This window comes from Hominisplanchenecus faecis (genome assembly GCF_020687205.1).
Lineage (GTDB): Bacteria > Bacillota > Clostridia > Lachnospirales > Lachnospiraceae > Hominisplanchenecus > Hominisplanchenecus faecis.
Genome location: NZ_JAJEQE010000019.1, coordinates 1 through 49,029, shown reverse-complemented (window position 1 = coordinate 49,029; position 49,029 = coordinate 1). Strand labels below are relative to the sequence as shown.

At 43.4% G+C, this 49,029-nt stretch carries 48 protein-coding genes; 5 read left to right on the top strand and 43 right to left on the bottom strand.

Translation table 11 applies throughout. From position 1 onward, the window contains the following. Positions 1-139 precede the first annotated feature (139 nt). From infA to proC, 34 genes are all read right to left on the bottom strand, one after another. Positions 140-358, bottom strand: coding sequence for a translation initiation factor IF-1 (gene infA / locus LKD42_RS07325; RefSeq protein ID WP_022119137.1), 219 nt, complete (start codon positions 356-358; stop codon positions 140-142). Next, positions 336-626 carry a KOW domain-containing RNA-binding protein gene (locus LKD42_RS07320; protein ID WP_022119138.1) on the bottom strand — a complete coding sequence of 97 codons (291 nt, stop codon included), beginning with the start codon at positions 624-626 and terminating at the stop codon, positions 336-338. The genes infA and LKD42_RS07320 overlap by 23 nt, the downstream gene beginning before the upstream one ends. 9 nt (positions 627-635) lie before the next feature. Next, positions 636-1,394, bottom strand: a complete 759-nt coding sequence (gene map, locus LKD42_RS07315; RefSeq protein WP_248835268.1) for a type I methionyl aminopeptidase — start codon at positions 1,392-1,394, stop codon at positions 636-638. Between the two features lie 5 nt (positions 1,395-1,399). Then, on the bottom strand, positions 1,400-2,044 hold the full coding sequence (locus tag LKD42_RS07310) for an adenylate kinase (protein ID WP_022119140.1): 645 nt from the start codon (positions 2,042-2,044) through the stop codon (positions 1,400-1,402). Positions 2,045-2,177: 133 nt separating this feature from the next. Further along, positions 2,178-3,494, bottom strand: a complete 1,317-nt coding sequence (secY, locus tag LKD42_RS07305; RefSeq protein ID WP_147632279.1) for a preprotein translocase subunit SecY — start codon at positions 3,492-3,494, stop codon at positions 2,178-2,180. Beyond that, a complete protein-coding gene (gene rplO / locus LKD42_RS07300; RefSeq protein ID WP_022119142.1) occupies positions 3,494-3,934 on the bottom strand; it encodes a 50S ribosomal protein L15 in 441 nt (146 codons plus the stop codon). The genes secY and rplO overlap by 1 nt, the downstream gene beginning before the upstream one ends. A gap of 21 nt (positions 3,935-3,955) precedes the next feature. Then, a complete protein-coding gene (rpmD, locus tag LKD42_RS07295) occupies positions 3,956-4,138 on the bottom strand; it encodes a 50S ribosomal protein L30 (RefSeq protein WP_022119143.1) in 183 nt (60 codons plus the stop codon). Positions 4,139-4,152: 14 nt separating this feature from the next. After that, positions 4,153-4,662 (bottom strand): 30S ribosomal protein S5, encoded by a 510-nt coding sequence (gene rpsE, locus LKD42_RS07290; RefSeq protein ID WP_022119144.1) that lies wholly within the window; start codon positions 4,660-4,662, stop codon positions 4,153-4,155. Positions 4,663-4,679: 17 nt separating this feature from the next. Continuing rightward, the gene (rplR, locus tag LKD42_RS07285; RefSeq protein WP_022119145.1) at positions 4,680-5,048 is read right to left on the bottom strand and encodes a 50S ribosomal protein L18; all 369 of its coding nucleotides are present in this window, start codon (positions 5,046-5,048) and stop codon (positions 4,680-4,682) included. Between the two features lie 17 nt (positions 5,049-5,065). Then, positions 5,066-5,605 carry a 50S ribosomal protein L6 gene (gene rplF / locus LKD42_RS07280; RefSeq protein ID WP_147632278.1) on the bottom strand — a complete coding sequence of 180 codons (540 nt, stop codon included), beginning with the start codon at positions 5,603-5,605 and terminating at the stop codon, positions 5,066-5,068. Positions 5,606-5,761: 156 nt separating this feature from the next. After that, entirely contained in the window at positions 5,762-6,163 is a 402-nt protein-coding gene (gene rpsH / locus LKD42_RS07275) for a 30S ribosomal protein S8 (RefSeq protein WP_022119147.1), read from the bottom strand. Positions 6,164-6,343: 180 nt separating this feature from the next. After that, positions 6,344-6,529 carry a type Z 30S ribosomal protein S14 gene (locus tag LKD42_RS07270; RefSeq protein ID WP_022119148.1) on the bottom strand — a complete coding sequence of 62 codons (186 nt, stop codon included), beginning with the start codon at positions 6,527-6,529 and terminating at the stop codon, positions 6,344-6,346. Positions 6,530-6,545: 16 nt separating this feature from the next. Beyond that, positions 6,546-7,085, bottom strand: a complete 540-nt coding sequence (gene rplE, locus LKD42_RS07265; RefSeq protein WP_022119149.1) for a 50S ribosomal protein L5 — start codon at positions 7,083-7,085, stop codon at positions 6,546-6,548. A gap of 22 nt (positions 7,086-7,107) precedes the next feature. Next, positions 7,108-7,419, bottom strand: a complete 312-nt coding sequence (gene rplX / locus LKD42_RS07260; protein ID WP_022119150.1) for a 50S ribosomal protein L24 — start codon at positions 7,417-7,419, stop codon at positions 7,108-7,110. Positions 7,420-7,430: 11 nt separating this feature from the next. Beyond that, positions 7,431-7,799: a 50S ribosomal protein L14 gene (gene rplN, locus LKD42_RS07255; RefSeq protein ID WP_022119151.1), complete on the bottom strand. Its 369-nt coding sequence runs from the start codon at positions 7,797-7,799 to the stop codon at positions 7,431-7,433. Positions 7,800-7,819: 20 nt separating this feature from the next. Continuing rightward, entirely contained in the window at positions 7,820-8,074 is a 255-nt protein-coding gene (rpsQ, locus tag LKD42_RS07250; RefSeq protein WP_022119152.1) for a 30S ribosomal protein S17, read from the bottom strand. A gap of 40 nt (positions 8,075-8,114) precedes the next feature. Continuing rightward, the gene (gene rpmC / locus LKD42_RS07245; protein ID WP_022119153.1) at positions 8,115-8,315 is read right to left on the bottom strand and encodes a 50S ribosomal protein L29; all 201 of its coding nucleotides are present in this window, start codon (positions 8,313-8,315) and stop codon (positions 8,115-8,117) included. Next, complete coding sequence (gene rplP / locus LKD42_RS07240) at positions 8,305-8,742, bottom strand: 50S ribosomal protein L16 (protein ID WP_022119154.1); 438 nt, start codon at positions 8,740-8,742, stop codon at positions 8,305-8,307. The genes rpmC and rplP overlap by 11 nt, the downstream gene beginning before the upstream one ends. Further along, the gene (rpsC, locus tag LKD42_RS07235; protein ID WP_022119155.1) at positions 8,742-9,398 is read right to left on the bottom strand and encodes a 30S ribosomal protein S3; all 657 of its coding nucleotides are present in this window, start codon (positions 9,396-9,398) and stop codon (positions 8,742-8,744) included. The genes rplP and rpsC overlap by 1 nt, the downstream gene beginning before the upstream one ends. A gap of 11 nt (positions 9,399-9,409) precedes the next feature. Further along, a complete protein-coding gene (rplV, locus tag LKD42_RS07230; protein ID WP_022119156.1) occupies positions 9,410-9,796 on the bottom strand; it encodes a 50S ribosomal protein L22 in 387 nt (128 codons plus the stop codon). A gap of 34 nt (positions 9,797-9,830) precedes the next feature. Further along, entirely contained in the window at positions 9,831-10,112 is a 282-nt protein-coding gene (rpsS, locus tag LKD42_RS07225; RefSeq protein ID WP_022119157.1) for a 30S ribosomal protein S19, read from the bottom strand. 19 nt (positions 10,113-10,131) lie between these two features. Further along, complete coding sequence (rplB, locus tag LKD42_RS07220) at positions 10,132-10,980, bottom strand: 50S ribosomal protein L2 (RefSeq protein WP_022119158.1); 849 nt, start codon at positions 10,978-10,980, stop codon at positions 10,132-10,134. Between the two features lie 68 nt (positions 10,981-11,048). Beyond that, on the bottom strand, positions 11,049-11,348 hold the full coding sequence (gene rplW, locus LKD42_RS07215) for a 50S ribosomal protein L23 (RefSeq protein ID WP_022119159.1): 300 nt from the start codon (positions 11,346-11,348) through the stop codon (positions 11,049-11,051). Further along, on the bottom strand, positions 11,348-11,968 hold the full coding sequence (gene rplD, locus LKD42_RS07210; RefSeq protein ID WP_248835267.1) for a 50S ribosomal protein L4: 621 nt from the start codon (positions 11,966-11,968) through the stop codon (positions 11,348-11,350). The genes rplW and rplD overlap by 1 nt, the downstream gene beginning before the upstream one ends. Before the next feature lie 26 nt (positions 11,969-11,994). Continuing rightward, complete coding sequence (gene rplC, locus LKD42_RS07205; protein ID WP_147632276.1) at positions 11,995-12,630, bottom strand: 50S ribosomal protein L3; 636 nt, start codon at positions 12,628-12,630, stop codon at positions 11,995-11,997. Positions 12,631-12,760: 130 nt separating this feature from the next. Then, complete coding sequence (rpsJ, locus tag LKD42_RS07200; RefSeq protein WP_022119162.1) at positions 12,761-13,081, bottom strand: 30S ribosomal protein S10; 321 nt, start codon at positions 13,079-13,081, stop codon at positions 12,761-12,763. 325 nt (positions 13,082-13,406) lie between these two features. Beyond that, positions 13,407-14,618: a hypothetical protein gene (locus tag LKD42_RS07195; RefSeq protein ID WP_248835266.1), complete on the bottom strand. Its 1,212-nt coding sequence runs from the start codon at positions 14,616-14,618 to the stop codon at positions 13,407-13,409. A 23-nt stretch (positions 14,619-14,641) separates the two neighbouring features. After that, positions 14,642-17,023: an Ig-like domain-containing protein gene (locus LKD42_RS07190; protein WP_248835265.1), complete on the bottom strand. Its 2,382-nt coding sequence runs from the start codon at positions 17,021-17,023 to the stop codon at positions 14,642-14,644. Between the two features lie 187 nt (positions 17,024-17,210). Next, positions 17,211-17,360, bottom strand: coding sequence for a hypothetical protein (locus LKD42_RS07185; RefSeq protein ID WP_248835264.1), 150 nt, complete (start codon positions 17,358-17,360; stop codon positions 17,211-17,213). A gap of 182 nt (positions 17,361-17,542) precedes the next feature. Continuing rightward, positions 17,543-18,232, bottom strand: coding sequence for a hypothetical protein (locus tag LKD42_RS07180; protein ID WP_248835263.1), 690 nt, complete (start codon positions 18,230-18,232; stop codon positions 17,543-17,545). Between the two features lie 344 nt (positions 18,233-18,576). Next, the gene (locus tag LKD42_RS07175) at positions 18,577-23,844 is read right to left on the bottom strand and encodes a glycoside hydrolase family 3 C-terminal domain-containing protein (RefSeq protein ID WP_248835262.1); all 5,268 of its coding nucleotides are present in this window, start codon (positions 23,842-23,844) and stop codon (positions 18,577-18,579) included. A 413-nt stretch (positions 23,845-24,257) separates the two neighbouring features. Then, positions 24,258-28,304 (bottom strand): glycoside hydrolase family 3 C-terminal domain-containing protein, encoded by a 4,047-nt coding sequence (locus tag LKD42_RS07170; RefSeq protein ID WP_248835261.1) that lies wholly within the window; start codon positions 28,302-28,304, stop codon positions 24,258-24,260. Positions 28,305-28,502: 198 nt separating this feature from the next. Next, the gene (locus tag LKD42_RS07165; protein WP_173867031.1) at positions 28,503-29,897 is read right to left on the bottom strand and encodes an aminopeptidase; all 1,395 of its coding nucleotides are present in this window, start codon (positions 29,895-29,897) and stop codon (positions 28,503-28,505) included. A gap of 12 nt (positions 29,898-29,909) precedes the next feature. Then, the gene (gene proC / locus LKD42_RS07160) at positions 29,910-30,704 is read right to left on the bottom strand and encodes a pyrroline-5-carboxylate reductase (protein WP_173897702.1); all 795 of its coding nucleotides are present in this window, start codon (positions 30,702-30,704) and stop codon (positions 29,910-29,912) included. A 300-nt stretch (positions 30,705-31,004) separates the two neighbouring features. On the opposite strand from proC, the gene LKD42_RS07155 reads away from it, so the two are divergent. After that, positions 31,005-31,808: a GNAT family N-acetyltransferase gene (locus LKD42_RS07155; protein WP_243867678.1), complete on the top strand. Its 804-nt coding sequence runs from the start codon at positions 31,005-31,007 to the stop codon at positions 31,806-31,808. A gap of 42 nt (positions 31,809-31,850) precedes the next feature. Continuing rightward, positions 31,851-32,714, top strand: coding sequence for a class I SAM-dependent methyltransferase (locus LKD42_RS07150; RefSeq protein ID WP_248835260.1), 864 nt, complete (start codon positions 31,851-31,853; stop codon positions 32,712-32,714). A gap of 145 nt (positions 32,715-32,859) precedes the next feature. Here LKD42_RS07150 and LKD42_RS07145 read toward each other — a convergent pair whose 3' ends face one another. The 9 genes from LKD42_RS07145 to LKD42_RS07105 all read right to left on the bottom strand — a co-directional run bounded on the left by LKD42_RS07145 (position 32,860) and on the right by LKD42_RS07105 (position 46,324). Further along, positions 32,860-34,140, bottom strand: a complete 1,281-nt coding sequence (locus LKD42_RS07145; protein ID WP_022118516.1) for an O-acetylhomoserine aminocarboxypropyltransferase/cysteine synthase family protein — start codon at positions 34,138-34,140, stop codon at positions 32,860-32,862. Between the two features lie 117 nt (positions 34,141-34,257). Beyond that, complete coding sequence (locus tag LKD42_RS07140) at positions 34,258-34,734, bottom strand: DUF2284 domain-containing protein (RefSeq protein WP_147632942.1); 477 nt, start codon at positions 34,732-34,734, stop codon at positions 34,258-34,260. A 189-nt stretch (positions 34,735-34,923) separates the two neighbouring features. Then, a complete protein-coding gene (locus LKD42_RS07135) occupies positions 34,924-35,901 on the bottom strand; it encodes a Gfo/Idh/MocA family protein (protein ID WP_248835259.1) in 978 nt (325 codons plus the stop codon). Between the two features lie 16 nt (positions 35,902-35,917). Further along, complete coding sequence (locus LKD42_RS07130) at positions 35,918-36,160, bottom strand: hypothetical protein (RefSeq protein WP_215660574.1); 243 nt, start codon at positions 36,158-36,160, stop codon at positions 35,918-35,920. A 134-nt stretch (positions 36,161-36,294) separates the two neighbouring features. Beyond that, positions 36,295-39,114, bottom strand: coding sequence for a CotH kinase family protein (locus LKD42_RS07125; protein WP_248835258.1), 2,820 nt, complete (start codon positions 39,112-39,114; stop codon positions 36,295-36,297). Between the two features lie 201 nt (positions 39,115-39,315). Next, on the bottom strand, positions 39,316-44,004 hold the full coding sequence (locus tag LKD42_RS07120) for a glycoside hydrolase family 3 C-terminal domain-containing protein (RefSeq protein ID WP_248835257.1): 4,689 nt from the start codon (positions 44,002-44,004) through the stop codon (positions 39,316-39,318). A gap of 346 nt (positions 44,005-44,350) precedes the next feature. Continuing rightward, positions 44,351-45,271 (bottom strand): TlpA family protein disulfide reductase, encoded by a 921-nt coding sequence (locus LKD42_RS07115; protein WP_248835256.1) that lies wholly within the window; start codon positions 45,269-45,271, stop codon positions 44,351-44,353. Beyond that, positions 45,268-46,191: a 4Fe-4S binding protein gene (locus LKD42_RS07110; protein WP_248835255.1), complete on the bottom strand. Its 924-nt coding sequence runs from the start codon at positions 46,189-46,191 to the stop codon at positions 45,268-45,270. Before LKD42_RS07110 ends, LKD42_RS07115 begins: the two co-directional genes overlap by 4 nt. After that, positions 46,184-46,324: a CD1871A family CXXC motif-containing protein gene (locus tag LKD42_RS07105; protein WP_147632936.1), complete on the bottom strand. Its 141-nt coding sequence runs from the start codon at positions 46,322-46,324 to the stop codon at positions 46,184-46,186. Before LKD42_RS07105 ends, LKD42_RS07110 begins: the two co-directional genes overlap by 8 nt. Positions 46,325-46,369: 45 nt before the next feature. Here LKD42_RS07105 and LKD42_RS07100 point away from each other — a divergent pair, with 45 nt between their 5' ends. From LKD42_RS07100 to LKD42_RS07090, 3 genes are all read left to right on the top strand, one after another. Beyond that, positions 46,370-47,107, top strand: coding sequence for a response regulator transcription factor (locus LKD42_RS07100; protein WP_147632935.1), 738 nt, complete (start codon positions 46,370-46,372; stop codon positions 47,105-47,107). Next, the gene (locus tag LKD42_RS07095) at positions 47,104-48,276 is read left to right on the top strand and encodes a sensor histidine kinase (protein ID WP_248835254.1); all 1,173 of its coding nucleotides are present in this window, start codon (positions 47,104-47,106) and stop codon (positions 48,274-48,276) included. The genes LKD42_RS07100 and LKD42_RS07095 overlap by 4 nt, the downstream gene beginning before the upstream one ends. 85 nt (positions 48,277-48,361) lie before the next feature. Continuing rightward, positions 48,362-48,946: an HD domain-containing protein gene (locus tag LKD42_RS07090; protein ID WP_248835253.1), complete on the top strand. Its 585-nt coding sequence runs from the start codon at positions 48,362-48,364 to the stop codon at positions 48,944-48,946. Positions 48,947-49,029: the final 83 nt, after the last annotated feature.

The window sequence follows — 49,029 nt, the reverse complement described above, 5'->3', positions numbered from 1 at the left end:
GGCGGCTAACAGGCGAGCGAACCGAACAGGAAACGCAGCGTGTCAGGAGATTGTTTTCGAATCATCATGGCGTTATACTTTTTTTAATCATTTCTATGGCGTTCATTTGCACATTTACACAAACCTCCGCCACAACTTTTTATTTATCTCTCCAGATAATACGTCCTTTTGACAGGTCATACGGAGACATTTCTACTGTTACTTTGTCACCCGGAAGGATACGGATAAAGTTCATTCTCAGCTTACCGCTGATATGAGCCAGTACCACATGTTTGTTTTCCAGTTCTACACGGAACATTGCATTTGGCAGTTTCTCCAGTACTGTTCCTTCCACCTCAATTACATCTGCTTTCGACATCGTGAACCTCCTTCATTTTATAATCTTTCAGAATTGATCTGATTTTCTCATCTCTCAATGCTTCTCCATTCCAGTTTGCCAGTGCTTCCGGAATTTTGTGAATAATCTGGATATGTTTCTTATTCTTTTTCTTTGGACTGTCAAACTTTCTCAGTCGCCCATCACAGAGGTAAACAAAATCTCCTTCTGTCCGGCAGACCAGATACAAAGTTTTCGCATCATGTCCGGCCTTTGAGCGGGCAAGCATCCCGCACATTATCTGTTCCATGATTTCTCCTTACTCTCTGTATAAGGTCAGGATTTCCGGCTCACCGTCGGTAATCAGGATCGTGTTCTCATAATGTGCTGAATACTGACCGTCTTCTGTTGCAACTGTCCAGTCATCGTCTTTCCAGTAGACATCTTTTCGTCCCATGTTGATCATTGGCTCTACTGCCAGTGTCATACCTGGAACCAGTTTGATTCCGCGTCTCTTCTGTCTGAAGTTTGGAATTTCCGGATCTTCATGCAGGTTGCGTCCGATTCCGTGTCCGCAAAGCTCTTCTACAACTCCGTAACCAAAGCTTTCTGCATAATCTCCGATTGCAGCTCCGATCTCATTTAAATGATAACCGGCTTTTGCGTATTTGATTCCTTCAAAGAAACTCTGTTTTGTCACATCCATCAGCTTCTGTGCTTCCGGTGATACCTTGCCGACTGCGTGGGTTCTGGCTGCATCGGAATGAAATCCTTTGTAGATCAGACCTGCATCCAGACTTACGATATCGCCTTCCTGCAGAATACGATGTTTGCTTGGAATACCATGCACTACTTCATCGTTTACAGAAACGCAGATAGAAGCAGGATAGCCATTATAATGAAGAAAGTTTGGAATACCGCCAAGGCTTCTGATCAGTTTTTCGCCCAGTCGGTCAATATCCAAAGTAGAAATCCCCGGTCTGATTGCCTCTTCCAGTTCTTTATGAACAATGGAAAGTCTCCTGCAGGATTCTCTCATAAGTTCGATTTCGTGTGCAGATTTTATTGATACTGACATCTTTTTTACTCTCCTAACACCTTAACAATTGCCTGGAATACATCTTCCATATCAACTGTGCCGTCAACTTCACGCAGTGCTCCGGCCTTCTTATAGTAATCAATCAATGGCTGAGTCTGTTCATGGTATACATCCAGACGTTTCTTAACGGTTTCCGGTTTGTCATCATCACGCAGAATCAGTTTTTCGCCGCAGGAATCGCAGGTATCTTCCAGCTTCGGTGCGTTAAATACTACATGATAAGTAGCTCCGCAGCCAACGCATGCTCTTCTGCCGCCCATACGGTTAATGATGTTGTCATCCGGTACTTCAACGTTGATCGCATAGTCAATTTTGTCGTTCAGTTTCGCAAGTGCTGCATCCAGTGCTTCTGCCTGAGGAATGGTTCTCGGGAATCCGTCCAGTACATAACCTTTTGCACAGTCTGCCTGCTGAACTCTGTCCACTACCAGATCCACTACCAGTTCATCCGGAACAAGCAGTCCCTGATCCATATAAGTTTTCGCTTTCTTTCCAAGCTCTGTACCGTTTTTGATATTGGCACGGAAAATATCTCCTGTAGAGATGTGCGGAATCTCATATTTTGCCGCGATCTTTTTTGCCTGTGTTCCTTTTCCTGCACCAGGTGCACCTAACATAATGATTTTCATAGTAAAATACCCCCATTTCGCTTTTTATGTAAATGCTGTTTTAAGCAACATTTTTAATTTTTCCCATAACGCAGTTTAGTGCGCAATCTCATCTGTCAAGATCTTAACGATCTGGCAGATGAGACGCACACTTTTATTCACTCAAGAATCCTCGATAATTGCGTACAAGCATCTGGGACTCAATCTGCTTTAATGTTTCAAGCACAACGCCAACGATAATGATGATGGATGTTCCTCCGAAAGATACGGAAGCTCCAAAAGCACCATTGAATACGATTGGGATCGTGCAGACGATCAGAAGTCCAATAGCTCCAATAAAGATAATATAGTTCAGGATCTTCTCCAGATAATCCTGAGTCGGTTTACCCGGACGAATACCCGGGATAAATCCACCCTGTTTTTTCATATTGTCTGCTACTTCAATCGGGTTGAAGGTGATAGAAGTATAGAAATATGCGAAGAATACGATCATAACCGCATACAGGACAAATCCCAGTGTATAAACTGGATTTGACAGGCTAAACCAGTTCTGCTGGCTTAATCCTTTCAAAATCTTGGATCCGATACCATTTCCGTTTCCTCTTCCCATGAATGCCGCAATGATAGATGGCATGGACATCAGAGAAGAAGCAAAGATAACAGGAATAACACCTGCTGTATTTACTTTCAGCGGAATGCTGGATGACTGACCGCCAACCATTTTTCTTCCCTGCATTTTCTTTGCGTACTGAACCGGAATATTTCTTGTTGCACCGTTCAGCAGGATAACCAGCACTACGGTAACAACGATAACTGCAAGAATGATCACAGCTGCAAGAGCACCTTTGGCAACCGTCTGCGGTTTTATAAATGTCTCATACAGTGTTGTGATGTCGCTCGGAACACGGGACAGAATGTTGATCATCAGGACGATAGAAATACCATTTCCAACGCCTTTTTCTGTAATTCTCTCACCAACCCACATCAGGAATGCGGAACCTGCAGTCAGAGATACAACAACTGTGATAACGTTCATGGCTGTCATATCCGGAATAAGTCCCTGACGGCCAAATCCGATAACCATGGCGATACTTTCCAGCAGAGCCAGACCTACGGTCACATAACGTGTGATAGCTGTCAGTTTTTTTCTTCCCTCTTCGCCATCCTTCTGCATCTCTTCCAGTTTCGGGATTGCGATCGTCAGAAGTTCAATAATGATGGATGACGTAATGTAAGGGGTAATATTCAATGCAAAAATTGACATCTCTTCAAAAGATCCACCGGTAAATGCATCAAAGAAGTTGAATGCATCTCCCACCTGCTGTGAGAACCAGTTTGCAAAGTAAGATCTGTCAACGCCAGGTATTGGCAGCTGGGAACCCAGCCTTACCACTACCAGCATTAAAAAGGTGTAAAAGATTTTTGAACGAATATCTTTTACCTTAAATGCATTACGCAATGTTTGAAACATTAGATCACCTCTGCTTTTCCACCGAGTGCTTCTATCTTAGCTTTTGCGCCTTCGCTGAAAGCGTTTACTTTAACAGTAAGCTTTTTGGTCAGTTCTCCGTTTCCTAAGATTTTAACGCCGTCTTTTGCGTCTTTGATCACACCGGCTTCAATCAGAGTTGCAATGGTAACTTCTGTATCATTGTCAAATCTCTCTAATGCACTTACGTTTACAGCTTCGATATCCTTGGAGTTTCTGTTAGTGAAACCTCTCTTCGGGATACGTCTGTACAGCGGCATCTGTCCACCTTCAAATCCTACTCTTGGTGCACCAGAACGTGCCTTCTGACCTTTGTGGCCTTTACCAGCTGTTTTTCCGTTTCCTGAACCATGTCCACGTCCACGACGGAAATTATCGTTATGTGTAGAACCTGCAGCAGGCTTTAAATTAGATAAATCCATTTCGACACCTCCTATATTGATTTACGCTTCTTCTACCTTTACCAGATGCTGAACCTGCTTTACCATACCCAGTGTTGCAGCATTGTTCGGCAGTTCAACTGTCTTGTTCAGTTTTCTAAGTCCCAGAGCCTCAACCGTTGCACGATGCTTCGGTTTTGCGGAAATCGGGGATTTTACTAAAGTAACTTTTAATGTATCTGCCATTTTTCAAATCCTCCTTATGCCAGAATTTCGTCAACAGATTTGCCGCGAAGTCTTGCTACTTCTTCCGGACTCTTCAGGCTCTTCAGAGCTTCCATTGTAGCCAGAACTACGTTCTGTTTGTTGTTAGATCCCAGAGATTTTGTACGGATGTTTTTGATACCAGCCATTTCCAGTACGTTACGTGCCGGACCACCGGCGATAACTCCGGTACCTTCCGGGGATCTCTTCAGCAGTACGGAAGCACCACCGAATTTTCCTGTATAATCATGTGGAATACTTGCATTTTCATCCAGGTCAACTTTGATCAGTTTCTTTGCTGCATCTTCTTTTCCTTTGCGGATCGCTTCCGGAATTTCAGCTGCTTTACCCAGACCTGCTCCAACGTGTCCATTGCCGTCACCTACAACTACTAAAGCTGTGAAACGCATGTTACGTCCGCCCTTAACAACTTTTGTAACTCGTTTAATAGATACAACTTTTTCGTTCAGCTCTAACTGACTGGCATCGATAAGTGTATGTTTCATCGTTCTTCCTCCTTGTCCTAGAATTCAAGACCAGCTTCTCTAGCTGCATCTGCTAATGCTTTGACTTTACCCTGATAAATGAAGCCGCCTCTATCGAAGACAACAGTGGTGATGCCCTTCTCTAAAGCTTTCTTTGCAATTACTGTTCCCAGATATGCTGCAGCATCAACGTTATTGGTTTTTTCCAGCTCTGCCTTTACATCTTTCTGCAGTGTGCAGGCAGATACAAGAGTGTTTCCAACTGTATCGTCAATAATCTGAGCATACATATGATTATTACTTCTGAACACAGCCAGACGTGGTCTTTCAGCTGTACCACTGAAACGGTTACGCTGTCTTCTGTGCTTTTTCTCACGAATTTTTGTTCTTGATTCTTTGCTAACCATTTTCACACTCTCCTTAATTATTTCTTACCAGTCTTACCAACTTTACGTCTGATTACTTCATCAGCATACTTAATACCTTTACCCTTGTAAGGTTCCGGTGCTCTCTTTTCTCTGATTTCAGCTGCGTACTGGCCAACTTTTTCTTTGCTGATACCTTTAACAACAATCTTGTTTCCGTCAACTGTTGTCTCAAGTCCTTCCGGATCTTCCATCTCTACCGGATGAGAATATCCAAGGGACAGTACCAGTTTTTTACCCTGTTTCTGAGCTCTGTAACCAACACCGTTAACTTCCAGAACTTTTTCATAGCCTTCGCTTACACCAACTACCATGTTGTGGATCAGTGTTCTTGTCAGACCATGCAGGGATTTCATCTTCTTTAAATCGTTCGGTCTTGTAACAACTACGTGACCATCTTCGATCTTGATTTCCATTTCAACAGGTAACTCTCTTACCAGAGTTCCTTTTGCACCTTTAACTGTAACTTTATTGCCTTCTGCAATATCAACTGTTACACCAGCCGGGATAGCTACCGGCATTCTTCCGATACGTGACATGTATCTTTCCTCCTTACTTAAATTTTCGGAAAGGATCCTGTGCCCTTTCTGTTTTCAGTAAATTACTGCAAATAAGTTGCTTTCGCTAAGCGGGATCTTCCCTCAACTAAACTCGTACTGCACCTTTCGGTTTGCACTCATTAAGTTGCTTTCGGCCTACCAAACGAATGCCAGAACTTCTCCACCTACCTGAAGTTTACGAGCTTCTTTGTCAGTGATAACGCCCTGGTTTGTAGACAGGATTGCAATACCCAGTCCGCCCAGTACTCTTGGCAGTTCATCCTTACCTGCGTATACACGAAGACCAGGTTTGGAGATTCTCTTGATACCTGTGATAACTTTTTCGTTTTTGTCAACACCATATTTCAGTTCAATATGGATTGTTTTGAAGATACCATCTTCTACCAGATCGTATTTTTTAATGTATCCTTCGTCTACCAGAATGTTTGCGATAGCAATTTTCATTTTGGAAGCCGGTACATCTACTGTGTCATGTTTAGCAGTGTTTGCGTTACGGATTCTTGTAAGCATATCTGCGATTGGATCGCTCATTGTCATGTAAGTTTCCTCCTCTTCTCAGACTTTACATGTATTTTTATACGGTACACACTGTCAGTATACCGCATCACCGCCGGAATAACAAGCACATTACATGCCTGAATTCCCTTTGCCGGTGAATCTTTTTGGTATATCCTACAGTTTATTGATTCCTGCGTAAGCTGCAGGGCATTATTTATCTTACCAGCTTGCTTTTTTAACGCCTGGGATCTCTCCCTTGTAAGCCAGTTCACGGAAGCAGATTCTGCAGATTCCGTATTTTCTTAAGTATGCGTGTGGACGACCACAAATTCTGCAACGGTTATATTCTCTTGTGGAGAATTTCTGTTTACGCTGCTGTTTGATTTTCATTGCTGTCTTAGCCATGAAATTTCCCTCCTAACTATTTTGCAAACGGCATGTTGAACTGAGTTAATAATTCGCGAGCTTCTTCATCTGTCTTGGCAGTTGTTACGAAAATAACATCCATACCTCTTACCTTATCGACCTTATCATACTCGATTTCAGGGAAAATTAACTGTTCTTTGATACCCAGAGCATAGTTACCTCTGCCGTCAAATGCATTAGGATTTACACCTCTGAAGTCACGTACTCGTGGCAGTGACAGGTTGATGAGGCGGTCTACGAACTCATACATTTTTTCGCCGCGCAGTGTTACTTTGCATCCGATTGGCATGCCTTCACGGATTTTAAAGTTAGCAACGGAGTTTTTAGCTCTTGTCAGAACTGCTTTCTGACCAGTAATGGTTTCCATATCTTTTACAGCTGCTTCCAGAAGTTTAGCGTTTTCTTTTGCTTCGCCAACACCCATGTTGATAACAACTTTGTCAAGCTTCGGAACTTCCATGATGTTCTTGTATCCGAATTTTTTCATTAATGCGTCTACGATCTCGTTCTGGTATTTCTCTTTCAGTCTACTCAACTTTTGCGACCTCCTCTCTCAATTAATCAATTACGTCGCCAGTTTTCTTGGCAAAACGAACTTTTTTGTCGCCGTCCATCTTGAATCCGATTCTTGTCGGCTGACCTTTGTGCAGGTACATTACGTTTGAAACTGCGATATAAGCTTCTGTTTCAACGATTCCGCCCTGCTGGTTAGCTGCTGACGGTTTTGTGTGCTTTGTAACCATGTTTACACCTTCAACCAGAACTCTGTGGTTCTTTGTGTCAACTGCGATTACTTTGCCTTCTTTATCTTTATCTTTACCGGCGATTACTTTAACGGTATCACCTTTTTTAATTTTATAAGCTGACATCTGGTACCTCCTTATAATACTTCCGGAGCCAGTGAAACAATTTTCATAAACTGTTTTTCACGAAGCTCTCTGGCTACTGGTCCAAAAATACGGGTTCCTCTTGGAGTTTTGTCATCTTTAATAATAACTGCAGCGTTCTCATCGAATCTGATGTAGGAACCATCCTTACGGCGTGTTTCTCTAACTGTACGAACAACTACTGCTTTTACAACATCACCTTTTTTAACAACACCGCCTGGTGTTGCATCTTTAACCGTAGCTACGATTACATCACCAATGCTTGCATATCTTCTGGTAGATCCGCCCATAACTCTGATACACAGAATCTCTTTTGCACCAGTGTTATCAGCCACCTTCAGTCTACTTTCCTGCTGGATCATGCTGATATACCTCCTATATACTATTTCACTTTTTCGACGATTTCAACAAGTCTCCATCTCTTGTCCTTGGACAGCGGTCTTGTTTCCATAACCTTTACTGTATCACCAATGCTGCACTCGTTGTTTTCATCATGTGCTTTTAATTTATATGTGTCTTTCACGATCTTTTTGTAAAGCGGATGTTTTACATGCTCTTCGATAGCAACTACGATTGTTTTATCCATCTTATTGCTTACGACCTTGCCGACACGAGTTTTTCTAAGATTTCTTTCCATCTTTAACCATTGCTCCTTTCTAGCAGAATGTTACCGTTGATTATTCAGCTTTCTCTGTAATAACGGACTGGATTCTTGCAATGTTTCTGCGAACTTCTTTGATTCTGCTTGTATTGTCCAACTGATTTGTTGCGTTCTGGAATCTCAGGTTGAAGAGTTCCTTTTTAGCAGCTACTAATTCTTCATTCAATTCTGCAGCTGATTTCGTTCTTAAATCTTCTACATACTTATTAATTTTCACTGTTATCACCGCCTTCTAAATCTGCCTTGGCAACGATCTTACATCTGCAAGGTAATTTATGCATAGCAAGACGTAATGCTTCACGAGCAACTTCTTCCGGAACTCCTGCAAGTTCAAACATTACACGGCCCGGTTTAACTACTGCTACCCAGTATTCCAGAGTTCCTTTACCGGAACCCATACGGGTTTCAGCTGGTTTTGCAGTTACAGGTTTGTCTGGGAAAATTTTGATCCAAACTTTACCACCACGTTTGATGTAACGAGTCATAGCAACACGGGCTGCCTCGATCTGGTTGGATCTGATCCAGCATGGATCTAAAGCGACAAGACCATATTCACCATTTGTAATTTTATTTCCTCTAAGCGCTTTACCAGCCATGGAGCCACGGAACTGTTTACGACGCTTTACTCTTTTTGGCATTAACATTATTTATCGCTCCCTTCCTTATTGCCTTTCGTTGGAAGAACTTCGCCTTTGTAGATCCAAACTTTAACGCCAAGTTTGCCGTAAGTTGTATCTGCTTCAGCAAATCCATAGTCAATATCTGCTCTCAATGTCTGCAGTGGAATAGTACCTTCGCTGTAGAACTCTGTACGAGCCATATCAGCTCCGCCAAGACGGCCGGATACGGAAGTCTTGATACCCTTTGCTCCTGCTTTCATAGAACGTCCCATTGTAGATTTCATAGCACGTCTGAAGGAAACACGGTTTTCAAGCTGCAGAGCGATGTTCTCAGCTACCAGCTGTGCGTCTCTGTCCGGTCTCTTAACTTCTTTGATATCGATAATCAGCTTCTTAGAAGTGAGTTTCTGAGCTTCTGCTTTTACTTTTTCGATTTCAGAGCCGCCTTTACCGATAACAACACCCGGTTTAGCAGTGTAAATGATAACTTTTACTCTGTCGGAAGCTCTCTCGATTTCGATTTTTGCAACTCCTGCGCTGTACAGTTTTTTCTTGAGGTATGTTCTGATCTTATGATCTTCTACCAGATAATCAGCGAAGTCAGCTTCAGCATACCATTTAGAATTCCAGTCTTTAATAACACCGACTCTCAGGCCGTGTGGATTAACTTTCTGTCCCATGCTTTACCTCCCTATTTCTCATTAAGCACGATGGTGATGTGGCTCATTCTCTTTTCGATTCTGTAAGCTCTGCCCTGTGCTCTTGGTCTGATTCTCTTCATTGTAGGTCCTTTATTTGCGTAACATTCCTCAACATAAAGGTTTTCAACACTCATACCGTTGTTGTTTTCAGCGTTTGCAATTGCTGATTTTAATAATTTTGCAATCAGCTCAGATGCATATCTTGGATTGTAAGTTACAATACCAAGTGCTGTCTGAACATCTTTGCCTCTAATAGCATCCAATACGAAGCATGCTTTCTGAACAGAGACTCTGGCGTAAGATAACTTAGCTGACGGTCTTGTGTCCTTCTGAGCATTTCTTTCTCTCTTTATCTGGGATCTATGTCCTTTAGCCATAGATATAACCTCCTTTTCGACTGATTATCCGATTCTAGCGAACGCCAGATTTTTTCTCGTCCTTACCATGTCCTCTGTAGGTTCTGGTTGCTACGAACTCTCCGAGTTTGTGTCCAACCATATCCTCTGTAACATATACAGGAACATGTTTTCTTCCGTCATGAACAGCAATTGTATGTCCTACGAACTGTGGAAAGATTGTAGAACGGCGTGACCAGGTTTTGATAACCTGTTTGCTGCCTGCTGCGTTCATGGCATCTACCTTTTTCAGTAAGCTTGCATCAGCAAATGGTCCTTTTTTCAGTGAACGTGCCATGGATTCAACCTCCTATATCCTATTTATTATTCAGCGCTTTTCCGTCTCTTCTTCTTACGATCAGCTTGTTAGACTGTTTGTTTTTCTTTCTTGTCTTCAAGCCAAGTGCAGGTTTGCCCCAAGGTGTGCATGGACCTGGACGACCGATACCGGTCTTACCTTCTCCACCTCCGTGTGGATGGTCATTCGGGTTCATTACGGAACCACGAACAGTAGGTCTGATACCCATGTGACGTTTTCTTCCGGCTTTACCGATGTTGATCAGGTTGTGTTCTCCGTTTCCAACTACACCGATGGTTGCACGGCAGTTGATCGGAACCATTCTCATTTCACCTGAAGGCAGACGCAGTGTTGCGTATTTTCCTTCTTTAGCCATAACCTGTGCGCCGTTTCCTGCGGAACGAACCAGCTGTCCGCCTTTTCCAGGATACAGTTCGATGTTGTGTACCATAGTACCAACCGGGATAGCAGACAGAGGCAGGCAGTTACCTGGTCTTACTTCTGCTTCAGCACCACTCATAACTTTCATGCCGACTTTCAGTCCGGCCGGTGCCAGGATGTATGCTTTTTCACCGTCTGCGTAGCAGATCAGTGCGATATTAGCTGTTCTGTTCGGATCGTATTCGATACCGATAACTTTTGCTGCGATTCCGTCTTTCTTTCTCTTGAAATCTACCAGTCTGTATTTTCTTCTATTTCCGCCTCCGCGGTGTCTTACTGTGATCTTACCCTGATTGTTACGTCCGGAGTTTTTGCTCAGAGATACTACCAAGCTTTTCTCAGGAGTCGTTTTTGTAATTTCAGAGAAATCAGATCCAGTCATCTGTCTTCTGGAAGGTGTATATGGGTTATATGTTTTAATTCCCATTGTTGTTTCTCCTTTCAACTATTTATTGTCACGCTTAGCCTGCGTATATCGTTTGATTAAGTCAGATCTTAGAGTCCCTGGAAGATTTCGATATCTTTGCTGTCCTCTGTCAGAGCAACGATTGCCTTTTTGCTCTTAGCTGTTTTTCCGACTGTCATACCACGTCTTCTCTTCTTGCCGTCGATGTTCATGGTATTTACGCTTTTTACTTTTGTTCCTTCGAACATTTTTTCTACAGCTTCTTTAATCTGAGTTTTTGTTGCTTCCGGATGAACAAAAAAGGTGTATTTTTTGTCGCCCATAGCGTTCATGCTTTTTTCTGTGATAACCGGCTTTAAGATCACATCATAGTACTGTACATTTGCCATTATGCGTACACCTCCTCGATTGTTTCTACAGCTGCTTTTGTAACTACAACGGTGTTGTGTTTCAGCAGATCAAATACGTTGATGGTATTTGTCAGAGCTGTCTGAACACCTTCGATATTTCTTGCAGACAGAACTACGTTCTGGTCGTTGTCATTCAGGATAACCAGTGCTTTGTCAGCTTTCAGGTTTGCCAGAACATTTTTCATAGCTTTTGTCTTGATCTCGTCAAATTTCAGTTCATCAACAACGATGAATTTGTTTTCCTGAACTTTAGAAGTCAGAACAGATTTCAGAGCTGCTCTTTTTTCTTTTTTGTTCAGTCTGATTGTGTAATCACGTGGCACCGGAGCGAATACCATTCCGCCGCCTGTCCACTGCGGAGCTCTTGTTGAACCCTGTCTTGCATGACCGGTTCCTTTCTGTCTCCAAGGTTTTCTTCCGCCACCGGATACTTCAGAACGGGTTTTTGCTTTCTGTGTACCCTGACGTTTGTTTGCAAGCTGACTTACAACTGCCAGATGCACAAGGTGCTCATTTACTTTCGCACCGAAAATGGCATCGTTGAGCTCCATAGTGCCAACTTCATTGCCTTCCATATTAAAAACAGATACGTTTGCCATCTGTGTGTTCCTCCTTTCGAAAATGCTTACTTACCAGATTTTACAGTCTCTTTAATTGTCACTAAAGATTTTTTAGGTCCTGGTACTGCACCTTTAACCAAGAGAAGATTGTTCTCAACGTCAACTTTTACGATTTCCAGGTTCTGGATGGTGATTCTCTTATTTCCCATCTGTCCAGGCATTCCTTTTCCTTTAAATACACGGCTCGGATCGGAGCAGGCACCGTTTGAACCCTGATGACGATGGAATTTAGAACCATGAGCCATCGGTCCTCTGTGCTGACCATGTCTCTTGATCGCACCCTGGAATCCCTTACCTTTGGAAATTGCAGTAGCATCAATCTTATCACCAGCTGCAAAGATGTCAGCTTTGATCTCGTCTGCTACTTTGTAATCCTCAGCATTCTCAAATTTGAACTCTCTTACGAATCTCTTGCAGGATACACCAGCTTTGCTGAACTGACCTTTCATTGGTTTGTTTACAAGACTTTCTCTCTTGTCGCCAAAACCAACCTGTACTGCACTGTAACCGTCGTTTTCTACTGTTTTGATCTGTGTTACTACACAAGGACCTGCCTGCAGAACGGTTACCGGAGTAAGCACTCCGTCTTCATTGAAGATTTGAGTCATTCCGACTTTTGTTGCTAAAATCGCTTTCTTCATTGATTTACCTCCTGTTTTTCTACAGCGGATTACACTGTGTTGTGCAATCATCCTAGTCAAACAATCGATATAAGTGGAACTTGCGTTACTTCTATATCAACCCTTTAGGATAATTTACGGAACAAATTCATTATTTGTTTTTCATTTTGATATCGATGTAAACACCAGCCGGCATTTCCAGTCTGGAGAGTGCATCAACTGTTTTCTGAGTCGGTGCTACGATATCAATCAGTCTTTTATGAGTTCTCTGCTCAAACTGTTCTCTGGAATCTTTGTATTTGTGTACGGCTCTCAGAATTGTCACTACTTCTTTCTTTGTTGGCAGTGGCACCGGTCCGCTCACCCTAGATCCGTTCTTTTTTACAGTTTCGATGATTTTTTTTGCAGATGCATCAACCAGCTGATGGTCATATGCTTTTAATGTGATTCTCATTACTTGACTTGTTGCCATAATAAAAAAGTCGCCTCCTTTTCGCACTTTGTTTCAGTACGACAAGCGGTGACTGTACACTATGCCGTGTGTGTCTCAAATCTCACACGGTGTTTCCGGCTTACCCGGACGTTCTCTATATTGTACAGTGACTTGTCGCCAGTTTTATAACTTGACATTCGCTCCACGGAAAACCTGCGATTTGAGTCCGCAGCAACCTCACGCTTCAACGCTATCAATGTCACAACACTGGCTATTATAATAAAAAGCCCTTGTAAATGCAAGAGCTTTTTTACTGTTTTTGTTGTTTTTTTTTAAGTACAATCCGTGTTTTCACTCATAATCTTTACATCATCTGCTGAAGCAGTGCCTTGCTTTGTTCAAATGTATAGATATTCTGATAAATGTCCTCCGCCTGATCCTGATCAAAAAGTTCTTTCAGGTTCTGCTCATACTGTTCTTCTGACACATCCTCACCATTCCAGTAATAACGGTAAATCAGTTCACCGTTTTCATCCGTTTGCTGATCTTCTGTTTCTCCATAACTGCCTTTGGCAACTGTAGTGAACTTTCCGTTTTCAATCTTATAAATCTCGTCATAATATCCACCCATATGTCCACCGGTTGTATGTAGCAGATTGCTGCCAGGGATTGTATAGGCCGCTCCATGTGACAGGTAAACCTTGTCCGTCGTGCTGCCATCCGTTGTAAATACTTCTCCGCCTGCATAACCATATCCATAATCCAGCCAGAGCTCCGGCTGCCCGTCGTCGTTGATATCCAGAAACCGTACTTCTGTCATGTCTGTTGGTGCATCCTGCGAAAAGATTTCATTTAAATAGGAAGAAGTCCATCCATTTTCTGCCCGCGTCGGAAGAATCGGTGCAGCCCCGTAGATCCTTTCTGTCTTTGACGGATCCACATGAAACTTCTCCTGCTCAATACTTTCTTCTTTGGGATAAATGATAAGCGGTGTTGAATTTCCATCCGCATCATAATCATAATCCAGCACAAATTCCCCCGTCTCATCATTGTAGTTATCTGCAATTGTCAGGGAACCCGGCATCGTTGTTTTGATATTACCATCCGCATCATACAGATACAGAAACGTATATTCATTGCCCGTATAGGAATCCTGTTCTCCATTTCCATTGTCATAATAATCAACGGAATGAAGCGTAGTGCTGCATAATAAACCGTTATCATAATAAGCATAACTGTCGTAGTAGATCAGTTTGCCATCTGCATCATAATAATTGATTCGTGAAATCTGCTGATCCGTCTTCTGCTGCTGTATTTCAGATTGCTGCAACTGAGATTCTGTTTCTGCTGCTGTCTCAGCCGAAGATTCGGATTCTGATGCTTTACTTTCTGTGCTTTTTGTGTTTTCTGTACTTTCTGTACTATCTGGTGCTTTTGTTTCTTCAGAAATTGTGGTTGGTTCCTGCGGATCGGATGATGTTATGCCCGTTTCCTGTGCGGAGGAAGCACCACAGCCAGAAAGAAGCAGCACTCCTGCTGTTACAGCTAACATCTGATATAACTTTCTGTTTTTCATAAGCATTTCCATTTCCTTTACACCTATTTCACTTTTACAGTGCAAACTGCTTTCTTCTTTCCGGAAATCACTGTAATCTTTACTTTTCCTTTTTTCTTTGCTTTGATCTTTCCTGTTTTGCTAACTGTCGCAATTTTCTTATTGGAAGTCTTGTAAGTAATCTTATCCTGGCTGTCTGCCGGAGTTAACGTAACTTTCAATCTAAAACTTTTGCCTTTTTTCAAAGTCAGTTTCCTGCGGTTCAGTTTGATTTTTCGCGTGGTTTTCTGGCTTGTCTGCGGATTCTGATCCGGATTTGTCTCTGAAGAATCTGTCGGCGAAGAATTTGTCTTTGGTATCCCCTCATAAACTATTTTTCCGCATACACTGCAAGTTTTGCTCTTCAGTCCTTTTCTTTTATTTGTCGGCTCTTTGACAACTTTATATGCTCCATAACTGTGTCCTGTTGCATTTACCTTCTTTGTATCTGTATTTCCGCAGATCGTGCAGGTAAATGTTTTTTCGCCTCGCTCTGTACAGGTCGGTTCTGTTGTGATCACTCCTCCATCCCAGTTATGGTTCTTTGTTTTTGCAATCGTCTTACCGGAGGAAATTTTCACTCCGCAATCCGCACAATAAGTATCTCCACTATATCCTGCTTCCTTGCAGGTAGGATTCTTCTGATTGCGGATTTCCATATGCTGATGGTCCGTTGTGCTCACTTTTTCCGTTTTTGTATTGCCGCAGATACTGCAGGTAAATGTTTTTTCACCTTTCTCTTTACAGGTTGGTTCTTTTGTAATCTCTCCCTGATTCCAGCTATGATCCTCTGTTTTTGCAATCGCCTGACCGGATAAGATCTTCTTTCCACAATCTTTGCACCAGGTATCTCCGCTGTAACCTGTTTCCTTACAGGTAGCTTCTTTTTTATTGCGGATTTCCGTATGCTGATGACCTGTTGCACTTACTTTTTCTGTTTTTTCATCACCGCAGATACTGCAGGTAAATGTTTTTTCGCCTTCTTCTGTGCAGGTTGCTTTTGTTGTGACTTTTCCGGCATCCCAGCTATGATTTTCTGTTTTTGCAATCGTCTGACCGGGTAAGATTTTCTTTCCACAATCTTTGCACCAGGTATCTCCGCTGTAGCCTGTTTCCTTGCAGGTAGCTTCTTTTTTATTGCGGATTTCCGTATGCTGATGACCTGTTGCACTTATTTTTTCTGTTTTTTTATCACCGCAGATACTGCAGGTAAATGTTTTTTCGCCTTCTTCTGTGCAGGTTGCTTTTGTTGTGACTTTTCCGGCATCCCAGCTATGATTTTCTGTTTTTGCAATCGTCTGACCGGATAAGATTTTCTTTCTACAATCTTTGCACCAGGTATCTCCGCTGTAGCCTGTTTCCTTACAGGTAGCTTCTTTTTTATTGCGGATTTCCGTATGCTGATGACCTGTTGCACTTACTTTTTCTGTTTTTTCATCACCGCAGATACTACAGGTGAATTTTTTTTCGCCTTCTTCTGTGCAGGTTGGTTCTGTTATGATCTCTCCCTGATCCCAATGATGTTCACACCTATACACATTTATCGTTGGCATATCTGCTGCTGTCAGTCCGTACAAAGATGCCGTCAATGTCGTGCTTCCTTCTGCTACTCCTGTAATTTTTCCATTGCTATAGGTGGCAATGGAAGGATCATTTACTGAAATAGCCGGCAGATCTGTCACGATCGTATCGCTTCCAAAAACAGTAAGCTTAGCCGTAAGCTTTACTTCTGTTGATTCTCCGGTTCGGAGGCTATAGGAAGTTTTGTCAAACGCTACTTTAAGACCCGTAACCTTGCTTTTCGGCACCGAAAGGCTCATGGTTTGCTCACTGTCATTTGCTGTTGTTTCCGTGGTATTAACAGAAGTTCTGTATGCAAATTCTTCTACCCAGTAATGACAGCCATCCAGGTAAACATGCCCAATTCCAACACAATTAAACTTAGGATTCAGCATATTCCTTCGATGTCCCTGTCCGTTATACGGCTCGCCATCTTCACGCCATGCCGCATTTACTGCTTCTGCTGTACGATATCCCATTGCAATGTTCTCTCCGGCTGCACGATAAGTGATACCTTCTTCCTCATAAATACTGAAAAAGCTTTCACCGTTTGGTCTTCCATGATCGAACAATAATGCAAGTTCTGCTGCACGCTTCGTTGCAATTCTCTCCAGATCATAATCGTAAGCAAGCTCGTTCAGGTTATCATATCTGGTTTTTGTTTCATTATCCTCATTCCAACACCATGCATCGAAGCTGTCTGTTCTCATCTCATTGATCATGTCAAAGATCTTTCGGCCTTCTGTCTGACCATATTTGACCGAGATATTGACCGGAATGATTTCTGCTGCATTTACTTTTTTAGGAATCACCATAAGAAAACTCATGCAAAAGAAAAATAACAATAACTTTGAGGTCGCTTTTTTCATAGATTCACCTGTCCTTCCTATAAATAATGTTGTTGAAAAAAATAGCCTTTTCTCCACGTTACCGAGAAAAAGCTATTTTGTCAACTGTTTTTATTTTATTCATTATATACGCTCTGTCGTTGTACTCTCCGATCATAGCCAAGTGTTATTCATACCAGTTTCCAGTCGGTCCCTTTCCAGGATAAATAATGTACATTGCTGATTCATTCAGGGAGCTGAAATATACCTCCTGCGGAAGATGTATTTCCTGATCATCTACAAGATAGATATCGTATTTTCTTTGTTTGAAACTCACTGTATCTGTTTGCCAGCCATTTCTGTATCAGGGCTACAACTTTCTGATCTGCTGATTTTGCATATTTTTTCACCATCTCTTCACTGTCTAGTATCCCAAAACTATACCTGTTCAAAAAAAGCAACCAAAACAAAGTTCTTGTTTTGATTGCTTTTTTGCATACTTCATTCTGCTACATTTACTTAATCATAAATATTTTCTCCAGTTTTAAAGCCTCCACGTCCATATCCAAGCTCTAATCTCTGCACAACTCCTGTTTTTGTATTTTTGAAATATGCATATAATCCTGTTCCCGTTCCTTTAATAGATAACGTTACTTTTGAATTATTCTTCACCTTTTTTACACCATCGAATATATTGAATACTTCTATTTTCTTTAATTTCCATCCCTTTTTCGGTTTTATGGTTATCTTTCCGGTAACGTTTTTTGTTCGCTTATTATGGTTGTAATGTCCTGATTTATTAAAACATTTAGCGTAATTCGTCTTTCCAATTTTCAATAACTTACACGGATTTTTGTATTTCCTTACCGTAATTTTCTGCGTCAGAGTTTTTCCGGCATACTGAAATGAAATTTTTGTCGTTCCTTCTCCGACCAGTTTTATTTCTAAATGTGGATAGCTGGCGTCTTCACTTGCTGTAACTTCTATTACTTTTGAATTCGAATTCTTTAAACCTGTTATTTTTGCATTTGTAACAGGATTACGAACCCAGACACTACCAAACCCTACTTGACCTTTGTATAAATTATAAGTTACACTCTTGTCTATAGACGGGCTGGCAGCCTGTACTTTCACTGATCCAATATTTGCCAATCCAAACATAAATGCCACCATTGTTAACGTCATCATGAATTTTTTGATTTTCTTCATTTCTTTCGCTCTCCTTTTTCCTTGTTATTGCTTATTTTTCACGGTTCCCATTTTTTTCAGAAACACTTGATGTATTCATTTTACTTTTTTTCTGATACTCATCTCAAGTGTGCCCATTTAGGGCTGTCCTCTGCTTTCTTTCACACTATAATCCTTCTTTCTGTAGTGTTTACAGTATATCAGATTCATTAAGAAATGTCTCTTGAAGTGTCTTAAATTACGATACCATTATAAAACGGAGCGGTGTAACTTAATGCTACACCGCTCCGTTTTTATCGAAATGTCAGGATCTGTGATCTGTGGCATCTCTTTTTGTAATTCATTTTTGCAGGTTCTTCATCCGCTTAGAAGGATGCAACTTTTTCTGCTGCATACTGAAGGATCAGAACTGCGTCGTTTGTATCCGCCACGTCGTCTCCGTTTACATCTGCGGCTGCTGCTGCATCTGCATCGAGGCTTGTAATTTCTGCACTTGCTGCCAGAAGTGCTGCACTGTCAGCTGTTGTCACTGCACCATCGTTGTCTACGTCTCCCAGAAGTCTTGCATCTGCCACTTTGCGTGTCAGTGCACGAACTGCTGCGTCTACTTCATCCTGAACTGCGTCTGCGTTGTTCAGTACGTTCTGTGCATCTGCTGCCGCTGCATCCAGTCCGTCGATGGTTGCTGCTACATAAGCGTCTGCGTTTCCAAGTACTTCATTTGCTTTGTCAAGGATTGCTTTCAGAGCTGCTTTGTTAGCTTTCATCTGCAGATTCAGGATTGCATTGATCAGATCTGCATATGCGGTTCCGATCTCTGCTTCTGTTCTGTTCGGATTTGCTATAACATCTTCTGCTTTCTTGATCGCTGCTTTGAGGTCTTTCAGGGAATCGCTTGTGTAATTGCCGTCCAGAAGTTTTTTTGCGGATTCAATCAGATTAACCAGAGATTTCACATCTGCTTTGTCTGCTACTTTGTTCAGTTCTGCAAGGATTGCTTCTGCTGCTGCATCTACTGCTGTCTGATCTGCATCTTTATCTTCCAGAACTGCTTTTCCGCTTTCCAGTGCTGCTTTCAGAGCTGCAATGTCTTCATAATTTTCCGGATGTGCCAGGATCTTTTCTGCTTCTTCTACTGCAACTTCCAGATGAAGTTTCTGTACGCCATACTCTAATTTGGAGTATGCTGCTACCAGCTCTTCCATTGCTGCGTTGATCTGTGTGCGTGTTGCATTCTGATCTGCTGCTACTGCTTTGGCTGTTGCCAGTGCACTCTGTACTGCTGCCCAGCTGTCTGCTGTGTAGTCTTCTGCGTTCAGTGCGTTTACTTTTGCGATGACTTTTTCAAGTCCTCTGTTTGTTTTTGATTTTGTGGAGATCCACTGCCAGATAGTTACTTCTTCGCCGTCGATGTTTTCTTTGCACTCGTTGTTCAGAGTGTAGAGCCATGACCAGTGTCCGTTGTACTGATACGGTGTGCCGTCTGCTCTCTTGTAGAGACCTGTGGTGTCGTGTACATCGTCAAACAGTGAGAAGTGGATATCGCTTCCGCCTGCTTCTGTCAGTCTCTCGTAAGCCTTCGGTGAGTAGTTACCGTTGGATACGAAATTGCCGTCTTCATCAATGGTACCGATTTTTACGGTCGGGTCATTCTTTGCATGTGTGAACCAGATCGGCATATCTTTGATAGATTCTACCATTTCATCTGTCAGTGCATCGTTTGTGTAAGCTTCGCATACCGGATATGCTGCTGCAAAGTATTTCGGATAATGTACGATCATGTTCATGGTCATAAATCCGCCGTTTGAGCATCCGCCGATGTATACGCGGCTTGCATCGATATCAGAGTTGCTGTTTACATAAGCTTTGATCAGTTCCATCAGAGCTGCTGTGTATTTGGAGGTTCCATCGCTTGTATACTGTCCGGAACCATTATCCATCCACATCGTCGGGCACTGTGCTGCCAGAACGTATGCTCCGCCGTCAAAGTACTGCTGTACAGTATCGGTTGCCAGGTTGACTACTTTGTTTCCTACCAGTGCTACACGTGGATCTGTTCCGCCTTCGCCTGCACCATGCAGCCAGATGATCAGAGCATTTTTCTTGCCGTCATTCTTAGCTGCTTCCGGTGTATAGGAAGCGTATGTCAGATTGATCTGACCAAATTTTTCATCGTTGTAGCTGAATTTACCGTCAAGATCAAAGTCATCACAGATCCGTGTGGTGTCTGCTGCAAATTTATTTGCTGCAAAATTTACGCTGCTGCCGTCTGCTGCTTTGAGTTCTTTATTTAAGGTTACTTCATATGCAGTGTCTACATACTCATTGTGGCCGCTTCCGAAGAAGTTGTAGTTGAACGGAGATCCGATGGACAGATCCGGTCCTACTTCCAGTTCCAGAGTAATGTAATTGCCCGTTGCTGCTTTGTTTCCGTTTGCATCGGATACATAAGCTGCGGTTACGTTACGTGTTCCTCTGGATGGTCCAAGAAGGAATCCGCTGAGTGCTTTTCTTGTTACGTTTACTTCAAATGCAGATGCGTCAATATTTCCGCTCATTGCTTTGCCGACATTTACAACAACCTTGGAGATTGCCGGACCCCAGTCATAACCTTCGGTGATCGTGGAGTATGTTGTGGACGGAACAACGTCATCTTTTTCATAGGAAGTGATCGTCTGCAGTGCGTCTGCATACAGTTCGTTCAGTGATTTTGCTTCCAGGTCGTTTGCGTTTGCAAATTCGATGGAATTCATAATAAAGTTACAGATGTTGATAGCTGCTTTCTGAAGGTCACCAAGAGAGATAACCTGTGTAGATTCTACGCCGTCATCCATGCTCACTTTATAAGTAACAGTTGTCACACCACGCCTATTTGTTGTAACAGATGTGATATAACCCTGTTCTTTCAGTTCTGCAACTTTTTCGTTCAGTTCTACGCCTTTTGCTACGGTTGTGGAGATTTCCAGATTGCCGTTCAGATCCAGTTTGTATCCGCCAAAGTTCGGAACCATCTTAGAAACTGTGATCGGATTTCCGCTTGCATCAACATCCTGAATGCTTCTCTCTTCCAGTTCTACATAACCATCGCTTGTCCATGCCGGCTCATTGATAAAGCCTTTCATGATCTGAGAGTAGCCTTTGCCCGGGCAAACAAGGTCGTTGCCTGCGTGCATTTCGTACATCGGTACAGACTGTCCGCCGCCCCAGTCTGTCATGATCATGCCTTTGAATCCCCATTCGTCTCTTGCAAATGCGGTACAAAGATCATAGTCATCCGCTGCCGGTCTTCCGTTATTCTGGTTGTAGGAGGTCATAATCGCCATCGGCTGTGCCTGTTTTACAACCATTTCGAAACCTTTGAGGTAGATCTCACGGATTGCTCTTTCAGAAACGGTATTATTCTCGCTGTTTCTGCTTGTTTCCTGAGAATTCAGTGCGTAGTGTTTGATGGTAACGCCAACACCTTTGCTCTTCTGTACGCCGAGTGTTGCTGCTGTACCGGTCACACCTACGACTACCGGATCTTCAGAATAATATTCAAAGTTACGTCCGCAGAGTGCGTTTCTGTGGATATTCATACCAGGTGCCAGCCAGGAACCGATACCAAATTCTTCCATTTCTTCGCCAACGCCTTCGCCGTAAGCGTAGATCTGCCCGGTATCCCAGGTCTGTGCCAGCAGTGTACCGATCGGCCATGCAGTTGCATACTGATAATAGTCGGTATCATCCTGTTTATAGTGCTGTGTAATACGAAGACCTGCAGGTCCGTCAGACAGGTTTACAGGTACAAACCCTTTTTCATCGTTTTTCCAGGTTGCTCCTGCAACGCCCTGTACGGTCTTGTCACTGGAATGTCCGTTTACCAGGTTTGCCAACTCATAGAGGCTTAAACCGGATACGAACTGCTCAAGACTGATCTTACCGTCGTAAACATCTTTCAGTGTATTCTTGCTGTAGTCACCGTCAAATTTCTTAACGTGCTCCTGATAAGTTACGCTGTAGTCGGTGTTGTTTGCGTTTGCTTTTTCTACACGGGAAATGGTTCCTGTTGCTCCGTCTTCATTCTTGGCAAACAGATATTTTTCTTCGGTTGTATCGGAAGTGTAAACCGTTACGTCTTCGTTCTCTTTGATGATCTCCGGTGCTTTGTAGCCTGTAAAATCCACTTCAATCGTCTTCGCTGCCGCGATCTCATTTGCTTCGCCATCGTATGTGATCGATGTTGCACCTTCGGTTGTCATCGGCTCCAGGGTCGGATATTTATCACTGTTTTCGATGTTGTCGTTTTCTGTTACCGGAACCATCAGGTTGCTGTACTGCTCGGTGATCGTGTCTTCTGCGACATTGAGTTTCGCTGCTACGTGTGTATTTCTGGAAGAATTACCGACACGGATAATGTAATCGCCATCTTCCATCACGTAAGCTGCTTTGTCGGTATCGTAAGATCCCATTTCTTTCGTATCAAAACTGATCGTAAGGATCTGAGACTCGCCCGGTGCCAGTTCGTCTGTCTTGGCGTAGCCGGCCAGTTCCTGATATGGCTTGTCCAGTTCACCGTCCGGAGCTGAGAAATAAACTTCTGCTACTTCTTTACCGGATACGGTACCAGTATTTTTTACCTTAACCTGTACGGTTACTTTATCTTTGTCTGCTTTTACCGATTTTGTTGACATCGCAAAACTTGTGTAAGATCCACCGTAACCAAACGGATAAGAGACATCCACACCAAACGTATCATAATAACGATATCCTACGAAAATATCATCGTTATATAATTCCTGAGCGGTGTTGCCGTCCTGGTTTGCAAATCCTTCACTCGATGGGTTGTCATCGAAATTCACCGGCCAGGTGTCGGTCAGTTTACCGGATGGATTTACGGTTCCGTTCAATACTTCTACCAACGCATCTCCGCCTGTCATACCGGCCTGAGACATCAGAAGCATGGAATCCAGACCATCAATCTCATCAAAAAACTTTGTATCAATGATTCCGCCTACGTTCAGGACAACAACAACATTTTCAAAGTTCTGTCCCAGCAGCTTTAAGTTCGCCTCTTCATCGTCGGATAAGAGGTAATCACCTTTTCCTGCAGAACGGTCAGAACCTTCACCGGAGTTACGTGCGATCACGTAAATAGCGGTGTCTGTTTTTTCTGCTGCTGCTTTGATCTGATCTACGGCACCTTCGGTCTGCTCATAAATCGGTTCATTTACCCATTTGTAGCTCCAGCCCTGGCTTGTTCCGCCGCCATTTGCCGTCCATCTTTCATGCATCTGATTTACAAAGTCAATATCAACGATATCATAGCCTGCATTTTCAAAGCCCTGCTGTACGGTAACGTTATCACGCTGGTTTACTGCACCGGAACCGGTACCTCCTTTGATGGTATTGTATACGCCCTGACCAAAAAGTGCGATCTTGGCTCCTTTTTCTTTGGAGATCGGCAGGGAATTGTTCTTGTTTTCCAGAAGGACCATACCCTGTGCTGCAATGTTTTTCGCCGCTGTTTTATGTTCGATCTCTCGGTCACTGATTTCCGGGTTCGTTGTTGCTGCCAGTGCACTTGTGCTGCCGGTAAGTACCATTGCAAGCGACACTGTGACTGCCATCACGCGTTTTGAAGTTCGCTTCATTGCCGTGCCTCCTTTTTATATTCACTTATTTCATTTTTTGTAACTGTTCCATACGTTCCCAGTTACGTTTTCCTCTCCTTTTGACATACACAGGATAACGTGATCCTCCTTCCTTCTGTTATGCTGTGCTTCAGACAGTGTCAAATCTGCCTTTCTGTTAACATGCCCTTGTAATTATATATTTTATACAAGTTTTTTGTAGGTTTCCATGTAATATTATACGTTTTGCTTGTATTTTTTTATGACATCCACATTTTCTACTGAAATGCCTGGTTTTTTGCACAAACAGGCTTCCGATGAATCATCCTGTATTGATTTTTTGTATATTTCAGGACTCCCTGACAGCAAAAAACGACAGAGGAATTACTTCCTCTGCCGCCTTTATTCTTTATTCTTCTTGTATACAGAATTTTTTAGAATCCTGCAACTTTCTCTGCTGCATACTCAAGGATCAGAGCTGCATCGCCTGTGTCTGCAACACCGTCACCGTTTACATCTGCTGCTGCCGCTGCATCTGCATCCAGTTCTGTCAGTTCTGCACTTGCTGCCAGAAGTGCGGTACTGTCGGCTGTTGTCACTGCACCATCGTTGTCTACGTCACCTAACAGTCTTGCTTCTGCAAGTTTCAGTGTCAGTGTACGAACTGCTGCGTTTACTTCATTCTGAACTGCATCATCGTTATCATAAACTGCCTGTGCATCTGCTTTTACATCTGCAAGTCCTTCGATGGTTGCTGCTACATAAGCATCGCTATCTTCCAGAACAGCTGCTGCTTTTTCAAGCATTGCTTTCAGAGCCGCTTTGTTGCCTTTCTTTTCCAAAGAGATCACTGCATCGATCAGATCGCTGTAAGCTTTGTTTACTTCTTCAGCGGTTCTGTTCTTGTTTGCTACAACAGCTTCTGCTGCTTTGATTACTTCATCCAGTTTTGCAAGAGAATTGCTTGTGTAATTTCCATCCTGAAGTTTCTTTGCAGATTTGATCAGGCTTTCCAGTGAGGAAAGATCTGCATTTTTCACTGCTTTGCTCAGCTCGTTCAGGATTGCAGTTGCTGCTGCACTTACGGTTTCCTGATCTGCATCTTCGTTTGCAAGAACGGCTTTACCGTTTGCTACTGCTTCTTCCAGATTTCCAAGGCTGCTGTATTTGTCTGCACGTACCAGCACTTTTTCAGCTTCTTTTATGGAGATTTCCAGATGTGTTTTCTCAACACCCTGTTCCAGGCTGTTCATTGCTGCCAGAAGATCTGTCATTGCGTTTGTTGTCTCAATAACGGTTGCATCTGCTTTTGCTGCTACTGCTTTTGCTGCATTCAGAGCTTCTTCTACTGCTGCCCAGCTTGCTTTTGTATAATCAGAAGCATTCAGGTCTTCTACCATAGCGATCACTTTGTTTAAGGATTCAACGTTTGCAGAAGCTTTCTGTACGCTGTCTTTTGTTACGCTCTGATATGCTTTCAGGTTGCCAAGTGCTGTGCTGTAGTCTTTTACTTCTACACCATAACGTCTCTGCATCATGTTGGAGTTCATGATGATGTTCAGGTTGTTGATCGCACTCTTCTGTACATCGCCGAGGCAGATGATGTTGTTGTCTACATATTCACCTTTGTAAGTCAGAGTCTTGCCATCGTTGCTTACGGTTACAACATCGGTTGTTGCCGGTACGCTGAATGTTCCAGGATTGAACCATCCCTGACGATAGTTCAGATAGATTTCTTCACCGTTTACAAGGATTCTTCCGTCATCTGCAACGGTTGCTGTATAGCCTTCACCAAGTGATGTCGTTACCGTCTTTGTTCCAGCGGCAGACGGTGTAAATTCATTCCATTTTGCAGAATATACTTTAACAAATCCGTACATCAGCTGAACATCGACTGCTACCTGTCCTCTTTCATCGAATACCGGTGCTGCATCCTGCATACCGTTTACAATATTCTGTGCTCTCTCTGCTCCACCCGGCATGATCATGTCATTTCCTGCATGCATGGACTTCATCGGAGTGGAGGAACCGCCGTTCCAGTCAGTCATGATCAGACCGTCAAATCCCCATTCACCGCGGGCGATGTTGGTACACAGATCGTAAGAATCTGCAGTCGGTACGCCGTTGATCAGGTTGTAGGATGTCATAATAGACATCGGACGAGATTCTTTTACTGCAATTTCAAAACCTTTCAGGTAAATTTCACGCAGAGTACGTTCGCTTACGATCGTGTCAACTGCATTACGGTTACTTTCCTGGTTATTTGCTGCGAAATGCTTCAGGCATGCACCAACACCCGGTGTTTCCTGAACGCCCAGTGTGCAAGCTGCTGCCATAACACCGGATACAACCGGATCTTCTGAATAGTACTCAAAGTTTCTTCCGCAGAGCGGATCACGGTGAATATTCTGAGAAGGTCCGAGCAGAAGTGTGATGTTCATTTCATCAACTTCTTTACCAAATGCAACACCGATACGTTTTACAAGGTCGGTATCCCAGGTCTGAGCCTGTACATAACTTACCGGCCATGCGGTACAATACTGGTACAGTGTCTGTTTTTCATCGCTTCCTTCAATGGTCGCATCAAATTTCTGTGCTACTCGTACACCTCCAGGGCCGTCTGCAAGAACGATGCCCGGAATGCCATACTGATCGTAAACGGTTGTCTCACCTGCTGCACCTTTTACCGTAGAAGAGTTGCTTCCAACGATCGGAGAATTTTCATTGGCAACGCCCCATCCGCTTCCGCAGTTCAGAGCCGCCAGTTCTTCTACACTCATCTGTGCGACAAATTCGCCCATCGTAGCTTTTCCTTCAATGACATCTTTTAAAGTAGAATCTTTCTTTTCTACCACTTCTACTTTTTCGTACGGCTGTGTTGCTTCATAAGCAGCATCTGTTGTGTAAGTGGTTACTTCTTCATTTTCATATGCAGATGCATGGTCTTCTCTCTTGATTTCAGAAGCATCAACTTTGATAACCGGAGCTGCTTCTTTTTCTGCTTCCTCTGTTGGATAACTGTAGCCCTCTTCCGGTTTGCTCCATTCTACCAGATCTTCGCCGTCCGGAACTTCCATCTGGTTGGAAAGCTGTTCAGTCAGTGTGGTGTCATCCACTTCAATGGTTGCCTCAACACTGGTATTTCTGGAAGAATCACCGACACGCACATAGTATTTTCCTTTATCCAGAATATAAGCTGCCTGGTCTTCATTATAATATGCCATGTCTTTTGTATCATAAGAAATCGTCAGAATCTGCGATTCGCCCGGTGCAAGTTCATCCGTTTTTGCAAATCCGCCAAGTTCCTGATATTCTTTCTCTGCCTCTGCAGAATCCGGTGCGGAATAATAAACCTGTACGATTTCTTTTCCGCTGTAAGTGCTGCCGGTATTGGTAACTTTTACTTTTACGGTAACTTTATCGGCATCTGCTGTCACAGACTGTGTCTCAATTTTGAAATCTGTGTAGGAAAGTCCATAACCAAACTCGTATTTCGGTTTGATATTAAAGGTATCAAAATAGCGGTAGCCGACATAAATACCTTCGTTATAAACTTCTTTCTTGATGTTTCCGTCTGCATTTGCAAAGGTATCCGAAGCCGGATAGTCACTGTAGTTTTCTGCCCAGGTATCTGCCAGTTTTCCGGATGGGGTCACGGCTCCGGTCAGAACATCCAGAAGTGCGTTGCCGCCTTCCTGACCTGCCTGTCCCATCAGAAGCATTGCATCCAGTCCGTTGATCTCGTTATAGAATTTTGTATCCATAATACCGCCAACATTCAGAACAACGATGGTCTTTTTAAAGGACGCTGCCACACGCTCCAGATTTTCACGTTCGAGATCCGTCAGATAATAATCACCAATATCATAAGATTCTCCGTTGTAAGTTCCCTTCGTCCCTTTCAGTGTACGGTCGGTACCTTCACCGGCATTTCGGCTGATGACATAGATTGCCGTATCGGAATCTGCGGAAGCATCTGCCAGCTCTTCATCACTGATCTCCATCTCAGGGAATTTGAAGCAGTTCATCGTACTGTTTCCTTCAATTTTGTGCTGTGCATCATAAGCATCTGCGTATGCATCGAGCATATCAGAGTTTACGATATCATAGCCGGCTTTTTTAAAGGTATTATAAATGTGGATATTATAACGTTCATTCAGATCTACATCCCAGGAACCACCTCCGGAAAGTCCTCCGTTGAACGGGTCACCGGAACCAAATCCGCCTTTGATGGTACGAACCGCACCGCTTCCGAACAGTGCCAGTTTTTTTGTCTTCAAAGGAAGTGTATGGTTTTCATTTTCCAGCAGAACCATACCCTGTCCGGCTGCCTCTCTTGCCAGTGCCGCATTGTCAATCTCCCGCTGTGTGATCTCATCACTTGTACTGGCTGCCAATGCAGAAGAACACGGTGCTGCGACCATACTCACTGCCAGTGCCGCTGCCATGGCACTTCTGATTTTTCTGTTACGTTTTTTCATTCTTTGCTCCTCCTTTTGCCCGTTTATACGTTTTGCTCTATGATTATAAATTTTACACAATTTTCTTTTGATTTTCCATGTAAAATTATACGTTTTTCTTGTAAATTTTTATTATCTATCAGAATATACAGTCAGATTAATCAAAAACAGCAGAGGTTTTTATCTCCTCTGCTGCTCTTTTTGAAAAAAAATTACGGTTTAAAATTCCCGCTCGCCCATTTCTTCCAGAAATGCCAGATAGCCTTTAAATGCTTCATAGATATCTGCTTTGCTTGTCACTTCGAACGGTGCGTGCATGTTCTGCACTGCCACGCCGCAGTCAATGACCTCCATTCCGTAGTTTGCCAGGATATAAGCGATCGTTCCGCCTCCGCCCTCATCAACTTTTCCAAGCTCGGCTGTCTGGAAAGCCGCCTCATTTTCATCAAGGATCTTGCGGATTCTTGCGATGTATTCTGCATTTGCATCGTTGGAACCGGATTTTCCTCTGGAACCGGTAAATTTATTGAAGGTCAGTCCTTTGCCGAAAAAGGCACTGTTTTTCTTTTCCATGACGGCCGGATAATTCGGATCGTAAGCTGCACTGACATCGGAAGATAACATTCTGGAACTCTGAAGTGCTCTGCGTACTTTCAGTTCGCTGTAATCTCCGGCTGCATCCATAATCTCTGCCACTGCATTTTCAAAAAATCTGGAGTGCATACCGGTCGCACCGACGCTGCCGATCTCTTCTTTATCTACCAGCAGGCATACGCAGGTGTACTGCGGTTTGTCAAGCTCAAACATTGCCCGGTAAGATGGGTAGGCACACACTCTGTCATCCTGACCATAGCCCATGATCATACTCTCATCCAGTCCATAATTTCTTGCATTTCCGGCCGGAACAGCTTCCAGTTCTGCAGAAATAAAATCGGTTTCTTCTATATTATATTTCTCTTTTAACAGCTGAAGGATCTGCCTTTTGACCGGCTCTTTTTCTTCGCCGGAAAGCGGTATACTGCCGACTAAGATATTAAGGTCTTCGCCTTCTACCACTTCATTGCCACGTTTTTCCATCTGTTTTTTGCCAAGATGCGGAAGCAGATCGGAAATGCCGATAACCGGATCGGATGGATCTTCACCCAGTGCAATCTCCACGCTTGTTCCGTCTTTTTTTGCCACAACACCGTGCAGTGCCAGCGGCATCGCAACCCACTGATATTTTTTGATTCCGCCGTAGTAGTGTGTTTCCAGCATCGCCAGACCATCGCTCTCATAAAGCGGATTCTGCTTCAGGTCCAGTCTCGGAGAATCAATGTGAGCTCCTAAAATATTCATGCCCTTTTCCATAGGTTCTTTTCCGATATGGAACAGTGCCAGTGTTTTTCCCATGATGGAAACATAAACTTTATCGCCGGCCTGCAGTTTTTCGCCGGATCTGCGAACTTCTTTCAGACTCCTGTAACCTTTTGCTTCTGCTTCTTTTAAAATCTCTTTTACACATTCTCTCTCTGTCTTGCATTTTGAGAGAAACGTTCTGTATTCTTCACAGAAATCATATACTTTCTTTTTGTCTTCTTCCGTATAAGATTCCCAGACTGTTTTCTCATTCATTGATTTTACCTCCTACATTTCCCGTCCTTTTTTGACGCATGCTTTCATTGCTTCGATCACAGCACTTCGCATGCCCTTTTCTTCCAGAACACGCACTGCCTCAATCGTTGTGCCGCCCGGTGAGCATACCATGTCTTTAAGTTCACCGGGATGTTTGCCTGTCTCCAGCACCATCTTTGCACTGCCAAGGACTGCCTGTGCTGCGAAACGATATGCCTGTGCACGCGGCATACCATCCGCAACGGCCGCATCTGCCATCGCTTCAATAAACATAAATACATATGCCGGTGAACTTCCGCTGACGGAAACAACCACATCGATCAGACGCTCCGGAAGCATTTCTGCTTTTCCACAGCTCTCAAGGATTTTCAGCACATCCTGCATCTCTGCGTCTGACACTTCTTCGTTGCAGCACACGCCGGTCATGCCTTCCCCGACCAGGGCCGGTGTATTCGGCATGCATCTTACCAGCTTTACTTTTTTGCCAAACTGCTCTTCCAGCCATGCCAGTGTTTTTCCCGGTGCAATGGAAATGATAATTTTCTTTTCATCCACTGCATCTTTAATCTCATGGATCACTTCTTCATAAAAAATCGGTTTTACTGCGAGCACCAGCACATCCGCACTTTTCGCTGCTTCTATATTATCTGCTGTTACCTGAATTCCATAAGTATTTCTGGCATTTTCTCTGCTCGCCTCACTCTTTGCCGTCGCGATCACATCTTCTTTTGCACAGATCTCATTTTTTAAAATGCCGCCAAGCATGGCTTTCGCCATATTTCCGCAGCCGATAAATCCAAGTTTCATCGCTTTTCGCCTCCTGTAAATCCAGAACTTCTGTTTCTGATAATGCCAAGTTGTACAAGTTACTTTGTTAGATAAAGTAATTTTCAGCTATCATGCCAGAGACAGATTTTTCCGTTTCTGACATCACATATATACTTTAGCAAATCAAAGTACCATGGTCAAGCCTCACCTGTGTTCGACTTAAAGCAGAACTTGCTTGATTTTCTCATCTTGAGTCGCTATACTAAGAATGCCGGGTTTATCGATACCCGTTACCTAATTTACAAAGGAGCAATTTTCATGCAAAAAGACGCTGCTTATATGAAACTGATCGAGGAAATCTCACTGAACGCCTGGCCGTCCCACAAGATTGAGCTTTATGACGGCTGGCTGATCCGGTTTTCTCATAATTATACTTACCGTACCAACAGTGTGGAACAGGTTGGTGACTCCTTGATTCCGATTGAGGAGAAAATTGCTTACTGCGAGGCTCAGTACCGCAATTACCACACACCGTCTAATTTCAAGATCAATCCGCTTCTGGATTCGTCTTTTGATAAACTTCTGGAAGAAAAAGGTTATGAGATCCGCCATACCACCGAGGTTATGACGATGCCGATGACAAATTTTCATCCTTATCCGGCAGAATCCGTAGAATATGAATATTATGGAAGGAATTCAAATCTGCCTTCTTCTGTTTTTTATCCGGGACATATCGCTGTCCAGCTCCGCGACCGGATCACGGACGAGTGGATTGAGTCGCTGTTTCGTCTGAACGGCACGACCAGACCGACGCTTCGCCGCATTGTACCATCGATGTTCAAAGCGATCCCGAAAGAGACGATCGTTGCCTGTATTGAAATCGAAGGCCGCATGGTTGCCTCAGGTCTTGGTATTCTCGACCGCGGACACATCGGACTGTATGCGATCTATGTCGATGCAAGCTGCCGCAGAAAGCATTTCGCACGTGCGATCTGCAGTTCGATTCTGACCGAGGCTCAGAAAAAAGGTGCGACACACGCTTACCTTCAGGTTGTAAAAGGAAATACTGCCGCTAAAAATCTGTATACATCACTGGGATTTGAGGATTTTTATACTTACTGGTTCCGTTCCAAAGAAGTCTGAAGAAGAATCAAAAAATAAACAAACACACGAAAGGACATTATTATGTGGATTGCTGAAAACTGGAAAGATTACGAAGTGCTTGACACTTCCAAAGGAGAAAAACTGGAACGCTGGGGAGATTATACTCTGGTTCGTCCGGACCCGCAGGTTATCTGGGATACTCCGAAAACACTGAGAGGCTGGAAACGCCCGAATGCACACTATCATCGCAGCAAACGCGGCGGCGGTGAGTGGGAATTTTTTGATCTCCCGGAACAGTGGAGTATTCACTATCAGAAACTGGGGCTGACCTTTCAGTTAAAACCTTTCAGTTTCAAACATACCGGTCTGTTCCCGGAACAGGCTACTAACTGGGACTGGTTCTCTGAAAAGATCAAAAAAGCCGGACGCCCGATCAAGGTTCTGAACCTCTTTGCCTATACCGGCGGAGCTACCCTGGCCGCTGCCGCTGCCGGAGCAAGCGTTACACACGTAGATGCCTCCAAAGGAATGGTTACCTGGGCAAAAGAAAATGCACGTTCTTCCAGACTTGGAGATGCACCGATCCGCTGGATCGTCGATGACTGTGTAAAATTCGTAGAGCGTGAAATCCGCCGCGGCAATCATTACGACGCCATCATCATGGACCCGCCTTCTTACGGTCGCGGACCAAAAGGAGAAATCTGGAAAATAGAAGAAGCGATTCATCCGCTCATCAAGCTCTGTGCAAAGCTTTTAAGCGACAAACCGCTTTTCTTTCTTGTAAATTCCTATACAACCGGACTGGCTCCTGCCGTCCTCACCTACATGCTGACAACCGAACTTGCCGCTTTTCACGGACATGTAGATTCCCAGGAAGTCGGACTTCCTGTTTCCGGCAATGGACTGGTGCTGCCTTGCGGAGCATCCGGCCGCTGGGAAATCTGATATTCAAGGATATTGCCGGCATTTTTGCTGCGAGGTACACACTATATATTGCGTAATATATTCTTCTGTGTACCTCTGTGCTCTGCCGGAGATTATAATTGCATTTCTGGCATTATTGCAACATTTTACATAGCTCATTCTTAATCTAAATTGCATCCAGTGCCTGTGCAATATCTGCGATCAGATCATTTTTATCTTCCAGTCCGCAGGAAATACGGATCAATCCCGCCGGAATACCGGCTGTGATCAGCTGCTCATCTGTCATCTGACGGTGTGTGGATGTTGCCGGATTCAGGCAACAGGTACGTGCATCTGCTACGTGTGTCTCGATTGCTGCCAGCTTCAGGTTTTTCATAAATTTCTCTGCTGCTTCTCTTCCGCCTTTCAGTTCAAACGAAACAACACCACATCCGCCGTTTGGCAGATATTTTTTTGCAATTTCATAGTATTTATTGGATGGAAGTGTCGGATAATTAACAAATTCTACTTTATCATGCTTTTCCAGAAATTCTGCAACTGCCTGTCCATTTTCCACATGTCTTGGCATACGCACATGCAACGATTCCAGACCAAGATTTAAAATAAAGGCACTCTGCGGTGACTGGGCACATCCAAGATCACGCATCAACTGAGAAGTACATTTTGTGATAAATGCTCCTTCTTTTCCAAATTTCTCCGCATAAGTGATTCCATGATAGGACTCGTCCGGTGTACAGAGTCCCGGAAACTTATCCGCATGAGCCATCCAGTCAAAATTGCCGCCATCTATGATCGCTCCGCCAAGGGCTGCTCCATGTCCATCCATATATTTCGTGGTAGAATGTGTCACAATATCAGCTCCCCATTCAATCGGCCGCAGATTCACCGGCGTCGGGAACGTATTATCCACGATCAGCGGAACTCCGTGTGCATGGGCTGCTTTTGCAAACTTCTCGATATCAAGTACCGTCAGAGCCGGATTGGCAATGGACTCGCCAAATACCACCTTTGTGTTCTCCTGAAATGCTGCGTTTAACTCTTCCTCCGTGCAGTCCGGATCAACAAACGTCACATCTACTCCCATCTTTTTCATTGTTACAGAAATCAGATTGTAGGTTCCTCCATAAATGGATGAAGAAGCTACGATATGACTTCCTGCTTCGCAGATATTAAACAGAGCAAAGAAATTGGCCGCCTGACCGGAAGAAGTCAGCATACCGGCTTTTCCGCCCTCCAGTGCTGTGATCTTTGCTGCTACATAATCATTTGTCGGATTCTGCAGTCTGGAATAAAAATATCCTTCTGCTTCCAGATCAAACAGTTTTCCCATATCTTCACTCGTATTGTATTTATAAGTCGTTGACTGAATGATCGGGATCTGTCTTGGTTCTCCATTCCCTGGAGTATAACCTGCCTGCACACATTTTGTATTGATTGAATAATCCATAATTTTTCTTTCACCTTCTTCTCTGATAATAATTATATGTTATACCCTTTTTGCAGCGATGTAAAGGAAAAGAACAACCGCCACATCACAAATTATGTGTTTTCCTTCTGCCAGATATTACTTTCCGGTATCATGAAAAAGAACCTGCGAAAAATAGCGAACTTTTCCATCTTTTCCCCAGCAGATCATCCCTACTGCATCTGCCATTTCCTGAGCATCCACACAATATGCTGACATACAGGAATGATGCCTGTACGGACCGGCAGTCATGATCAAAAGATCACTTTTTCCGTCTTTTTTCATCTCTTCTGCCAGAGATTCTGTCAGCCTGTTGTGGACAAGTTTTGCTTTTTTATAATCCATATCATTGCTTTGCGTTGTCTGTAAGACAAGTGTTTTGTTGTAGGATAATGCTTTTTCTTTCATTTCTTCCACGCTTCCGCTTTCCGGTGGACAAGCAGGATTCCGATCATAATTTCCGCATCGATTCTCCTCGCAGAAAACGCGGTACTCCGGTTTGAAAACCAGATTTTTCGTGTCCATAACAGCTGCAGCTGAAAAACCGAGCTGTTTTGCTCTTTCTGTATAATTCATAGTTGTACATCCTTTCGCAAATTTATCCTGTAATCGTTGCTATATTCCCATGCAGCAAAAATTCTCAGCAGAATCCACTTTTCTTAACTGTCGTTTCTGGATTCTTTCCTTCTGAAATATTCACTCTCTGTTTCATACAACGGTACAGCCTTTTGGGAATTTCTGTTTTTCTGTTATCACAGTCGAAAATTATTTTTCTTCCTCCGGATAGGTAAATCCCCAGGATTTTCGAAACTCTGTCATCATATCCATAACATCTTTTGTATAATCCAGATGCATACAGGATGGATCACCGTTTATTGCTTTTTCCATATCTGCCAGCTCGTATGCAAGTGCGTCTGCATTTTCACCGGCTTTGATCAGCTCTGTTTTTCCGCTGTCGGTATAAGTGATTTTTGCCTCCCAGGCTCTTGGATATTCCATCACCTCTATGTAGCCTTTCTCGCAGGAAACCATGCCACGTTTCGGCTGTTTCGAATGAAGAGAAAGCATAACGGCTGCCATCTGACCTTCCGCATTCGTCAATAATAATCCCGCCTGCTCATCCACTTTGGTCGGTGCCTGTTTCACCTGCGACAATAACTGATCCGGTTTCGAATCCATAAACCAGCGGATAAAAGAAAGTGCATAAACACCAATATCAAGCATTGCACCGCCGGCAAGATTGCGGTTAAAAAAGCGGTTGCCCATATTGTACTCTTTAAAACTGCCGAAATTCATCGTGATCAGATTCACTTTTCCAAGTGCCCCACTCTCCAGAATTTTTCTGAGCTTTTTATAGATCGGCATATGGAAAATCGTCATTGCCTCCCCGACGATAACACCTTTTTCTTCTGCAAGTGCCAATGCTTCATTCAGTTCGTCGCTGTTGAGCGTGATTGATTTTTCCACCAGAATATGTTTGCCGTTTTCAATAGCCTTTTTCATAAAATTAAGATGCGTATTGTGCGGTGTTGTAATATAAATCACATCAACATCCGGGTCGGTGAACATTTCATTGTAATCCGCATAGACTTTGCCGATGCCATATTTTTCAGCAAAAATAACTGCTTTTTCATGGGTTCGATTGCCGACTGCATAAATGTTCTTTCCATTCTTTTTCAGAGCAACTGCCATTTCATTTGCAATAACACCTGTACCAAGTACAGCCCAGTTTATGTTCTTCATAGATACCTCCTTTATTCTACAGTTCAAACAACGGATACACGTTTACCAGATCTCCCGGTGCAATATATGGAATATGTGCCTGAATTACATAGCTTGGAAATTCAGACTGGCGGATCTGTCCTTTTTCCAGATCCGTACATATGCGGTCTACCGATTTTTCTGTATACGGCGGAAAATACTGAATCGGCGGCATAAGGAACTGAAAATCGTTGAGATCGATCAACAATGGATTAACAGATGTCAGAGCTGGATTGTCCATAATTTCATTGTCTTTTTCTCCTGAAATCTGCCTGTTCCATCACTATACTATCATACTTTTCACAAAAGAAAAACAGCCATAACATTCAGAAACTGTTTTTCTGTATGCTATGGCATGCTTTTTACTGTGTTCTGCTAAAAACGAACGGTTATTTTTTTCTTGTAGGTGATCTTTACAGAAGGGGCTGCTGTTTTCATGCGTTTCTGCAATCTTTTCACCTGACTTTTTTTCATACTGCCTGTTACCTGGACACTTGTTTTTTTCTTGATTCCTTTAAATGCTGCCTTGCCAATAGTCGGTGCTTTCTTTCCTTTGAATGTGACAGAAGAAAGTTTTTTACATTTTTCAAATGCCTGTTTTCCGATTTTTTTCACATTGGATCCGATGACAACACTTTTCAGATTTTTGTCATTTCGAAAAGCTTTCTCTGCGATCGCTGTTACTTTAAAAGTAATGCCCTGAACCGTAATTGTTGAAGGAACTGTTACTTTTCCTGATTTTTTCTGAATTCCGATCACTTCTGCGGTGCCGTTTTTGGCTGCCATTTTTGTGATTCGATATTTCAGGATACCTTTTGCGTCCTGACAGATACTGCCCTTTGTCAGCGTTACCGTATTTTGATCTTTGCTTGAATCCGGTTTCGGACTTGGTGTTGGAGTCGGGGTCGGATCTGGAGTCGGCGTTGGAATCGGATTTGGATCTGGTTTCGGGTCTGGTTTCGGATCTGGTTTCGGATCGGTACCCGTTTCCCGTGTGAACTGCAGCCAGTTCAGATTCATGCCGCTTTCTTCAAAGTAGATGGCAAATGAATGTTCTCCGGCTTCCAGTGTGATCTCCTGGGCATCTGTAGTTGTCCAAACCTGCCATCCGCCTGTATTGACTGCACGGTATGTTGCAATTTTCTGATTATCGACATAAATGCTGAATGCTCCTGTTCCGTCATTCGAAGCAACACGTGCCGTAACGTTATAAGTACCGGCTGTCGTTACATTGATTTTATATTCTGTTAAACTGCCCTGATTGCAATAGCCAAGGTTCTCTCCTCCGCCTTCATCTGATGTATCTTCTGCCCTGACATCTCCGGAGGAATTTAAAATATTTTTTGCAGCATAAAATCTGGTATCATCTTCTATGACGGTTACTTTCTGCGATGTATCCGGATCTGTTCCTGTACTTTCCCCGCCCAGGTTACGGTTCAGGAAATCGCATCTTTTCGTCATAAAATTTCTCAGATATTCAATATTATCATCATAAGTAAGACCGGTATTTACAAAGCTTTCACTGCTGTGATTCCATGGATTCTCCATCAGGTCACGCCACTGGATAAAGTTCATCGCTGCGGATGCACTTACTTCTGCTTTGTATGCATCCAGTGTTTTTATCTTTGTTGCTGTGTAGGCGGTGGACTCTCCCAGTATGTACTTGATCGCCGGCATGAATTCACTCTGCCATAATTCTTTTACTTTATTCCACACCTCTTCGTGCTGCACAGCCTGTGCCATGACATTATATTTACTGCTGTTGTCGTACATTCTGGAAATTTTTGCCCACCACTGTGTCGGGTCAGTAAAGTCTGTGCCATTTCGGGAGGTGTAATTTCCAAGTGCCACATCAAAATCCCATACCGGTGCGGCATGAAGCTTTCCATCACCGGTCAGATCAGAGTCTTTATAGAGATAAAAGCTTGTGATACCGGAATCCAGGTTCATGGAAAATTCCTGGAGCAGGTACATACGTGCCAGTGATTCGATATCAATATAATCAGAAAGAGCATGACGCTCCCCTTTGCTGTCCGTTGTATAGCCATCTTTGGAATAAAGAGCATTTTCCATATTCTGATAAAATTCACTGATGTATTTGATCTGATTTTCCGATACACATTCCGGGCATTTCATAGTGACTGCCTGCCCGCCTGTTGTCACAAAACCACTTGTTTCATCTTTGTAACGCTCTCCAAGCTCAAGTTCAAGCAGATATCCGCCCGTGATATCTTCCGGATCGTTTGGAATATCTACCCATTTCTGTGTGCCTGCTTTATAATCATTTGTTCCTTTCTGCTCATATGTTTCCAGATCTGCATTATCATTTGCCTTACTTGTGGCATCTTCCAGATCCGTAATGTTGACTCTCGTTTTTCCGATTTCGATTTTTTCTGTGATAAGATAAGATCCCATGTAATCGCCATTGATATAAAGATCGATGTTTCGGCTGTCCATGGTGAATGGAATCCCGGTCTCTTCTGCCAGATTGTACACGATCCGATTTCGAAGAAGAGAACGATCCGCATAATTAGCAAGCAGGCACCAGCCTTTTCCCTTGCCCATTCCAAGCAGATCTGACGAATTTTCCAGTTTGATATTATATGGTTTTTTCGCAAATCCCCAGGTGGAATTTCCACGGCCTTTGATCTGCTTTAAGTTTCCGTCAAAATCTACGCTGCGGTCTGCTTTGACAAGTGCCATTGTACCTTTTTCTTTATTGTCTTTGCTTGCATGAACCTTATCGAGCGTACCGGATGCTGTCTGGATAAACATTGCCGGAATCTCTGCCGATTTTACAATATTTACGCTAACACTTTTGCCTCCGGCGAGTGAAATCTGCAATTTGCTTGTTCCTGAGAGATCTGTAGAATCTCCGCAGTTTATTTTTTGTCCGCCGATCATAACATAACTGTCGGCATTTTCATTTCCGTCACTGTTTTCTGTGAAATGAAGCTGTACATTGCTTAAATCTGCTCCGGAAGGCATACACAGATAATACCCCTTATCTGCATACTGCCAGTTGACTTTCTGCTGCGGCAGTGTTTCGCTGCCATAAATTCCCGTTACATACAGTTTTGTGATCTCAGAAAGCTGCTGCTCTGCTGCATAAGACCGGACCGGCATCAGACAGAAAAACAGTATCAGACACAAACCTGCAAGCAACTTGCCCGGGGTTTTTGCTGCACTTTTCATAATTGTTCTTCTCCTTTAGAATATTGTATTCATCGACCTGGTTACTTTTTCATTATACGCTCTGATTTTTTGGCAGTCAAACAAAAGCAGCGGGAGTTTATCAGACTCCCGCTGCTTTTTTATTTGCTGTAAATATTCTGTGTTCTGCCACAGATTCCTGACTGAAAAATTTTTTCAGAATCGCTCATTGCTTCAAAAAAATCAGAATCCACTGACTGCTTCGGATGCGTACTGAAGAACCAGCACTGCATCAGCGGTATCTGCCACACCATCACCGTTTACATCTGCACTTGCTGCATCTTCTGCAGAAAGTGTGGCAATCTCAGCTGCCGCACGCAGGATTTCCACGGTGTCGTTTGTTGTGATCTGACCGTCACCGTCTACATCACCCAGAAGTCTTGCTTCTGCAATCTTGAAAGTGAGACTCTTAACAGCTTCATTGACTTCACTCTGCAGTGCCTGACCGTTGTCATAAACTGCTTTTGCTGCTGCAAGCTCTTCATCCAGGCCTTCGATCGTAGCCGCTACATATCTGCTGTTTTCCGCCAGAATGCTTTCTGCTTTTTTGATCATTGCTTCCAGAGCTGCCTTGTTGCCTTTCATCTTAAGTCCGACAATAGCATCCATGATCTGATTGTAAGCTTCATTGATCTCTGCATCGGATTTTCCGTCTTTACCCAGGATTTCTTCTGCATGGGCAACTGCATCCTGCAATGCTTTTGCAGTGTCATCGGTATACTTGCCGCTGTTCTTTTTCAGAAGCTCGTTTGCTGCATCTGTCAGTTCTCTTAAGGAACGGATATCTGCTCTTTCCATCAGTGCCTGCATGCTGTCTGCGATCGCATTTGCTGCTGCATCTGCTTCTTCCTGAGTTGCATCTGCTTTTGCCAGAATTTCTTTTCCGGCTTTTACTGCTGCTTCCAGTGCGGAAACATCTGCATAATCTCCCGGATTTGCCAGAGTCTTTTCTGCTACTTCAATGATTGCTTCCAGATGTACCTTGTTTGTGCCGTATTCCATAGCATTGATCGCCTGTGTCATCTGAATGATGGCTGCCTGGATCTCAGAATCCGTTGCATTTTCTTTATCCAGAACTGCTTTTGCTGCTGCAAGGGCTGTTCTCATGGTTTCTGCACTTTCTGCTGTGTATTCAGAAAGATCCTGACTTGCCCATGCCTTGTACAGTTTTTCCAGATTTTCAATGTATTCAGACTGTCTTACAAAATGCAGCCAGTTCAGGTTGGAACCGCTCTCTGTGAACTCGATACGGAGTGTATGAACTCCTGCTTCCAGTTTGATCTGCTGTGCTTCCAGTGTGGTCCATTTCTGCCATCCGCCGGTCTTGACTGCCTTGAAACTTGCAATCTTTGTGCCGTCTGCCAGAATATCAAATGCTCCGCCGCCTGCATTGGATGCAGAACGTGCAGACAGGCTGTAAGTTCCGCTCTTGGCAACGTTGATCTGATACTGTGTCCATGCTCCTGCATCACAGTAACCGAGGTTTTTTCCGCCGTCTTCATCAGATGTATTCTCTGCTCTTGCTGTCTGTGACCAGAGAATATTTTCTGCTGCTTTAAAGTATGTGTCATCACCGATGTCTACTGTCACCGGATTGAGGATCTTTTCTTTAAAGATGTTCACTTTCATGATCATCTTCACAAGACGTTCTGCACAGGCTTCCAGATCAGAACGTTTCAGGATGCCTTTCTTCAGGGCCGCTTTTAAAGTTGCCGGAGAACCGCTTGGCATTTTGACATCGTTTCCTGCCAGGACTTCTCTTGCATGATTGGAGTTGTTGCCCCAGTCTGTCATAAAGATTCCTTCATATCCCCATTCACCGCGGGTGATGTTTGTCAGGAGATCTTTATTTTCAGATGTTTCGATTCCGTTTAAGAAGTTATAAGAAGTCATAATGCTCCAAGGCTGTGCTTCTTTGACTGCAATTTCAAAACCTTTCAGGTAGATTTCACGCAATGCACGTTCACTGACTCTGGAATCGCTGCTGTTTCGGTTTGTCTCTTTGTTGTTTGTTGTAAAATGCTTCAGTGTAATGGAAACGCCTTCCGACTGGCAGCCTTCTGTGATTGCAGCAGCCATTTTTCCGGTAATCAGAGGATCTTCGGAATAGTACTCAAAGTTACGTCCGCAAAGCGGATCTCTGTGGATGTTCATACCAGGTGCAAGCCAGATATCAATACCATTGTCGTGTGCTTCCACTGCTGCCGCTTTTCCTACCTGCTTCACCAGATCTACATCCCAGGTACTTGCAAGAAGTGTGGAGATCGGCCATGCAGTACAGGTTGTACCGATACGGATACCCTGCGGACCGTCTGCTGTCATCGCATTTGGAATACCGTATTCCATCAGATTTCCCATACCGCCGGTATTTGCAACACCGGTATTTGTCTGACCACCCATCAGTGTGCAGAGCTGGTCATCACTTAACTGTGCCAGGAAATTATCCATAAGTTCCGGATTATTATAAACATCCACCAGCATGATCTTGCCGCTGTCTGCCGGTTCAGAAGCTGGTGTATCTTCGGCTGTACGGGCTTTTTTTGCTGCCGCACTCTTCAGGCTCTGTGTTGCTGTCTGTTTCTTTTCTACAAGAATATAATCGATATTCGGGTATTTATCCTTTTCGGATGCCCTCAGTGTGAGAATGCTGTGTCCTTTCGGAAGGGTTACGGTAACCGGTTCCAGATTTTCGAAATTGTACCATTCGCTCTTGCCGCTTCCGTCACCTGTCTGTTTTGCATTGATCGTTGCCGGGAATTTCGTTCCGTCTACTTCCATGCCCGGATCAAAATCAAATGCCGCACGGCCATTTGCCACATTTAATATCACATTATAATCTCCGGCTTCTTCAACATTCAGATAGTAGCTCACATAGTTTCCAACATAATTCATATAAGCCAGGCAAGTCCCTGTGTAATCATCTTTTGTAAAGTTTTCGGTGCGTACTGCGTTGTTGCCTGTCGTACCGGCTGCATCGTATTTTTCTGCCTCGATCTTGTTCGTACCTTCTGCTTTGATGACTTTATTGTACAGTTCCTCCTGATCGCCAACACGTCTGAACAGTATATAATCATAGTTTGGATTATTTTTATTTGCCATGAAACGAACCAGGTTCACGCCCTTGTCAAGATTGATGTAAAATGGTTCACATTCTTCAAAATTATACCACTCGGAAGCACCACTTCCATCACCGGTCTGCTGTGCATTAAATGAAATACCCGGCTGCTGCTGACCGTTTACTGCAACGGTAAAACAGTTTTGGATCTCTGCATAGCCATTTGCCATACACATGATCACTTCATATTTGCCGGCCTCTTCTGCAGTCAGCTCATATTCCATGTATCTGCCTGCTTCATTTAAAAATGCCAGACACTTTTTCATCTGCAGATTATCATCATAAAATGTTTCCACACTCAGGTTTCCGGAAGAATTCAGGAAGTTCTCTGCTTCTACTTTTGTCGTTCCTTCTGCCGGAACCGTGTAATGCGGATTCATTTCATCTGAATTCGTCTTGAGATCTTCGTATGTGTTGTTTGCCAGAAGTCTCTTCTTTAACTGAACCGGTGCACACTGCTGTGAAAGCTGCTCGGTAACTTCCGTATCTTCTACTTTATAGGTATAACGTACGCCATGTTCTCCGGCATCTTTGATAGAATTGCCGACGTAGATCTTGTAATCTCCGGCTTCCATAATGTATGCGGATTTCTGAACTTTTCCGGTGTCATCGTAACTTGACATATCACTGATCGCATACGTCATTGTCAGCTCCTGCGATTCGCCCGGCTGCAGCAGTTTTGTCTTTGCAAACGCTGCCAGCTCTTTTCCAGGTTTGCCCAGCTCTCCCTGCGGGGCTGAGAAATAAACCTGCACGACCTGTTTGCCGGCTACCTTTCCGGTATTCGTAACAGTCGCTGTCGTAACCATATTTTCTCCGTCTACTTTGACGTTTACATTGTCTGTTTTAAAAGTTGTGTAGGATAATCCATATCCAAAATCGTAATTCACTTTCGTATACCCTGGATCAAAAGTTTCAAAAAAACGATATCCGACAAACACATCTTCTTCATAATTTACATAAGAATTTGATTCATAAAATGTATCGGAACTTGGATAATCCTTATAATCTTTCGCAAAGGTGTCCACGAATTTACCGGATGGGTTCACGTCTCCCACCAGGACATCGGCTGTGGCAAGTCCGCCTTCCATACCTGCCTGCCATGCCATCAGCACAGAATCGATACCCGGAATGTCTTTGATCCATTCCGTATCCAGAACGGCACCGACATTCAATACAACAACGGTCTTTTTAAATTTCGCTGCCACTCGTGTCAGAAGCTCTGTCTCTGCATCTGACAGATAGTAGTCACCTTTTGATGCACTGCGGTCGCTTCCCTCCGAAGAATAACGTCCGATCGTCACAATTGCGGTGTCTGCATTTTCTGCCGCAGCATTTAACATATCATCGGTAACCGTAATATTTGCATCGTTTTTAATGCCTTTTTCACTGACCTGTTTCGTATAAAAATCTACCAGCGGCTGATAGAGGGTGACCTTTCCTTCTTCTTCCTTGATCTGCATCCCCTGGAGAATGTTGTGCGTATAATCCACGTTCGTTGCACCGCTTCCTCCGCCGCCTCGTACATAATCAATCATCGCACGCCCAAACATGGCAACTTTTTCGCCCTGTGCCAGTGGCAGTGCACCATCATTTTCCATCAGAACCATACCTTCACCTGCCACCTGTCTGGACAGATCAATATGCTCCTGCGGCGATTTCGCCTGTACATTCAGAATACCGGCTGCCGGTATCGCTGCAGCAACCATTGCTGTCGAAAGAATGGCTGCCATAATCTTTCTGAATCTCATCTTCATATGATTTCTCTCCCTTCTGCCAGAATTTCGCTCCTTCTGGACTCAATCAGATTCATGCTTTCCATAGGCAATTCTTTTCTCTGCCCTCCTTCTCACTTTTGTACTCGACAGTGCCTTTCTGTCCGATTTTCTTTCTCAATGATTATACATTTTACCATTCTTATTTTGTTTTTTCTATGTAATTTTATACGATTTAATATTGTTTTTTTATTTTTTGTTTTAAATTCTTATATATTTGCACAAAATATTTTTTATATTATATATTTTTATAGTATATATGATAATTTTCAGATTCTAAAACATATGCGGAAGCAAAAAAAAAGGGGGGTCTCCCCCCCATTGACGTTTACTGATTGATGACAGCCTGAATCTGTTCCATCAGCTGATCGTAATTTGCCTGATCATCGATTCCTCCCATCAGAGGCTCGCCTACGATATTTCCGTCTTTATCTACAAGAACTGTTGTAGGAAATGCCATAATGCTGCTGGCATATTTTCCAATTGCTGAATCTGAAGCAACCGTCAGGTTTTTGTAGGAAGCACCCTGTGCTTTTAAAATTTCCTGTGCTTCTTTGATTCCGTCCTCATTGTTATCTAACGTGTCTGTATTGATGCCGACAACTTCTCCGCCCATTGTCTTAAGTGTTTCATTTAATTCATTCAGTTTGGAAAGTTCTTCAACGCATGGCTTACAACCACTGAACCAGAAGTTTACAACGGTGACCTTGTTATTCTTGAAAACGCTTTCATCGACATCCTTTCCATCCAGATCTTTTCCCGTGAAATCCTGGAATAAGCTGATAGATTCATCTGATTCTGAGGATCCACCATTGGCAGAATCCGCTTCTGCAATCTCTTTTTCAATCGCTGCAAGCTCTTCTTCAATGCCGCGGATCGTCTCAATGTCTTTGCACAGCGTATCATATTCTTCTTCCGTGAAAGAATCTTTATTAGATTCAACGGTGCCTGCAAGGACATCTGCATAGTTTTCACTCAGGCTCTCACCGGCACTGTTCTTGTTCATAAGACCAAATACCTTGTCCCAGGCATCTTTGTGATCAGCAAAAATCTGATTTTCCTGCTGATAAAGGTCATCTCTTTTTTTGCTTTGTTCATCCATGCCTGCGGTATCTGCCGTAGAAGTGGAAGCAGATTCCTGTTTTTTATTGTCTGCTGACGGAGCCTGATTGTTGCCACAGCCTGTAAAAGCAAGAAGTACGGATACTGCAAGTGATGCAGCGATTACTTTTTTGAATTTGTTTTTCATGATTTTAAATCTCCTTTTCCATTTGATTTTTCTGATTGATCGTCAGCCTGTTTTTTCTTTGAAAATCCGTAATGATAGCATACTGCATCCACCGGACAGGCTTTCATACATTCTCCGCAGCGGATACACTCCGGATGGTTTGGTGTTTCTGTTACTTTGACGTCCATTTTGCAGGCCCGGATGCATTTCCGGCATCCTATGCATTTTTCGTGGTCCACCTGGATTTTAAGAAAGGATACTCTGTTGAACAGAGAGTAGATGGCACCAAGCGGACAGATCCATTTACAGAAGGGACGGTAAAACAGAACACTCAGGACAATGAAAAGCACAAGGATCGTAAACTTGAATGTAAAAAGGTGTCCAAGTGCAGCACGGATTCCTGAATTTGCAAGGGCGAGCGGAAGTGCACCTTCAAGGACGCCCTGTGGGCATATGTACTTACAGAAAAACGGATCGCCCATGCCAAGTGAATTTGTTACAAATGCTGGAAGCAGTATAACAAAGACAACCAGGATCACGTATTTCAGATACCGCAGAGGTTTCATCTTTGCAGTGGAAAACTTTTTGCCCGGAATCTTATGCAGCAGATCCTGAAACCATCCGAACGGGCAGAGAAAACCACAGATAAACCGTCCCAGCAGAACTCCCAGCAAGATAAAAAAGCCTGTGATATAATAGGTGAACTTAAACTTTGAAGAACCGACTACAGCCTGAAAAGCTCCGATCGGACAGGCACCTGTGGCGGCCGGACAAGAGTAGCAGTTCAGCCCCGGCACACACATTGTCTTTGCTTTCCCCTGATAAATTTTTCCTTTAAACAGATTCGGGATGTGAATGTTTGTAAGCAGCACTGCAGCTGCCTGGATCCATCCGCGGAAGCGGGCTGGAATGTTTTTGGCTGATTTTATTTTTTTATCCAATTCCGACACACTCCATACATATTTTTATTGCCTTACTAAGTACAACTGCAGATTCCCCGCGGAAAATTCCGGCAAGAAAAAACAGCATACCTGCTGCAAGCAAAAGAATCTGTGTTGCTTTTTCTGATTTCATCAAGACACTCCTTTCCTTATTTACAGTCCTTTTATTGACCTTTCGATGATTGCATTATACAATAACAGGTGTAAAATTCCTGTTAAGAAAAGAGAGAAAAAATTGAGATTATTAGTTGTTGAAGATGAAAAAAAATTATGTGATATGATTGCAAAAAGCCTGCATCAGGCCGGTTATGAAGTGGATACGTGCAATGACGGAGAAGAGGCACTTGAGATGATCTGTGCGGAAATGTACGATCTGATCGTACTTGACCTTAACCTTCCGGGAATGGACGGAATGGATATCCTCAGAGAACTTCGCAGAGAAAATGAAGAGACAAAGGTACTGATCCTTTCTGCAAGAAGTCAGATCGCAGATAAAGTTGAAGGGCTGGATGCCGGAGCAAATGACTATATGGAAAAACCATTTCATCTGCTGGAACTGGAAGCTCGTGTCAGAAGTCTGACCAGAAGAAAATTTGTACAGAAAAATGTCTGTCTGGAATGCGGTGCTCTTCGTTTCAACACAAGAGAACGAACAGCGTATGCAAAAGAGACCCCTGTTGCACTGACAAGAAAAGAGAATGGGATCCTGGAATATCTTCTTCTGAACCAGGGGCGGCCGGTCAGTCAGGAAGAACTGATCGAACATGTCTGGGATTCTTCTGTGGACAGTTTCAGTGGTTCGATCCGGGTCCATATGTCTTCTCTCCGGAAAAAGCTGAAGGCAGAACTTGGTTACGATCCGGTCGTAAATAAGATCGGAGAGGGTTATAAAATAGGAGGAAATAACAAAACATGAGAAAAATATCACTCCAGTGGAGACTGACGATCCTTACTACGGTGCTGATCACGGTATTGTGCGGATGTCTTACGTTTTTCCTGTATAAGAACGGCGTTTATTATTTTAACACGCTTCAGGAAACCGTGACGGATCAGAATGGGACACCCGATGCGATCTACATTGATATTCCGGATGATAAATGGGATGATTTTGCAGCACAGTTTTCCATGAAAGTCTATCATTCAAAATCCGCTTACAGAAATCAAAGCCTTTTTATCACTGCTCTTGTAGCACTGTTTGGCGGAGCCGTGACGTATTTTGTCAGCGGCCGGGCACTGAAGCCGCTCAGAGAATTCTCAGAAACCGTAGAAAAAGTTCAGGCACAGAATCTGACGGATTGTACGATCGGAGAAAATAAGATTACAGAACTGGACAGACTCCGCAGTTCTTATAATAAAATGCTTCTGCGACTTTCGGAATCATTCGAGACGCAGCGTCAGTTCACCGGAAATGCAGCACATGAGCTGCGGACTCCTCTGGCATTAATCCAGGCACAGCTAGATCTCTATCACACAACAAGCCATCCTGAGTGTGACGCTGCAGCACAAGAGACGATCCAGATGGTAACAGAACAGAACGAGCGTCTTACCAGGCTGGTCCGGACACTTCTTGACATGAGCGAGCTGCAGAGCGTGGCACGTAATGACAAGATCGAACTTCACAGTCTGATTGAGGAAGTGCTGACTGATCTGGAACCTCTGGCACAGGAAAAAAACGTTGAACTGATCCAAAAAACCCAGAACCTGATGGATGAAAAAGCTGAAAACAAAACTGCTGATCTGATCCTGACAGGAAGTGATATCCTGATCTACCGGATGCTTTATAATCTTGTGGAGAATGCGATCAAATATAATCACACCAATGGAAACGTTACCGTATCAGCAGTCCGCATGAAGAATACCGTTGTTCTTACTGTCGCAGATACGGGAAACGGAATTGAGGAATCGTTCCGGGAACAGATCTTTGAACCGTTCTTCCGGATAGACAAATCAAGAAGCCGGGAACTTGGCGGTGTAGGTCTCGGGCTTGCACTGGTACGTGAGATTGTCCGGGTGCATGACGGAACGATCGAAGTTCATGGAAATGAACAGGGCGGAACGACATTTGAAATAACGATGGGTTTGTAAGAAAAATAGAACAGGCAGCATGGAACAAAAGTCAAAAATGGTATGAATACGCCAAAAATATTTCATATATCTGAGGAGATAAAACATGGACGAAAGATTGCAGAAACAACTGGATTTTGTACTGGAAATTGATAAGGAAAAAAATATTTTCCGACAGACACATCTGTCCGGTCACGGACGCAATGAAAACGATGCGGAACATGCATGGCATATGGCGATCATGGCATATCTGCTACGGGAATATGCAAATGAAAGGGTAAATATTGAACGGGTAATGATCATGTGCCTGATCCACGATATTGTGGAAATTGATGCAGGAGACACGTATGCGTATGATGCCGAAGGACTCAAAACACAGAAAGCCCGGGAGGAAGCCGCAAAAGAACGGATCTTTTCTCTTCTTCCTGATGATCAGAAAAAAGAGCTTTCCGCACTGTTTGATGAATTTGAGGCAAATGAAACGCCGGAATCAAGATTTGCACATGCGATGGACAATCTGCAGCCTCTGATGCTCAATAACAGCAATGGCGGTGGCGACTGGAGAGAACACGGTGTCAGTGCCAAACAGGTTTATGCAAGACAAAACAAAACAAAAGACGGATCCCTGAAACTTTTTGAAGTGATCGATGAAATTTTGCAGAAACATATCCGGCTTGGGAATCTCAAATAAAAATTGACCGTTGGTTTCCCGGCAGGTGTAAAGAACTGAAATGCCGCACATTTTAAAATAGTGTTTGCAAAAGAATAGTATTG

Excerpts from the sequence above, each read along its gene's own strand:
- infA (WP_022119137.1), bottom strand. The coding sequence starts at position 358 with ATGTCGAAAGCAGATGTAATTGAGGTGGAAGGAACAGTACTGGAGAAA.
- LKD42_RS07320 (WP_022119138.1), bottom strand. The coding sequence starts at position 626 with ATGGAACAGATAATGTGCGGGATGCTTGCCCGCTCAAAGGCCGGACAT.
- map (WP_248835268.1), bottom strand. The coding sequence starts at position 1,394 with ATGTCAGTATCAATAAAATCTGCACACGAAATCGAACTTATGAGAGAA.
- LKD42_RS07310 (WP_022119140.1), bottom strand. The coding sequence starts at position 2,044 with ATGAAAATCATTATGTTAGGTGCACCTGGTGCAGGAAAAGGAACACAG.
- secY (WP_147632279.1), bottom strand. The coding sequence starts at position 3,494 with ATGTTTCAAACATTGCGTAATGCATTTAAGGTAAAAGATATTCGTTCA.
- rplO (WP_022119142.1), bottom strand. The coding sequence starts at position 3,934 with ATGGATTTATCTAATTTAAAGCCTGCTGCAGGTTCTACACATAACGAT.
- rpmD (WP_022119143.1), bottom strand. The coding sequence starts at position 4,138 with ATGGCAGATACATTAAAAGTTACTTTAGTAAAATCCCCGATTTCCGCA.
- rpsE (WP_022119144.1), bottom strand. The coding sequence starts at position 4,662 with ATGAAACATACACTTATCGATGCCAGTCAGTTAGAGCTGAACGAAAAA.
- rplR (WP_022119145.1), bottom strand. The coding sequence starts at position 5,048 with ATGGTTAGCAAAGAATCAAGAACAAAAATTCGTGAGAAAAAGCACAGA.
- rplF (WP_147632278.1), bottom strand. The coding sequence starts at position 5,605 with ATGTCACGTATCGGAAGAATGCCGGTAGCTATCCCGGCTGGTGTAACA.
- rpsH (WP_022119147.1), bottom strand. The coding sequence starts at position 6,163 with ATGACAATGAGCGATCCAATCGCAGATATGCTTACAAGAATCCGTAAC.
- LKD42_RS07270 (WP_022119148.1), bottom strand. The coding sequence starts at position 6,529 with ATGGCTAAGACAGCAATGAAAATCAAACAGCAGCGTAAACAGAAATTC.
- rplX (WP_022119150.1), bottom strand. The coding sequence starts at position 7,419 with ATGTCAGCTTATAAAATTAAAAAAGGTGATACCGTTAAAGTAATCGCC.
- rplN (WP_022119151.1), bottom strand. The coding sequence starts at position 7,799 with ATGATCCAGCAGGAAAGTAGACTGAAGGTGGCTGATAACACTGGTGCA.
- rpsQ (WP_022119152.1), bottom strand. The coding sequence starts at position 8,074 with ATGGAAAGAAATCTTAGAAAAACTCGTGTCGGCAAGGTCGTAAGCAAT.
- rplP (WP_022119154.1), bottom strand. The coding sequence starts at position 8,742 with ATGTTAATGCCAAAAAGAGTAAAGCGTCGTAAACAGTTCCGTGGCTCC.
- rpsC (WP_022119155.1), bottom strand. The coding sequence starts at position 9,398 with ATGGGACAGAAAGTTAATCCACACGGCCTGAGAGTCGGTGTTATTAAA.
- rplV (WP_022119156.1), bottom strand. The coding sequence starts at position 9,796 with ATGGCTAAAGGACATAGATCCCAGATAAAGAGAGAAAGAAATGCTCAG.
- rpsS (WP_022119157.1), bottom strand. The coding sequence starts at position 10,112 with ATGGCACGTTCACTGAAAAAAGGACCATTTGCTGATGCAAGCTTACTG.
- rplB (WP_022119158.1), bottom strand. The coding sequence starts at position 10,980 with ATGGGAATTAAAACATATAACCCATATACACCTTCCAGAAGACAGATG.
- rplW (WP_022119159.1), bottom strand. The coding sequence starts at position 11,348 with ATGGCAAATGTACAGTACTATGATGTGATCTTAAAGCCGGTTATCACA.
- rplD (WP_248835267.1), bottom strand. The coding sequence starts at position 11,968 with ATGGCAAACGTATCTGTTTTTAATATGGAAGGCAATGAAGTTGGCACT.
- rplC (WP_147632276.1), bottom strand. The coding sequence starts at position 12,630 with ATGAAGAAAGCGATTTTAGCAACAAAAGTCGGAATGACTCAAATCTTC.
- rpsJ (WP_022119162.1), bottom strand. The coding sequence starts at position 13,081 with ATGGCAACAAGTCAAGTAATGAGAATCACATTAAAAGCATATGACCAT.
- LKD42_RS07195 (WP_248835266.1), bottom strand. The coding sequence starts at position 14,618 with ATGAAAAACAGAAAGTTATATCAGATGTTAGCTGTAACAGCAGGAGTG.
- LKD42_RS07190 (WP_248835265.1), bottom strand. The coding sequence starts at position 17,023 with ATGAGTTTTCTTATGGTGATTCCTAAAAAAGTAAATGCAGCAGAAATC.
- LKD42_RS07180 (WP_248835263.1), bottom strand. The coding sequence starts at position 18,232 with ATGAAGAAAATCAAAAAATTCATGATGACGTTAACAATGGTGGCATTT.
- LKD42_RS07175 (WP_248835262.1), bottom strand. The coding sequence starts at position 23,844 with ATGAAGCGAACTTCAAAACGCGTGATGGCAGTCACAGTGTCGCTTGCA.
- LKD42_RS07170 (WP_248835261.1), bottom strand. The coding sequence starts at position 28,304 with ATGAAAAAACGTAACAGAAAAATCAGAAGTGCCATGGCAGCGGCACTG.
- LKD42_RS07165 (WP_173867031.1), bottom strand. The coding sequence starts at position 29,897 with ATGAATGAGAAAACAGTCTGGGAATCTTATACGGAAGAAGACAAAAAG.
- proC (WP_173897702.1), bottom strand. The coding sequence starts at position 30,704 with ATGAAACTTGGATTTATCGGCTGCGGAAATATGGCGAAAGCCATGCTT.
- LKD42_RS07155 (WP_243867678.1), top strand. The coding sequence starts at position 31,005 with ATGAAACTGATCGAGGAAATCTCACTGAACGCCTGGCCGTCCCACAAG.
- LKD42_RS07150 (WP_248835260.1), top strand. The coding sequence starts at position 31,851 with ATGTGGATTGCTGAAAACTGGAAAGATTACGAAGTGCTTGACACTTCC.
- LKD42_RS07145 (WP_022118516.1), bottom strand. The coding sequence starts at position 34,140 with ATGGATTATTCAATCAATACAAAATGTGTGCAGGCAGGTTATACTCCA.
- LKD42_RS07140 (WP_147632942.1), bottom strand. The coding sequence starts at position 34,734 with ATGAATTATACAGAAAGAGCAAAACAGCTCGGTTTTTCAGCTGCAGCT.
- LKD42_RS07135 (WP_248835259.1), bottom strand. The coding sequence starts at position 35,901 with ATGAAGAACATAAACTGGGCTGTACTTGGTACAGGTGTTATTGCAAAT.
- LKD42_RS07130 (WP_215660574.1), bottom strand. The coding sequence starts at position 36,160 with ATGGACAATCCAGCTCTGACATCTGTTAATCCATTGTTGATCGATCTC.
- LKD42_RS07125 (WP_248835258.1), bottom strand. The coding sequence starts at position 39,114 with ATGAAAAGTGCAGCAAAAACCCCGGGCAAGTTGCTTGCAGGTTTGTGT.
- LKD42_RS07120 (WP_248835257.1), bottom strand. The coding sequence starts at position 44,004 with ATGAAGATGAGATTCAGAAAGATTATGGCAGCCATTCTTTCGACAGCA.
- LKD42_RS07115 (WP_248835256.1), bottom strand. The coding sequence starts at position 45,271 with ATGAAAAACAAATTCAAAAAAGTAATCGCTGCATCACTTGCAGTATCC.
- LKD42_RS07105 (WP_147632936.1), bottom strand. The coding sequence starts at position 46,324 with ATGAAATCAGAAAAAGCAACACAGATTCTTTTGCTTGCAGCAGGTATG.
- LKD42_RS07100 (WP_147632935.1), top strand. The coding sequence starts at position 46,370 with ATGATTGCATTATACAATAACAGGTGTAAAATTCCTGTTAAGAAAAGA.
- LKD42_RS07095 (WP_248835254.1), top strand. The coding sequence starts at position 47,104 with ATGAGAAAAATATCACTCCAGTGGAGACTGACGATCCTTACTACGGTG.
- LKD42_RS07090 (WP_248835253.1), top strand. The coding sequence starts at position 48,362 with ATGGACGAAAGATTGCAGAAACAACTGGATTTTGTACTGGAAATTGAT.